The following is a 57,671-nucleotide window of genomic DNA, read 5'->3' as shown; positions in this document are numbered from 1 at the left end:
CTGACCAGAATGATCGAGTTGTTGACCACGATCCCGGACAACCCGAACAAGCCGAACAGTGACAGAATCGTCATGTTCAAGCCCATCACCCAGTGCCCGAGCAAGGCGCCGACCAGTGCCAAAGGGATAACCGCCATGACAATCAACGGTGTGCTCCATGACGAGAACACCCAGACCAGTACCGCGTACATCAGCAGCAGACCGATGACCAGGCCGGTCTGCATGTCGGCCATGGTCTCACGCTGGTCGGCGGAGCGTCCTTCAAAGCTGTAACGGACGTTGTACTGCCTGGCCAGATCTGGCAACGCCTCAGTCAGCGTAGCCAGCACCTCGCCTGCGGTAGTCTGCGTTGCATCGATATCGGCGGTAATTTCCACGGCGAGGCGGCCCTCCGCGTGGCGCAATGCTTCGAAGCCCTGGCGGGTTTCGAATTCGGCGACCTGATTGAGCGGCACAAAGCGGCCGTCATTCAGGCGGATCGCCAGATCATTCAGGCTCCCCAGCCGTTCGCGCTCAGCCCGCGGTAGCTGGACGCGCACTTCGATTTCATCCGATTGTTGCTGGTAGATCTGCGCCAGACGGCCGTCATAGGCGGCCCGCAGCTGACGTCCCAGGGTCTGGGTGCTCAGGCCCAGGGATTGGCCATAGGGCGTCAGGCTGTAAATCAACTGCTCGCGACCCCAGGGCATGTCGTCTTCTGTGCTGACCACCCCGGCAATGCTGCCAAGCATAATGCCCACTGCTTCAGCTGCCAGTTTGAGTTGCGCGGGGCTTTCACCGGTCAGCCGCACATTCACGTCTTTGCCCGGCGGCCCGCCGGTACGTTCGGCGATGATCAACTGGTCTATGCCGGCGGGAAGCTGGATGCGTTCACGCCAGGCGCGAATAAACGCGATGTTGCGCACATCGCGATGGTCAGGTGAGGCCAGTTCCACCGAGATGGAACCCAGTTGATCGCCCAGCCGGCCAGCGCCCGATGCGCCAATGACTTCGCCGCGGCGCACAATGGCGTTATCGATAAGCGGCACGCCGAAGCTCTCTTCGGTCTGGTTCAGGGTTTCATGCAGATGATCGAGAAAGGCATCGACATCCGCTTTGGGCGTGCCAGCGACAAAGTTGGCATTGGCGTAGATCGCCTGAGGCTCGGGCGTGGGAAAGAAACTGAAGCCAATTCGGCCGCCACTGATCAGCCCTATGGTCAGAATAATGCTGACCAGGGCACAGGCTAGAGTGGCCCCACGATGGCGCAAGGTGAGTTGCGACAGGCGCCGGAAGCGACCCTCACGGAAGTGATCGAAATGCCGATCAAACCCTTGGCGCAGGCGATCGACCCGCCGGCCACCGCGCTGCAACAGCCCGGTGCCGGTAGAGGCCACCACGGGTTTGAAGGCGTTGCGCAGGTGATGCGGCAGTACCACGAAGCATTCCAGCAACGAGGCAATCAGTACGCAGATCATCACGATGGGAATATCGCCGAGGATATTGCCGAAGATGCCACCGACCACCAGCAGCGGCATAAACGCCGCGATGGTGGTCAGCGACGACGCCACTACCGGCCAGAGCATGCGCTGCGCGGCACCCTCCGAGGCGAAGGCTGGATTTTCACCACTGCGAAAATGCGCGTCGGCATCCTCACCAACCACGATGGCGTCATCGACGATCACCCCCAGGGCCATGATCAGCGCGAACAACGAAATCATGTTGATAGAGCCGCCAATCAGCCAGAACACCCCCAGTGCAGCGAGGAAGGCAGTAGGAATGCCCACCGCAACCCAGAGCGCGACGCGCCCCGGGAGGAACAGATAGAGCAGCAGCAATACCAGGATCAAACCGCTGACGCCGTTGCTGACCAGCAGCCCGATACGATCGCTGATCAGTTGCCAGGCCTGGTCATAGGTGTCGAGCGAAATGCCCGGCGGCAGTGTCGGCTCGACCTCGGCCAGCCAGTCGTTGAGAATATTCGCCGAGGCCAGCGAATCACCGTTCTCGGCGCGCTGCAGCAACAGCTCGACCGCAGGATAATTCTTGTGCCGCAGTTGCAACTGGTTGCGCATCGGCTCCTGGCGGATGTCGGCCACATCGCCAAGCCGCACATAATCAGCTCCGCCAGGCTGCAGCGGCAGATCGGCAAACTCTTCCGGGTTACGGCGCTGTTCCACGGCGCGCAATTCGCGAGCGGAGTCCGCCTCGCCAGCCAGGCCGGCGGGTAGATCGCTGGATTCCGCAGCCACCCGTTCGGCTACCTGATCCAGGGACATGCCCAGTTGCTGCAGCTGGCTGTTGGGCACCTCGATGCTGATCTGCTGAGAGGGCAAGCCGCGGATATCGATGCGGTCAATGCCGCGGCTGAGCAGGTCGCGTTCATAACGGTAGGCCAGCGCTCGCAGCTCGTGGTCAGCATAGGGGCCGTAGATCACCAGGGTGGCGATCGGATCAAAGCGTGCTACGCGAATCACCTCGGGGCGCTCGGCATCGGCAGGCAGGTTGCGAAATTCGTCCACCCGCTGCCGCGCATCGTCCAGCGCAATGATGGCATCGGTCCCTTCGACAAACTCCAGGGTGATATTGGAGACGCCCTGGGCCGACGTGGAGGTCATCGACTTCAGCCCTTCCAGGCTGCGCAAACGCTGTTCCAGCGGTTGGGTAATGGCCTGTTCGATATCTTCCGCCGCTGCGCCGCTCCAGATCACCCGCACGGTGACGAAATCCAATGCAAAGGTCGGGAAGAACTGGATATTCATGCGCATCAGGCCGAGCACGCCGCCGAGCAACATGACCAGCATGACCAGATTGGCCGCGACCTTGTGGCGAACGAAAAACCCTACCGGCGTCGCGGACTGGGTCATTCTGCGCGCTCCGTCATGCTCTCCGGGGCGGTCCCCACGGCGTCGCCTTCAGCGGTCTCAACCCGCAGACCCTGCAGCGCGTTGGGCAGGTGCGTGGTGATGATGCGCATGCCGGCCTTGAGTTCCTCCGACTGCACCAGGATCCAGCGCTGACCACCTTCCTGGCGGGTTTCGCCCACACGCTCGACTTCAATCCGCGACATCCTCCCATCCACCAGGGCATACACGGTGTTATTGCCATAGAGCGCGCTGTAGGGCAGCGCTACGCTGTTTTCACTGACCGGCTTGGGCACGCTGATCGCCAGCAGATTGCCCACGCGCAGTCCTGCTACCGGCTGATCCAGTGTAAACAACGCCTCCACGCCGCTGGCATCTGCCTGGCCGGCAATACGTTGCAGCGTCATGCTCAGCGGGCTGCGAGTCTCCAGTGTGTGCGCTACCAGTTGTTGCCCAGCAGCCAGGGCGCGAATAAATTCCGGCGCATGAATCTGCGGCAGGCTGGCGCGCAGCTCCATGCCCTCGACCGGGTAGAAGTCGAACAATGCGGCATTGGCGTTGACCTGGTCACCTTCCGCCACTTGCACGCTACCAACCACGCCGGCAAAGGGCGCCATGAAACGACTGCGTTCGGCGTCGCGTTGCATGCTTTCCAACGCCGCTTCCGCGCGTTCGGCGCGGGCCTGCAGTGCGGCCAGACGCGAATCGTGACTATCGATACTGCGCCGACGGGTGGCTACGGTCAGCGCCGCGCGCTCGACGATGTCCTGGGCATTGTCCAATTCTGCGCGCGATACCAGTTCGCGACCTACCAGCTGTTCGGTACGTTTGAAACTGGTCTCGGCGTTGGCAAGGATGCGTTTTTCCAGCGCCAGGGCTTGTTGATCATTACGGTGATTCAGCTGTTCGCTGAGCAGCTGCGCCTGGGCATCGGCAAGATCGGCCTCGGCCTGTTTCACCCGGGGCAGGATGTCATCCTCATCCAGCGCCACTAGCAGGTTACCCTGCTCTACCTGCTGACCATCGCGCACCGGAAGCTCACCAATACGTCCGGCCATGGGCGCGACCACGGTAAAGCGCCGAGGCGATTCCAGCTGCCCATACAAGGTCAGACTGGGTTGCAGGGCATCGGGCTGGATCTCCATCACATCGACCCGCCAGCTGCGCTCCTGTGGGCTAACCGGGTCGGGTACGTCGCGCGTCGCCTTTAGCACCACGAAGCCGATAATGCCGACCATAATAATCAGTACAGGAATCAGGCGCTTGCGCATAAAAGTCTCGGCAGGAGTTATTGTTTGTAGCTGCTCTGTATAGCCTGTGGGGTTGGTGCCTAGCAAGAGGCTGATGGGTAAAAGACTGTTGTCAAAGCTGCCAAAGAGTATGACTTGATATATATGCGGTTGATTTGTCTTCTCGGCGAGACAGCGGCGCGCTAATTTCAGGCGCTGGATAACACTATATAAGAACAACAGGCTCTTACTGGAGGCTCGTTTTGAACGCTGAACTGCGCTGGTTAAAATCTTACCCTGACACCGTTCGCTGGGATGCGGAGCTAGAATCTCGTCCGGTGTATGAGCTGCTGGATATGGCCGTGGCCGAGTTCCCAGACAACCCGGCGATCGACTTCCTCGGTCACAAGATCAACTATCGCCAGCTGGATGAGCTGGTCAACCGTTTTGCCTATGGCCTGCAACAGCTGGGCGTTGGGCCTGGAGTGCATGTGGGTATTTATCTACCCAACTGCCCGCACTATTTTATTACCTTTCTTGGCGTACTACGCGCCGGCGGCACGGTGGTCAACTACTCGCCGCTGGATGCCGAGCGCACCCTGGCGCACAAGATTGAAGACAGCCAGACCGATATCATGGTCACCCTGGATCTCGCCGCGTTCTACCCGAAAATGCTCACCCTGCTGGAAACCACGCGGCTGCAATCGCTGGTAGTGGGCGAGCTTACCGAATTCTGTGGCGCGGTTACGGCGCAGCAAGCGGGACTGCTTGGCCCGTCGGTGGCGCTCGAGTCCAGTGAACGCTGCCATCGCTTTAGCAGCCTGTTGAACAACGCCGGTGACTACCAGGCCTATCCGCTGGATGACCCGGATTCGGCATTAGCCGTGCTGCAATATACCGGCGGCACCACTGGCGCGCCCAAGGGCGCGATGCTGACCCACGGTAATCTGGCCACGTCCTGCGCGCAGCTGCAGGAAGTGCTCGACAGTTCTCTGCAGCCGGGCCAGGAGCGGGTATTGGCCGTGCTGCCGCCGTTTCATATCTATGCGTTGATGATCAATATGCTGTTCAGTCTGCGCATGGCGTCGGAGGTTTATCTGCATCCGCGTTTCGATGCAGAAACGGTGTTGAACGAAATTCACCATAGCCGCATTACCACCTTCCCCGGTGTGCCCACCATGTTTATCGGCCTGCTGGCTCACCCGCTGACCGCCGAGCGTGACCTCACCTCATTGAAAATGTGCAACTCCGGTGGTGCGCCCCTGCCGTTGGACGTGCAACAGCGTTATCAGCAGGTAGCGGGCTGCGCCCTGCGGGAGGGTTGGGGTATGACTGAAACCACTACCAGCGGCACCTTTACGCCGAAGGAAGCCGAGCCACACCCGGGTTCCTGTGGCCTGCCAGTACCTGGTGCGCGAATCAAGATCGTGGCGTTGGACGGCGGCGAAAGCGAGATGCTTGCCGGTGAAAAGGGCGAGGTCTGTATCGCTGGGCCGAATGTCACGGCCGGCTACTGGAAGCGCCCGGACGCCACGGCTGAAGCCATGACCTCCGATGGTTTTCTGCGCACCGGTGATGTGGGCTACATGGATGAAGATGGTTGGGTGTATATCGTTGACCGGACCAAGGACATGATTCTGTGCAGCGGTTACAACGTTTATCCGCGCACCATCGAAGAGGCGATCTACGAACACCCGTCAGTGGAAGAGGTATCGGTGATCGGGGTCTACGATGCTTACCGCGGCCAGGCGCCCAAGGCGTTTATCAAGCTCAAGGACGGTGCGCAGGTGTTTGATTTTGCCACCCTGCAAGCTTTTCTCGAGTCGCGGCTGGGCAAACATGAGCGCCTCCAGTCGATGGAAATTCGCGATGCATTGCCGAAGACCCCGGTGGGCAAGCTGTCCAAGAAAGAGCTGGTGGAGGAAGAGCGTCAGCGTCAACAGCAAGTCGGCTGAGGGCGCTAGTGCTCGGGCTGGCTTTACACCATAATGGCCGGCCAAGACATTTCAAGGTATAGCTCATCATGCTTTTGGCATTTGCTGCGGTGGTCGTCGGTCTGGTTCTGTTGGTCTGGAGTGCAGATAAATTTGTCGGCGGCGCGTCCGCTACGGCTACCCATTTCGGTATGCCGCCGCTGCTGATCGGTATGCTGATTATCGGTTTCGGCACCTCCGCACCGGAGATGGTGGTCTCGGCGCTGGCTGCTTCGCAGGGCAACCCCGGCCTGGCGCTGGGTAATGCCTATGGCTCGAACATCACCAATATCGCGCTGATTATCGGCCTGGTCGCGTTGATCAGCCCGATCAACGTGCATTCCCAGGTGGTCCGCAAGGAGCTGCCGATTCTGCTGGGTATCACGCTGCTGGCCGGCTACCAGTTGATGGACGGGCAGCTTAGCCGGAATGATGCCTGGGTGCTGCTGATCGTGTTCTTCGTGCTGATGGGCTGGTCTATATACCAGGGCCTGCGTAGCCGCGGTGACGCATTGGAGTCCGATTATGACCAGGAGTTGAAGGCCAACGCGATGCCCTTGCGGCCGGCGCTGATCTGGCTGGTAGTGGGTTTGGTATTGCTGGTTGTCAGCTCGCGGATACTGGTCTGGGGCGCGGTCTATATCGCTCAGAGCCTGGGGGTCAGTGATCTGATTATCGGTCTGACCATTGTTGCTGTAGGTACCTCACTCCCTGAGCTGGCCTCTGCGCTGGTCGCCATTCGCAAGAATGAGCACGACCTGGCGTTGGGCAACGTTATTGGTTCGGGTTTGTTCAATACGCTGGCGGTCGTCGGTATTGCCGCTGGCATCGCACCCATGGCCGTGGAGTCGGTGGTGTTGTACCGCGACTGGGTGGTGATGTTTGCCCTGACGCTGGGCCTGCTGCTGATGTGTTTCACCTACAAGGCGCGGCTGGGTCGTATCAACCGGCTGGAAGGCGGTTGCCTGATGGCGGTTTACGTGGCTTACACCGGTTATCTGGCCTGGACCATCATCTCTGTGGCCTGATGCCGGGCTGCTACCGGTCGGATGAGATGGAGTCCGCCCGGTGCGGCCGTGTATCATGCCCGCACACTCTGAAGAGCGCCGCTGATTGCCCATGACCGACAACCGTCCGCACGATTCCCAGCACAGTCCGCAGAACAAGCCCCAACACAAGCCACGCCCAATGATCGACCTGCTGGTCAGTATCCTGATTCCGTCAGTGATACTGATGAAACTCAGCGGCGAGGAGCATCTGGGTGCCAGTCAGGCGCTGATGCTGGCGCTGGCCTTCCCATTGGGCTGGGGGTTGTTCGAGCTGATCCGCTACCGCAAATTCAATTTCATCGCGTTGCTGGGCATGGTCAGTGTTTTCCTTACCGGCGGCATTGGGCTGATGAAGCTCGACCCGCAGTGGTTGGCCATCAAGGAAGCTGCAGTGCCTGGTGCCATCGGCCTGGCGGTGCTGGTCTCGACCCGCACGCGTTTCCCGTTGATCCGGACCATTTTGTACAACAAGAATGTGCTGAACGTGGACCTGATTCATGACCGCCTGGCCGAGCGGGGCCTGGTTGACATCTTTGAAGAGCGCCTGCTCAAGGCCACCTACTTCCTCGCGGGCACCTTCTTCTTTTCGGCGATCATGAACTATATCGTGGCTAAATGGATTGTCGTGAGCCCGGCCGGTACCCAGGCCTTCAATGAAGAGCTGGGACGCATGACGCTGGTCAGCTATCCGATGATTGCGATCCCGTCGATGGTCATGATGGTGCTGATTCTGGTTTACCTGTGGAAGACCATTCATGGTCTGACCGGGCTGAAGATGGAAGAGATCATGGTGCAGGCGGGCGGCAAAGCCTGAGCGGCGAGCTGCAAGCCACAAGCTGCAAGCCAACCACGGTATTTAGGTTTTAGCTTGTGGCTTGACGCTTGTAGCTTGCCGCTGCGCTCTTAGAGCGCCTCGAGCGCCTTGCGCAGGTTGCTGACAGTGCGCTCGATATTGTGCAGTTTGTCCAATCCGAACAACCCAACCCTGAAGGTCTTGAAGCTGGCGGGTTCGTCGCACATCAAAGGCACACCCGCAGCGGTTTGCAGGCCCTGGGCGCCGAACGCCTTGCCATTCTGGATGCTGTCATCGCTGGTGTAGCTGACGACTACGCCGGGCGCCTCGAAGCCTTCGGCAGCAACACTGGCAAAACCCTTCTCCTTGAATAACGCCCGCACCGCCTTGCCCAGCTCCAGCTGTTCCTGTTTGACCTTGGCGAAGCCGTAGTCGCGGGTTTCCAGCATGGTATTGCGGAACTGCAATAGCGCGTCGGTAGGCATGGTTGCGTGATAGGCATGGCCGCCATTTTCATAGGCCTGCATGATCTGCAGCCACTTTTTCAGGTCGCAGGCGAAGCTGTTGCTGGTAGTGCCTTCCAGGCGCTTCAGTGCCTGCTGGCTGAGCATCACCAGTGCGCTGCACGGCGACGCGCTCCAGCCTTTCTGTGGCGCGCTGATCAGCACATCGACGCCACAGGCCTGCATATCGACCCAGACGGTGCCGGAGGCGATACAGTCGAGTACGAACAAGCCGCCAACCTCATGCACCGCATCAGCCACAGCGCGCAGGTAGTCATCCGGTAACAGGATGCCGGCAGCGGTTTCCACATGCGGCGCAAACACCAGGCTGGGTCTGTGCTGGCGAATGCTGGCCACCACTTCATCAATCGGTACTGGCGCAAAGGGAGCTTGCTCGTCAGTGGAGGTCTGGCGTGCCTTGAGTACGATCTCTTCGGCGGGCAGACGGCCCATCTCAAAGATCTGCGACCAGCGATAGCTGAACCAGCCGTTACGAATCACCATGCAACGCTGATCCTGGGCAAATTGCCGGGCTACCGCTTCCATGCCATAGGTTCCGCCACCAGGGACAACAGCCACAGCGGCCGCCTGGTATACGTCTTTCAGGGTGGTGGAAATATCGCGCATGACCTGCTGAAAAGTGCCGGACATGTGATTCAGCGAGCGATCGGTAAAAACCACGGAGTACTCGAGCAGGCCATCGGGATCAATGGCAGGGACCAGGCTGGACACGTTTGTTTCTCCATCGGATGCATTGCGTAACACCGGCCAACCTGTGGCCGGTGAGATTCAAGGCTTATCCTAACCTGATTTGCCGGCTTATTGGCGGGTCAGATGAAACACGAAGTCGGTGGGTTTGCCTTTGATGTCGCCCAGACCGATGACAACGTCGTCATTGACCTTGCGAAAGTAGTCCATGATCGGTTGGCTGTCGTAAATCAGTGCGGCGGAGGTAACGCCGTTGTATTTGATCTCGCGCATCTGCGCGCCGCCAAGCTTGTCGAAGGTCTGCACCTTGCCATCGGCATCCAATACCAGCAGTGGTTCGACATCGGTGGTGGAGTTGAAACGTTTGCCGTACCAGTTGATCGGGTCTGGCTCTGCGCCGCCGTCAAACTTGCCCCCTTTCCAGGTGCCGAGCATGAACTCGGTATCCACCGGCTGCAATTGCTCAAACAGGGGCAGCAGGGTTTCGGCGGGGTAGGCCTCACCACTGGCAATCATTTCCAGCCAGCGTTGCTCCAGATCACCGGCATTGGCGCCGGTGCTCATTGCCGCCGTCAGGACGGCGCCCAGAAAGGTCTTCTTAGTTGTGCTCATTGCTTGTCTCCACGTTATAGCTGGTTGTGGTACAGCAAGGCTCAACCGGTACACAGGCTCCAGCAAGCGTCACGTGCGGCATCGATGTCAGTCTGATCGAGGCTGATCAGGCCATCGCGTTCGGCCTTGATCAGATTGACAAAGGCACCCCAGATCAGCGCCATCAATACCTCGGCGCGGATATCTTTGCGGTACACGCCCTGCTTCTGCAACAAGCGGTAGTGTTCGAGAAGCGGTGCTCTGGTCTCGCGATCCAGGGTGCGGCTTTCATCGTCCAGATAAGGGCGATGATCCTGCAGTTCCATAAAACGGTAAGACGCGGGCGCTTCACGGGTGTAAAGCACCATTCTCTGCCACACCAGCGCAAATTTCTCGTAAGGCGTCAGGCTCTTGTCCAGATTCGAGTAGAGGCGTCGATTAAGACCAAGCTTCTCCTCCCTGAACAGCTCATTGACCAAGGCTTCCTTGCTGCTGAAGTATCGGTAAATGGTGCCCGTGCCGACGCCAGCCTGTTCAGCCAGTGCCGGCATCGGAACGCCGTTGACGCCGCCCTCGGCGAAGACTTTCAGCGCGGCCTGTAATATGGCGCTGCGCTTGTCCTTGATCCGGGGCCGAATGATTTTTGCAGTGTTCGAATGAGTATTCATTCGCCTAGTTTATCCGGTATTCCTCGGCTGTACATACTTCAGGTAATTGAATGGGCATCTTATGAAGCTAAGCGCCCTGGCTGCATGACGCCATTAATAAAATGAACGTTCATTCATATTCAGATTAACCTATTGGCAGCGCCCTGCCAAGCGCGGCCACAACGTGAAAAAAGGCAAACTGCAGGCAAACAAAAGGCGCCATTGGCGCCTTTTGTTCCTGCTTGGTGCGTTAGGAATGTTTGCGGCTGTTGATCGCCGCCTGCCAGGTGATGTGCTTGTCATCTTCCGGCGGTGGCATGCGGCTGCGCTTGTCGGCGCTGCGCACCAGGAACCAGGCCAGCAGCGTAAACAGTGCAACGGCCAGCAGGATCACACTGGCGATCGCATTGATCTCCGGTTTGACGCCCAAACGTACGGCGGAGAAAACTTCCATTGGCAGCGTGGTAGCGCCCGGGCCGGAGACGAAGCTGGCGAGTACCAGATCATCCAGCGACAACGTGAAGGACAACAACCAACCGGCGGCAATCGACGGCGCGATCATCGGCACGGTGATCAGCAGGAAGGTTTTCCACGGCGGCGCGCCAAGGTCCATGGCCGCCTCTTCAATCGACTGGTCCAGCTCGCCCAAACGGCCACTGACGACAATCGCGACATAGGCCGTACAGAAGGTCGTGTGGGCTATCCAGATGGTCATCACGCCGCGCTCTGCGGGCCAGCCGATCAACTGCGCCATGGCCACGAACAACAGCAGCAAGGACAGACCGGTAATTACCTCAGGCATGACCAGGGGCGCCGTCACCAAACCGGAAAACAGCGTACGGCCACGGAAGCGTTTGATCCGCGTCATCACAAAAGCCGCCAGGGTACCTAGCGCAACCGCGGCGCAGGCGGTGTAGAGGGCTATCTGCAAGCTGCGTTTGACGGCGTTCATAAGTTGCGTGTTGTCCAGCAGGCCGACATACCAGTGGACTGACCAGCCGCCCCAGACCGTCACCAGGCGCGAGGCGTTGAACGAGTAGATGACCAGGATGACCATGGGAATGTAGATAAACGCCAGGCCGACCCAGAGCATGATGGTGGAGAAAGCGAAACGATTTTTCATGCGTTCTTCTCCATCGCTCTGGACTGGTTGTAGTGAAACAGGATGATGGGTATCAGCAGAATCGCCAGCATCACGATGGCAAGTGCCGAGGCAACCGGCCAGTCACGATTGTTGAAGAACTCCTGCCACAGTATCTTGCCGATCATCAGCGTTTCCGGTCCGCCGAGCAGCTCGGGAATCACGAACTCCCCCACCACCGGAATAAATACCAGCATCGAGCCGGCAATGATGCCGGTCTTGGACAGCGGCACAGTGATCTTCCAGAACGCGCTCAGCTTTGACGCGCCCAGGTCCATCGCCGCCTCCAGCAGGGTTTCATCATGCTTGACCAGATTGGCATACAGCGGCAACACCATAAACGGCAGGTAGGCATAAACCACGCCGATATACACCGCAATATTGGTGTTGAGGATCTGCAGCGGCGAGCTGATCACGCCGATCGACATCAACAGGTTATTCAGCAGGCCATTACTGCTGAGAATGCCCATCCAGGCGTAGACGCGGATCAGGATCGCCGTCCAGGTGGGCATCATTACCAGTAGCAGATAAACCAGCTGTTTCTCCCGGGGTGCGCGGGCAATGGCCAGCGCCATGGGGTAACCCAGCAACAGGCAAATCACGGTGGATATCAGCGCTACCTTCAACGAGCCCAGATAAGCTGCAAGGTACAGCGAGTCCTGGGTGAGGAAAATATAGTTGCCGAGATTCACCACCACATTCAGCGACTGCTCGACGTAATCGAACAGGGGCTTGTAGGGCGGAATGGCTATGGCGGCTTCGGAAAAACTGATCTTCAGCACGATGGCGAAGGGCAGCAGGAAAAACAGAAACAGCCACAGATACGGGACGCTGATAACCCAGAAGCGTCCGCTTGGGAGTATGCGAGAGATCAGCTTGTTCATGAGTGCAGTATCACTCCTGCGTCATCGTCCCAGCTGATGTAGACCTTGTCTTCCCAGGTCATGCGCGGCAGCCGGCGTTCCGAGTTGGCGAAAAAGGTCTGCACCAGATGGCCGCTTTCCAGCTTGATATAAAACACCGAGTGGCCGCCCAGGTAGGCGATATCGTGGATAGTGCCATGCGCCCAGTTGTATTGCTGTTCAGGCATCTCGGTGCTTACCCAGACTTTCTCTGGGCGCAGCGCATAGGTAATTTTCTTTTCCTGCGCGCGAGTGGTAATGCCGTGGCCGATATAGATCGGCCGATCAAGTTCGTCACATTCGATGATCGCGTGGTCTTCCATATCCGCGACCAACTCGCCTTCAAAGATGTTGACGCTGCCGATAAATTCGGCAACGTGACGGCTGGCCGGGCTTTCGTAGATATCCATCGGTGAGCCGACCTGGGCGATCCAGCCCTGGTGCATGATGGCGATGCGTTGGGCCATGGTCATGGCCTCTTCCTGGTCGTGGGTGACCATGATGCAGGTCACGCCCACGCGTTCGATGATCTCTACCAGTTCCAGCTGCATCTGCGAGCGCAGTTTCTTGTCCAGTGCGCCCATGGGTTCATCAAGCAGCAGAACCTTGGGGCTTTTCGCCAGTGAGCGAGCGAGCGCGACGCGCTGACGTTGACCGCCGGACAGCTGGTTGGGTTTGCGCTTGGCGTACTCGGTCATATGCACCAGCTTGAGCATTTCTTCTACGCGGGCATTGACCTCGGCCTTGCTCAGTTTGTCTTGCTTGAGGCCGAACGCGATGTTCTGCTCGACGCTCATATGCGGGAACAATGCATAGGACTGGAACATCATGTTGATCGGCCGCTCGTAGGGCGGCAAATCGGTAATATCCTGGCCATCAAGAAATACACGGCCTTCGGAGGGCCGCTCAAAGCCCGCCAGAATACGCAGCAGAGTGGATTTGCCGGAGCCGGAGCCGCCGAGCAGCGCAAAGATTTCGCCACGGTTAATGCTGAGACTGACATCATCCACCGCCAGGGCACCGTCAAAGCGCTTGCTGACGCGGTCAATGCGCACGAACTCGTCCGGTTTTGCCTTGGCCATGGCCTGTTTCATGGCACCTGCTGCTCCCACCATAATCTTCTCCGCAACTACGAGTAATGGGCCCACGCAATAATCAAGGCATGGGCCGGTCAATTCGGGATATAGCTGAAACAGGGGCTGCCGTGGCAGCCCCTGTCGATTACTGCCCGGATTTGATCCGGTTCCAGGAACGGGTAACGATGCGCTGGGCTGCCAGGGGCCGTGGTTCGGCAATGAACAACTTGTCCATCACTTCTTCGGTGGGATAGATCGCAGGATCGTTGAGGATCTCCTCATCAATCAACTCGTTCGCAGCCTTGTTGGGGTTGGCATAAGCGACATAGTCGGTGATCGGCGCAACCACTTCCGGGCGCAGGATGTAGTTGATAAAGGTATGCGCGTTGTCAGCATTGGGCGCATCTTTGGGGATGGCCATCATGTCGAACCAGAGTTGGGTGCCTTCCTTGGGGATGGAGTAGCCGATGTTGACGCCGTTTTCAGCTTCGTCTGCCCGATCCGCCGCCTGGAACACATCACCGGAGAAGCCGACCGCTACGCAAATGTCGCCATTGGCCAGGTCGCTGATGTAACGCGATGAGTGAAAGTAGCGGACTGAGCTACGCACGCTCATCAGCAGCTCTTCAGCCTTCTTCAGGTCTTCGGGGTCGGTGCTGTTCGGGTCCAGACCCAGGTAACCGAGGGCGGATGTCACCATATCGTCGCCCGAATCCAGCATCGAGATACCGCAACTGGAGAGCTTGCTGGCTATTTCCGGATCGAACACCAGGTCCCATGAATCGATCGGGGCATCGTCGCCGAGAATGGCTTTGACCTTGTCGACGTTATAGCCGATCCCGTTGGTGCCCCACATGTAGGGGATCGCGTACTTGCTGCCAAGACCTACGGCGTCAAGCTGGGCGAGCAGCTTCGGGTCAAGGTTCTTCATGTTGGGCAGCTTGTCGTGGTCCAGCTCCTGATAAACACCGGCCTGGATCTGCTTGGTGAGAAAATGGTTGGACGGTACCACGACATCGAAACCAGACTGCCCTGTCAGCAACCGGGCATCCAGCACTTCATTGGAATCATAAACGTCATAGGTAACGGCGATGCCGGTTTCCTCTTTGAAGTTATCAATGGTGTCTTCGGCAATGTAATCCGACCAGTTGAATATCTTCAGTTCGCCGGCGTCCTGGGCGCTGACCGCAGTGCTGAACAAACCTGCGGTAGCGAGAGCCAGCAGTGTCATTTTTATGGGCATTTTCACTGGAACCTTCATGACTTCTCCTCTTGCAGACTCCAGCCCGGTATGGGCCTGGTCTGTTTTTTTGCTGTTGGCCGGTGCCTCATTGCGCCGGCCGGTTCAGATTACCGTTGTTTTCGTTATCAGCGTCCGGACTTGATGCGCGTCCAGGCACGGGTGCGTACCCGCTCGATATTCGCCGGCAACTCGGCCAGCGTGAAGAGTTTATTCAAGGTTTCATCGCTCGGATAGACGCCCGGATCATTCAGTACGCTTTCATCGATCATCGGCAGCGAGGCCTTGTTGCCGTTGGCGTAAGCAACATAGTTACTGACGTCGGCAATGACATCCGGGCGCAGAATATAGTCGAGAAAGGCGTAGGCATTATCGACATTCTTGGCATCCACGGGCATGACCATCATGTCGAACCACATGGCTGCACCTTCCTTGGGAATGGCGTATTTGACCACTTCACCATTCTCGGCTTCCTCAGCCCGCGCAGCGGCCTGCAGGATGTCGCCGGACCAGCCGACTGCGACGCAAATATTGCCATTGGCCAGATCCGTGATGAACTTCGAGGAGTGGAAGTAGGTGATGTGCGGGCGAATGCTCATCATCAACTCTTCGGCCTTGGCGTAGTCATCGGCATTGGTGCTGTTGGGATTCAGGCCGGCATAGAACAATGCCGAGGGAATGATTTCAGCCGGGGCGTCGAGAAAGGCTACGCCGCAGGAGGCGAGTTTTTCGATATTCTCCGGCTTGAAAACCAGATCCCAGGAGTTGACTGGCGCATCCTCACCCAGAACGGCTTTGACCTTGGCCTCGTTGTAGCCGATACCGGTGGTGCCCCACAGGTAGGGGAAGGCGTACTTGTTGCCGGGGTCGTTGTTCTCCAGCGCCTTGAGCAGCGTGGGATCGAGGTTGTCCCAGTTTTCCAGCTTGCTGCGATCCAGCGGCATGAATGCGCCAGCCTTGATCTGCTTACCCAGAAACTGGTTGGACGGCACGACTATGTCGAATCCGGAACTGCCGGACAGCAACTTGGCTTCCAGCACTTCGTTACTGTCGAACACGTCGTAAGTCACTTTGATGCCGGTTTCTTTCTCGAAATTGGCGATGGTGTCTTCGGCGATATAGTCGGACCAGTTGTACACGTTCACCGTGCCTTCAGCCTGCACAGCGGCGCTGAAGGCGAAAGTGCTGAGAGCTACACTGCAGGCCGCGGCCAGCAAGGTCTTGCCAAGCGGTTTGATCATGATCACTTCTCCATTTGTTTTCATAACGCGGTGCCAGGCCAGGCCCTGCCTCAGGCTTGTTTACACGCCCAGTTGCTCAGCCGTCAGATCCAGACAACGCCAGATCTTGCTCACCATCTCATCGATCTCCGCCGTGGTGATAACCAGAGGCGGAGACATGATCATGGTGTCACCTACCGCGCGCATCACCAGCCCGTTGCGGACACACATGTCGCGGCAGATCGAACCAGCCGCGCCTTTTTCGGCAAAGCGTGCACGCGTGGCTTTGTCGCTGACCAGCTCGATGGCGCCGAGCAGGCCTACACCGCGTACTTCACCCACCAGACGATGTTCCGCCAGTTGGGCTATTCTGCTTTGCAAATACGGTGCCGCTTCCTGCTTTACATACTCGACGATTTTCTCGTCGCGCAGTATTCGCAGATTTTCCAGACCCACTGCGGCCGCAACCGGGTGGCCTGAGTAAGTGTAGCCGTGGAAAAATTCCCCGCCCTGATCGATCAAGGCCTTGGCCACCCGTTCGCCAACGATAACGCCACCCATGGGCAGGTAACCTGAGGTCATGCCCTTGGCAATCGGCATCAGGTCGGGTTTGAGGTCGTAATACTGGCTACCGAACCATTCGCCCGTACGGCCAAAGCCGCAGATCACTTCGTCCATGACCAGCAGAATGTCGTATCTGGCCAGAATGCGTTTGATCTCCGGCCAGTAGGTATCCGGTGGGATGATCACCCCGCCCGCGCCCTGGATGGGTTCGGCGATAAAGGCGGCGACCTGATCCTCACCCAGCTCCTGGATTTTTGCCTCCAGTTGCTGCGCGGCCCAGATACCAAATTCATCCGGGCTCATGTCGCCTCCCTCACCGAACCAGTAGGGCTGCGGAATATGCACAATACCGGGGATGGGTAGATCACCCTGTTCATGCATGACCGACATGCCGCCCAGGCTGGCGCCCGCGACGGTAGAACCGTGGTAGCCGTTGACGCGGCCGATAATGGTTTTCTTGGTCGGCTTGCCCTGCAGATCCCAGTAGCGGCGGACCATGCGCAGTACGGTGTCGTTGGCCTCAGAGCCTGAACCGGTGAAAAATACATGGTTCATGTGCGCCGGGGCGATTTCGGCGATGGCCGTGGCCAGCTTGACCGCAGGTGGGTTTGCGCACTGGAAAAAGCTGTTGTAATAGGGCAGCTCAAGCATTTGCTTATAGGCAGCATCGGCCAACTCGGTGCGGCCATAGCCGATACTCACGCACCACAATCCAGCCATGCCGTCGAGTATCTGGTTGCCTTCGCTGTCCCACAGATACACGCCCTGGGCGCGCTCGATAATACGTGTGCCGCGCTCGCCCAGTTCCTTGTGATCGGTGAACGGGTGCAGGTAATGCGCTGCATCCATGGCTTGCAGTTGGGCAGTGCTGTAATGGGTTTCGTTGCTCATTCGATACTCCTTGCCTTCGGCATGCCTGGGCTCCGCATGCCGATGTCAATGTCGAAGGCGCCCGGCCCGGGCGCACTTTGATAACGCTTAATCAGACGCTTAGCAGCAGGAACTCGCGCTCCCAGGAGCTGATCACGCGCTTGTAATTCTCGTGCTCAACGCGTTTGACGGCGACGTAGCCACGGCAGAACTTGCTGCCGAGTACCGCTTCCACGTCAGCACATTGCTCCATACGCTCCAGCGCCGATTCGAGGGTCAGCGGCAGACGCAGGTTGCGGCGCTCATAGGCACGACCCTTGACGGGTGCCGATGGCTCCATTCTGCCGACCATGCCCAGATAGCCGCAGAGCAAACTCGCGGCAATGGCGATGTAAGGGTTGGCATCGGCGCCGGGCAGGCGGTTTTCCACACGGCGGTTCTGCGGCGTAGAGTCGGGCACACGCAAGCCGGCGGTGCGGTTCTCTTCGCCCCATTCGACGTTTACTGGCGCGGAAGTGTCCGGCAGGAAGCGGCGGAAGGAGTTCACGTTTGGCGCGAACAGCGGCAGCACCTCAGGGATGTAACGCTGCAAGCCGCCGATATGATGCAGGAACAGCTCGCTCATGCTCCCATCTTCATTGGAGAATATGTTCTGCCCGGTCTTGCGATCGACGATGCTCTGGTGCAAGTGCATGGCGCTGCCAGGCTCGTTGGTGATCGGCTTGGCCATAAAGGTCGCGGTCATATCGTGCTTGAGCGCGGCCTCGCGCATGGTGCGCTTGAACACCAGAATCTGGTCAGCCAAATGCAGCGGGTCGCCGTGACGGAAGTTGATTTCCATCTGCGCGGTGCCCTCTTCGTGGATCAGCGTATCCAGATCCAGGCCCTGCGCCTCGCACCAGTCGTACATATCTTCAAACAGCGGATCAAATTCGTTGGCGGCATCGATCGAGAACGACTGGCGGCCGGTCTCCTGGCGGCCCGACCGGCCCACCGGTGGTTGCAGCGGCAGATCTGGATCTTCATTGCGCTTGGTCAGATAAAATTCCATCTCAGGCGCAACCAGGGGCTGCCAGCCCTTGTCGGCATACATCTTGAGGATCTTTTTGAGAATGTTGCGTGGCGACATTTCAATTGGCTCGCCGGCCTTGTCGTAGCAGTCATGAATGATCTGCGCCGTCGGCTCCAAAGCCCATGGCACCAGATAGACAGCGCTGTCATCCGGCTTACAGATCATGTCGATATCGGCCGGGTCGAGCAGGTCGTAATAGATGTCGTCTTCGACGTAATCGCCGGTCACCGATTGCAGCAGAATACTTTCGGGCAGACGCATGCCCTTCTCGGATATAAATTTCATGGTGGGGGCGATTTTGCCCCGGGCGATACCGGTCAGATCGCTGACCATGCATTCTACTTCGGTAATCTTGTTCTCTTTAAGCCACGCTTCAATCTTGTTCATAAATCCCTCAGGAATGCCTGTTTGAACGTGCCCGGCAGGCGTCACCAAACGCCTTGAAGATCGACAGATAGAAGGCGTTTTCCTTTACCTTCCATTCCGGATGCCATTGCACGCCCAGCGCGAAATTGCTTGCCTGGCTGACCGAGAATGCCTCGACCAACCCATCTGGAGCTGTTGCTTCAGGCCGCAAGCCGGGTGCCAACTGGTCGACGCCCTGGGTGTGCAGGGAATTGACCTGTGCCGAGTTGCGGCCTGACAGTTCATAGAGTAGACCCCCTGGCTCAATATGGACTTCATGCGACAGGCCATATTGTTGCTCGACAGGATGCTCCTTGTTTTCGCGGTGTTCGATAAAGCCGCCCACTTCATACAGACGCTGGTGCAGGGTGCCGCCAAAGGCGACATTCATTTCCTGGAAGCCACGACAAATGCACAGCACCGGGACGCCCCGGTCTATCGCGGCTTTAATCAAAGGCAGGGTGGTGGCGTCGCGCTTGGCGTCGTGACGGGTGCCTTCGGCGCTGGGTTGGCCATTATAATGATGCGGCTCCACATTCGACGGCGAGCCGGTGAACATGATGCCGTCGAGGGTATCAAGCAACTGCTCGAAGCCAATCTGCTCACCCAGGGCGGGAATCAGCAGCGGCAAACCCCCTGCGCCATCGACGACGCCAAGGATGTATTTTTCACCTACTATATGGAAAGGGTGCAGACCCAACTGATCGGTGCAGCAGGTAATGCCAATCAGGGGCTTTCGGACGACGGACATGAGTCAAAGCCTGTAGTGAATAACGTACATGAATTCGATGTTGTTCAATTTTTTATACAATAGCAACAAAAAATACTTTACACAAAAGCCAAAATCGCCAGGCTGATAGGGCTGCTGGAAATGCCTCTAAGCCCGCTCTACGGCCCTATTTGGTGCGCGCTGCACTGCATTTGTGCAATCTTGATTCTATTGACTCATCATGGCCTTTCGGATTTACTCTGTTCCTAGTGCCAACGTGATTGATATATTTTACAAACAACAGGTGACATCTCATGCCATCCCTAACCGGAGCGGATACTGCGGCAGCCATCGCTGAACCCGTCAGTGTCCAGGAAGCGGAGGCCTTTCTGGCCGAGCATCCGGAAATCCACTTCATTGATCTGCTGATTGCAGATATGAACGGCATCGTACGTGGCAAGCGTATCGACCGTTCGGCCCTTTTGAAAGCCTACGAAAAAGGTATTGCTCTCCCGGCCTCCATCTTCGCCTTGAATATCCAGGGCACCACGGTGGAAGAAACCGGTCTGGGTCTGGAAATCGGCGACGCGGACCGGGTCTGCCTGCCCATCCCCGGTACTCTGTGCGTCGAACCTTGGCAGAAGCGTCCAACAGGTCAGCTATTAATGACCATGTACGAACTGGACCGCAAAACGCCATTTTTTGCCGATCCGCGTTATGTACTGCAACGTATCGTTAAACGCTTTAGCGAGTTGGGGCTGACGCCGGTCTCGGCTTTCGAATTGGAGTTTTACCTGATCGATCAGGAGAACATCACTGGTCGCCCGCAACCACCACGCTCGCCAATGTCTGGCAAGCGTCCGAACTCCGTTCAGGTCTATTCCATGGATGACCTGGATGAGTACGCTGAATTCCTCCAGGACGTCATCGAGGCTGCCCACGAGCAGGACATCCCCGCAGACGCCATTGTAGCGGAATCAGCACCCGGTCAGTTCGAGGTCAACCTGCACCACGTGGACGATCCGGTGGTTGCCTGTGATCACAACGTATTACTCAAGCGCGTGATCAAGAACGTCGCCTACGACCATGAAATGGACACCACCTTCATGGCCAAGCCTTATTACGATCAGGCCGGCAATGGCATGCACGTGCATATCAGTCTGGTCGACGAGCTGGGTGTTAACGTTTTTGCGCCGAATGCCGACGGTACTTTAAGCGATACGCTGCGTTGGGCGATTGGCGGTCTGTTGCAGACGTTGCCGGAATATATGGCCTTTCTCTGCCCGAACGTGAACTCTTACCGTCGTTTCAGCCCGAGCTTCTTTGTGCCCTGCGCGCCGACCTGGGGCATTGATAACCGCACTGTGGCCGTTCGCGTGCCAGGCGGTGATCCGGAATCGATGCGTATCGAGCATCGCTTGGCTGGCGCCGATGCCAACCCGTACCTGTTGATGGCTGCGTTGCTTTCGGCAATTCACTACGGCATCAGCAACAAGATCGAGCCGCCGGAGATGACCGAGGGCAACGCCTACGATCAGCACGAGGCGTCCCTGCCTACCAACCTGCGTGATGCACTGCGTGCGCTGGAAAACTCTGCCGTCATGAAAGAGTACATTGGCGAGGAGTATCTGGACGTGTTTGTGCTGTGCAAGGAGAGCGAGCAGGAGGAGTTCGAGCGGACTATCTCGGATCTGGAATATATGTGGTATTTGCATACTGTCTGACCTTGGCTCTGTAATACATAGTCCCGTCCTTGTGGCGGGATTTTGTTGTGTGGGGGTTGTTGGTCGGTCTTGATTTGGTTTTGGTGTTTGTTTTTGTTTTGGTCTGGCTCCGTGCTGGGTCTTGGCGTCGGCTGCCCTATGCGCGACACGCTCGCTGCCCTCCCTGGGCGCTCGGCATCGCACATCCATGTGCTCTGACGGTCACGCATAGGGCAGCCGACGCCAAGACCATATGCGTAGGTGTGGCAGCTCGAAAACCTGGGTTGGTGATTTTTTCAGCATGCACAGTGATTTAGGTGCGACGCTTCCGGTGGCCCTGCCTGGACCGTCAGAGCACAGGGATGTGCGATGCCGAGCGCCCAGGGAGGGCGCCGAGCGTGTCCAGGCAGGGCCAACGGAAGTGGCGCGGCTGCACGCCGAAGCAGAATCAAAAAGGCACGGTGTAGAAAATGACAGAACACGACTCCTGGTACCATTCCAGCATTCCCCCACAAAAAACCCGCTCGACATTGCAGGGCGAACACCGCGTGGACGTCTGTGTGGTCGGCGGCGGATTCACCGGCGTATCGGCCGCACTCGAGCTGGCAAAAGCGGGGAGAACAGTATCGCTGATTGAAGCAGAACACGTGGGCTGGGGATGTTCTGGGCGCAACGGCGGGCAGATTAACCCCGGATTGGCAGCGGATCAGGCTGCACTGGAAAAACAACTCGGCGCCGAACAGGCCCGAGAACTCTGGCAGTTGAGCCTCGCCGGCGTGGAGTTATTGCGTAAACGCGTAGCGGAATATGCGATTGAGTGCGAACTCAAACAGGGCATTTTGCTCGTCGCCAACAAACCGAGGCATGTGCCTGAGTTGAAAGCCTGGCAGGCGAGCCTGGAAGAGCTAGGCTACGACCAACTGGCCTTTCATGATCGGGACAGCTTGCAGGGTCTGCTCAATGCCGACTATCAGGCCGGCGTCATGGACATGGGCGGCGGCGACCTGCATCCGCTGAAATATGTATTGGGATTGGCACTGGCGGCTGAAGAGCATGGCGCAACGCTGTTTGAACATTCGCCGGTGCTGAGCTACCAACAGGACAGCACCGGCGTGACCGTGCATACCGATCAGGGGCATGTCAGAGCCGATCATCTGCTGCTTGCCGGCAATGCTTATATAGGCCAGTTGCTGCCCTGGCATCAACGCCGCTTTATGCCGATTGGCAGTTATGTTGGCGCGACAGCGCCATTGGGCGAACTGGCTGATCAGCTGATTCCTTCGCGCGCAGCGGTATGCGATATGAATACTCTGATCGACTACTACCGGCTAAGCGCCGATGGCCGCTTGCTGTTCGGTGGGCGCGCCAGCGCCCGGGACGCCCGCCCCGAAGCCTTGCGCCAGACCATGCGGCAGCGCATGACGCAAGTGTTTCCGGCGCTGGCGCAAGCGGATTTCGAATACCTCTGGGGCGGCCAGGTAGCCATGACCGCCAGTAAGGCCCCGCATTTCGGCCGGCTCGGTGATAGGGTATTTTTTACCCAGGGCTATTCTGGCCAGGGTGTCGCATTAGCCGGGCTGGCGGGTAAGCTCATGGCTGATGCGGTGATGGGTCAGCAGCAGGGCTTTGATCTGTTTGCACGGCTCAAACATAGGCCAGTGCCGCAGGGAACAGCGCTGCAAACCGCCATTCGGGCGCTGGCCCTGTTATGGTATGGCATACGCGACGCGCGATGATTGAACGTGAGAGCTGCGCGCCAATGTGGCGCTACGTGATCAGAGTAGATGCCGTTTAGACAGTATTTTTTGTTGTCCGCCGGGCTTGTCCGGCAGCCTATTATTTGTTGTGCAGGAGAGAGATATGAGTCGTCTTGTAACTGTTGCCGCTACCCAGATGAGCTGTTCTTGGGATCGCCAGGCCAATATTGATAAAGCCGAAAAGCTGGTCCGCGAAGCTGCGGGCAAAGGCGCGCAGATCATTTTGATTCAGGAGTTGTTTGAAACCCCCTACTTCTGTCAGAAACCCAATGCTGAGTATCTGCAACTGGCCACCACGATCGACCAGAATCCGGCGATTGCGCACTTCAAGGCCTTGGCCAAAGAGCTGCAAGTGGTATTGCCGATCAGCTTTTTCGAACTGGCCGGGCGTGCGCGCTTCAACAGTATTGTGATCATCGATGCCGACGGCAGCAATCTGGGTTTGTATCGCAAGAGCCATATCCCGGATGGCCCCGGGTACCACGAAAAGTATTATTTCAATCCTGGCGATACCGGTTTCAAGGTCTGGCAGACCCGGTATGCCAAGATCGGCGTGGGTATCTGCTGGGATCAGTGGTTCCCGGAATGCGCGCGCAGCATGGCGTTGATGGGTGCGGAGATTCTGTTCTATCCGACCGCGATTGGCAGCGAGCCGCATGACCCGAACATTACCTCGCGCGATCATTGGCAGCGTGTGCAGCAAGGCCATGCCGGTGCCAACCTGATGCCGTTGGTGGCGAGCAACCGGATTGGTCGCGAGGAGCAGGACGACTATGACATTACCTTCTATGGCTCCTCATTCATTGCCGATCAGTTCGGGGCCAAGGTCCAGGAACTGAACGAAACCGAAGAGGGTGTGCTGGTGCAGCAGTTCGACCTGGATCAGCTTGAGCATATCCGCAGCGCCTGGGGCAGCTTCCGTGATCGTCGGCCAAACCTGTATGGCCCGATTAAAACCCTGGATGGTTCACTGGAGTCCTGATCCCGATGTATACCTTGCACAGTACGCCCCGCGCCGATGGTTACAGCATGCCCGCCGAATGGGCGCCGCACAGCCAGACCTGGATGGTCTGGCCCGAGCGTCCGGATAATTGGCGCCTGGGCGCCAAGCCGGCGCAAGCCGCGTTTGCCGAAGTAGCGCGGGCAATTGCCAGCTTCGAGCCGGTGACAGTCTGTGTGTCTGCCGCCCAATATGAAAACGCCAATTTACAGCTGAGCCACCCGGGTATCCGCGTGGTCGAGTTGACCACAGACGACGCCTGGGTGCGCGACACTGGCCCCACCTTCGTCACCCACCCCCATGGCGGCTTGCGCGGCGTAGATTGGACCTTCAATGCCTGGGGCGGCTTTAACGGTGGTTTGTACTGGCCGTGGCAGCGCGATGATCAGGTCGCGGATAAAATCCTGGGCCTGGTGCGTAGCCCGCGCTATCGCACTGAGGGGTTTGTACTTGAGGGTGGTGCTATTCATGTAGATGGTGAAGGCACGCTGATTACTACCGAGGAGTGCCTGCTTAACCCCAATCGCAACCCGCATCTGTTGCGCGAGGAGATTGAAATAAAGCTGGCTGATCATCTGGGCATCGACAAGGTCATCTGGCTGCCGGAAGGTCTGTATAACGACGAGACCGATGGTCATGTCGACAATTTCTGCTGTTTCGTGCGGCCCGGTGAAGTGTTGCTGGCCTGGACCGATGATCCGGAAGATCCGAATTTCGATCGCTGTCAGAAAGCATTGAGAATCCTGGAAGCCAGTCGTGATGCGCAGGGGCGCGAGCTCAAGGTGCACCGCATGCCGATTCCCGGTCCGCTCTACGCCACCGCAGAAGAGTGTGCCGGTGTGGATCGGATCGCCGGCTCGCAGCCACGCGATCCGTCGATTCGGCTGGCTGGGTCTTATGTGAATTTTTTGATCGTCAATGACGGCATCATCGCGCCCTGCTTTGATGATCCGCAGGACGAACCGGCGAAAGCCGTGCTGGAGCAGCTGTTTCCGGATCGGCGGGTAGTGATGGTGCCGGGCCGCGAGATTCTGCTTGGTGGCGGCAATATTCACTGCATCACCCAGCAGCAGCCTCACGCCTGACGGGAGCGAAGGCCCCGCGTTGCGCAGAGGCCTTCCAAGCATGGCTCTGTTAAGTGTTAATCGGCCAACAGCTCGCGGCCACGCTTGACCGCAGCCAGCACCTGCTTGGGTGCAGTGCCGCCGATATGGTCACGGGCGTTCACCGAGCCTTCCAGCGTCAGTACCTCAAACACATCTTGATCGATCTGGTCGCTGAACTGGCGCAGCTCTTCCAGACTCATCTCGGCCAGATCCTTGCTCGATTCCACGCCGTATTTGACCGCATGGCCAACGATTTCATGGCAATCGCGGAACGGCAGGCCCTTGCGTACCAGATAATCAGCCAGATCGGTGGCGGTGGAGAAGCCGCGCAGGGCCGCTTCGCGCATGGCCGGGACCTTGGGCTGGATCGCCGGAATCATGTCGGCAAAGGCACGCAGGCAGTCGCGCAGCGTGTCGGCTGCGTCGAACAGCGGTTCCTTGTCTTCCTGATTGTCCTTGTTGTAGGCCAATGGCTGGCTCTTCATCAGCGTCAGCAGGCCCATCAGGTGTCCGTAAACACGGCCGGTCTTGCCGCGCACCAGTTCGGGCACGTCGGGATTCTTTTTCTGCGGCATGATCGAAGAGCCAGTGCAGAAGCGGTCGGGCAGATTGATAAAGTTGAATTGCGCGCTTGTCCACAGCACCAGCTCTTCGGAGAAGCGCGACAGGTGCATCATCGCCACGGACGCCGCTGCGCAGAACTCGATGGCGAAATCGCGATCGGACACGCCGTCCAGCGAGTTGCCTGAAACCGCATCGAAGCCGAGCAGTTCACAGGTCATCTGCCGATCAATCGGATAGGTGGTGCCGGCCAGCGCCGCGCTGCCCAGCGGCATGCGGTTGACGCGCTTGCGGCAGTCGAGCAGGCGCTCGCGGTCGCGGCTGAGCATCTCGAACCAGGCCAGCAGGTGATGACCAAAGGTCACCGGTTGCGCAGTCTGCAAATGGGTAAAGCCGGGCATGATCACGTGGGCATGGCGTTCGGCCTGATCCAGCAGGCCGATTTGCAGGCGCGCCAGCTCAACCAGAATGATGTCGATTTCTTCTCGCAGCCACAGGCGGATATCGGTGGCGACCTGATCGTTACGCGAGCGGCCGGTATGCAGCTTTTTGCCAGTCACGCCGATTTGCGCGGTCAGCCGCGCCTCGATATTCATGTGCACGTCTTCCAGATCCACCCGCCAGTCAAACTGGCCGGCTTCGATTTCGCTCTGGATGCTGTGCAGGCCAGCAAGAATGCTGTCGCGCTCTTCTTCGCTCAGCACGCCGACCTTGGCCAGCATGGTGGCGTGGGCAATCGAGCCCTGAATGTCGTGTTTGAACAGGCGCTTGTCAAAATCCACCGAAGCGGTGAAGCGGGCAACAAAGGCGTCAACCGGTTCGCTGAAACGGCCACCCCAGGATTGATTGGTTGTCTGATCTTGGCTCATAGGTCGCGTTGGCTCGCAATTCGAAAAGTTTGGCTGGCAAAGGTCGCTAGCATACCACTTCAGGCTTGCGTGATGGCGCCCGGCTGGCGGACACTTGGCCAATGAAGAACGGACTCTGGACACTGCTCAAAAAACCTTATGCGGGGGAAGATTTCTTCCTCCCCGATCTATGTTCCTCCATGGCGGTTTTCACCCTGGTGGTACTGGCTGAATTGCTGGTGCTGATCTGGGTGCTGGCTGTGCCGGTGGCGGAGGCGTTCGACTGGCTGAGTCTGGCCATGGCCTCGCTGTTCGTGCAATGGATAGTGCTGCTCTCGGCTGCGCTGCTCTGCCGTCTGCGGGGCTGGATGCAGCGTCGTGCATTGCTGGTCGCCTTGGCGATGTGTTTCACCGTCGTCGTCGGCCTGACTCTGTTCTTTACCGTGATGGCTGACTGGGTGCTGGATGCCGGCATGCTCGGCTATCCGGAGTTGCGTCCGGGCCAGATGCTCCGGCATGGTTTGATTGCCTTGATCATGACCGGTCTGCTGCTGCGTTATTTTTACCTGCAGCAGCAATGGCAGCGTCAGGAACAGGCCGAGCTCAAGGCGCGGTTGCAGTCGCTGCAATCGCGCATTCGCCCGCATTTTCTGTTCAACAGTCTCAACAGCATTGTCAGTCTGATTGGCAGCGCTCCGGTCAAGGCCGAGAACGCCGTGCTGGATCTGGCGGATCTGTTTCGCGCCAACTTGTCCGAAGCGGATGGCGTGGCAACCTGGGAGGAAGAGCTGCGGCTCTGCCAGGGTTATCTGCGTATAGAACAGTATCGCCTGGGCGAGCGGCTGCGGGTGGTCTGGCAGGTCGAGCAGATGCCACCGAACACACCCATTCCGCTGCTGACATTGCAGCCATTATTGGAGAACGCCATTCTTCACGGACTGCAACCGAGTCTTGAGGGCGGCGATATTCAAATTGATGGCAGTTGGCAACAGGGTCACGTCGAACTACTGGTATCAAACAGTTGTCCACCCTTAGAGGTTTCCCATCAGGGTGCGCGTATGGCGCTAGACAATATTCGTGCCCGCCTCACCGGCCTGTTCGGGCCTGAGGCAAAAGTTGAATCCTGGCGTGATGGACCGCGCTTCTTCAGTAAGCTGGTCTATCCTTGTAAGCATCCATCGTCCATTTTGCAGAGAAGTCATTAAGGCATGAAAGTACTTATCGCCGATGATGAGCCCCTGGCCAGAGAGAGACTGGCTCGATTGATTACAGCGTTGCCCGGCTATGAACCCATGCTGGAAAGCGCCACCAATGGCCATGAAGCCTTGCAGCTGGTAGCAGAGCAGCAACCGGACATCGTCCTGCTGGATATCCGCATGCCCGGTATGGACGGCCTGCAGGCCGCCGCCAAGCTCTGTGACATGCCGGATGCGCCGGCAGTGATATTTTGTACCGCGCATGGTGAGTATGCGCTGGATGCTTTTGCCGTCAGTGCCGTCGGCTATCTGCTCAAACCGGTTCGCAGCGAAGATCTCGCCGACGCGCTGGCGAATGCGCAAAGACTGAACCGGGTTCAGTTGTGCAGTCTCGGCCGCGTCAATGGGGTGGGCGACTCGGCCCAGGCGCGCAGCCATATCAGTGCCAGAACGCGCAAGGGTGTAGAGCTGATCCCGATCGACGAGGTGCTGTATTTTATTGCTGACCACAAGTACGTCACATTGCGCCACACGGACGGCGAAGTGCTGTTGGATGAGCCGCTGAAGGCGCTGGAGGATGAATTCGGCGACTACTTCGTGCGCATCCATCGCAACGCCCTGGTCGCCCGTCATCGCATCGAGCGCTTGCAGCGCAGCTCAGTAGGGCATTTTCAGCTTCATCTCAAGGGTTTGTCCGAAGAGACACTGACGGTTAGCCGCCGGCACGTCCCGGGCTTGCGCAAGCTTATGGGTCAACTGTGAATTGCTGCTCCACGATCCGTCCTGCGACACAGACCCGCGTGGATGCTGAGCCGGGCATCGCGTATCATGCGGATTGGTTTTGATCGAGAATCCCATGAGTCGACATCTGCGAATTGCCACCCGCAAGAGCGCCCTGGCCCTGTGGCAGGCCGAATATGTAAAGGCGCGCCTCGAACAACTGCACCCCGGGTTGACTGTTAGCCTGGTTCCCATGGTCAGTCGCGGTGATCAACTGCTCGACTCGCCACTGGCTAAAATTGGTGGCAAGGGTCTGTTCGTCAAGGAGCTGGAAACAGCCATCCTCAACGACGAGGCCGATCTGGCAGTACACTCGATGAAAGACGTACCCATGGCCTTTCCCGAAGGTCTGGGCCTGTACGTGATCTGCGAGCGGGAAGATCCGCGCGACGCCTTCGTTTCCAATCATTTTGACCATGTAGACGATCTGCCGCAGGGCAGCGTGGTGGGCACCTCGAGCCTGCGCCGGCAGGCGCAGATCATGGCCCGGCGTCCGGACCTGACCGTGCGCTTTCTACGCGGTAACGTTAATACCCGGCTGGCCAAGCTCGATGCAGGCGAATACGACGCGATTATTCTTGCGGCAGCGGGCCTGATGCGCCTGGGTTTTGACCAGCGTATCCGCTACGCAATGCCACCGGAAGAAAGTTTGCCGGCTGGCGGCCAGGGTGCCGTGGGCATCGAATGCCGCAGCGCCGATACCGAACTGCATGCGCTGCTGGCGCCGTTGAACGATGAAGACAGTGCGCTGCGCGTGCGCGCCGAACGGGCGTTGAATACGCACCTTAACGGCGGCTGTCAGGTGCCGATTGCCTGTTACGCCGAACGGGCGGATGGGCAGTTGTGGTTACGCGGCATGGTAGGAAATCCCGATGGCACGCTGCTGTTGACCGCACAAGCCTCTGGCGCTGATTCAGCACCGGAGGCTCTGGGTATCCAGGTCGCCGAGGATTTGCTCGCGCAAGGTGCCCAGGCGATTCTGGACGCGGTTTATCAGGATGCTCAGCCGCAGTGACCGGCGTGCTGCTGCTGACGCGGTCCGAGGGAGACAATCAGCGTCTTGCGGGTAAGCTGGATCACCTGAATGTGCGCACCCAGGGTATGCCGTTGCTGCATATCGAACCGCAGCTGGAAACGCCGAGTCAGCGGCAATTGCTGTTGAATATCGACCTTTTTCAGGCAGTGATTGTAGTCAGCCCGGTGGCGGCGCGGTTAGGGTTGGAAAGGCTTGAGGATTATTGGCCGCAGATGCCGGTGGGTATTGACTGGTTTGCGGTAGGCAAAAGCACGGCCGAGGTTCTGCAAACCGCCGGTTTGACAGTCCAGGTGCCGGATCAGGGTCAGGATTCTGAAGCGGTACTGGCGTTGCCGCGTTGGCAGGCGCTATTGCAGCCCGGGGATCTGAAAGTACTGATCTGGCGCGGGACTGGCGGGCGGGAGCATCTGGCCGAGCAGCTGCGGGTACAGGGTGCACAGGTAGATTATCTGGAGCTTTATCGCCGTTGTGCTGCGCAGGATCTACCGGCGCGACTTGCCGAAGCAAGTGCGGCTGGCGCAAGGGGCATATTGGTGCTTAGCGTCCAGGCACTGGAATACTGGCGCCATGCGGCGGCCGAAAATTGGTCAGAACAGGCCGGGTGGCGTTGTTGGGTGCCCAGCCAGCGTGTGGCTGAGCGCGCAGCCGAGTTGGGCTGCAAGGACATAATAGTGTGTAACGGCGCGGACGATAGCGCCGTGATCGAAGCCGTGATGGCTCATCCGCTGACGTAACAAGGGGAATAGCGTGAAACCGACAGACCAGAACAACAACAGCGGCAAGGACGAGCAGGATATCCCCACTACCGGGCCGCTCGGTGCACCGCCGACTTCCGATCCCGCTTCCGATCCCGCTTCCGATTCCGCCTCCAAACCAGCCTCCGATTCAGCTTTCGCAGCTAAACCGGCGAAGCCGTTGGGCGGTGAGCAGACAGCCAAACCCGAGACCCAGCCGAAAGCATCTACTGAGCCGTCCACCAGCGCTGCTTCAGCGGCAACTGCTACCGGCGCACCTTCCCTCTCTTCGGGAGTGGACAGGCCGGGCACGGATAAAACCGGCACTAGCAAGCCGCTTAGCGAACCTACCGTTTCCGATTCCTTCAAGTCCAAGACGACTGCGGGCTCGGCCTCAAGCAAAACGACGCCACCGGGTGGCGCGCCTCCGAAGCCGCCGGCCAAAACAGCGGGTCCGGGTCGCGGTCTGTCGGGTCTGGCCCTATTGGTGGCATTGGCTGCTCTGGGCTTGAGTGCCTGGCAGTGGTATCAGGCTGACCAGCGTCAGCTTGAGGGAGCGACCTTGGCCGAGCAGGTTGCCCAGTTGCAGTCTGCCCAGCAGCAACAGCAGCAGGCCTTCGATCAGCGGCTTGAGGGTTTGCCCAATGCCGATGAGTGGCAGCAGGTCGAGCGCCTGAGCGCCGAGATGCAGCGCAGTCAGCAGGCCATCAGTCAGCGGCTGGATACCCTTCAGGGTGATGCGCAGTCCGACTGGAAACTGGCTGAGGCAGAGTACCTGGTCCGGCTCGCCAGCCTGCGGTTGCTTGCTTCGCAGGATGTGACCTCTGCACGCGAGTTGCTTACGGCGGTCGACGGTATCCTGCGAGCACAACCTGACAGCGGTGTTTTTGCCGTGCGCGAGCAACTGGCGCAGTTTCAGGGTGAGCTGAGAGCGCTGCCGGAAATTGACCGCGCGGGTGTCTTTCTGCGCCTGGCGGCAATGAGTGAACAGGTGGAGCGTCTGGTCGCGTTGCCGGTGCCGGTATTCGATCCGGAAGAGGTCAGCGTCGAAGAGGAATACGAAGATCGTCTGGCCCGCCGCACTCGCGCCGAACGTGTGTTGATGCGTTTGGAGCGCTACGTGCGCGTGGACTTCCAGCGTGGCAAAGTCATCACACCGTTGTTGGATGAGGCCGAGTTGCAGCGCGTGCAGCGGACCCTGCAACTGACCATGGAACAGGCTCAATGGGCTGCGTTGCGTGGCGAGCAGGAGGTCTATGAGACCAGCCTGGAGCAGGCCGACAGCATATTGCGTCGATATTTCGAGATGGAAAACCCCCAGGTTCAGGCCATGCAGGGCCAGATTGAGAGTCTTGCCGAAGAAAACGTGAGCCTCGAGCCGCCGGATCTCTCGCCGTTGGAGCAGGGCCTGGCGGCCTATATCCAGAGCCGCCGCGCACCGGCCACGGGTAATGGGGAGGCCTCGGAATGAGTAAAAGTTATCTGGCCATCCTCGCCGTGCTGCTGGTCGCAGCGCTGCTGGGCATGGCGGTAGCCGAGGATCCCGGTTACATATTGATTGCCTGGCGCAACATGTCGATCGAGACCAGTATCTGGGTCGGTGTGGGTTTTCTATTGGCGCTGTGGCTCCTGCTGTCACTGCTACGCGCAGTGATCCGGGTGCTGAATGTCTCTGGGCGGCGTATCAATCCCTGGTCCCGGCACAATCGTGAGCGCCGAGCCAATCAGGTGGCCACGCGCGGTTTGCTGGAATTTGCCGAAGGTCATTGGAGTAATGCGCTGCGGCTGCTGAAACGCTCGGCGCCGCATACCGAGCAGCCACTGATCAACTATCTGGCAGCGGCGCGTGCGGCGCACGAACTGGAAGATTATGTCGAGTGCGACAGCCTGCTGCGAGAAGCCTACGAAACCACGCCGAAGGCAGACGTGGCGATTGCCGTGACCCAGGCGCAGTTGCAGATTGCCCGCGGCCAACTGGAGCAGGCGCTAGCCACCTTGACGCGCTTGCGCAAGGATCACCCCAAGCATCTGTATGCACTGAAGTTGATGGGCCAGCTGTATGCACGCCTGGAGGACTGGAACCGTCTGGAGCAATTGCTCCCTGAGCTGCGTCGGCACAAGTTGCTCAAGCCTGCCGAGCAACAGGCACTGGAACATCAGGTATATATCGCCCTGCTGACGCAGGCCGGTCAGCGCGGTCAGCATCAGGAGCCAGGGCAGACCAATGCGGTGACGGCGGTCTGGGAGCCGCTGCCGAAGACGTTGAAGCAGGATCCCGCACTGATAGAGGTCTACTGCCTGCAGCTACGCGCACTGGGTCAAACAGAGCTGGCAGAAGAGACGTTGCGCCATGCGTTACGTCAGAACTTCAACGAGCGCTTGGTGCACCTTTATGGTCTGGTTCAGGGCAAGGATCCGGCCCGTCAGTTGACTACTGCCGAGCATTGGCTGGCCGAGCACCCGCACAACGCCACTCTGTTGCTCGCGTTGGGGCGTCTGGCATTGCGCAATAGTCTGTGGGGCAAGGCTCGGGAGTATCTGGAAGCCAGTTATGGCAGCAAGCGTGATATCCAGACCTGTGCAGAGCTGGTGCGGCTACTGGAGCATCTGGGCGATCAAGCGGCTAGTCAGGCCATGTTGCGTCAGGGTTTCGAACTGATGGCCAACGACCTGCCCGACCTGCCGATGCCAGCTCCCCGGTGAGATGAGTAGCGTCTGCGCTTTCAGCTGCGCGGTGCGTAGCTGAAAGCGTCGGCATGCATCTGCTCAGCAGGCATGCCGGCTTCACTCAAGGCATCCAGCGTGGCATAGACCATCGCCGGCGAACCACTGACATAGAACTCGTACTGGCTCAAATCACCCAGATCCTCGCTGATGGCTTGATGCAGCAGGCCGTGACGGCCTGTCCATTCCGGGTGGTCGCTGACGATTTTGTGCAGCACCAGTTTGTCGTTCTGTTGCCAGGACTCCCAGTGCGCCGCTTGATACAGCTCGTCACCATGGCGCACACCCCAATAAAGATGTATCGCATGACTGAAGCCGACATTCAGCAAGTGCTGCACCATGCTCTGCATCTGTGACAGGCCGGTGCCGGCAGCAATCAGCACGATGGGACGATCAGGCAGCAGTGCCAGGTGGCAGTCGCCCAGCGGGATCTGCACGTGGGCAATCCGTTCGCGGCGCAGGGACTCGATCAGCTCCAGCGTAGCCGGCTCCCGTCCGAGAATATGCAGCTCCAGGTTGCGACCTTCATGCGGCGCAGAAGCGATGGAGAACGCCGAAGCTTCACCATCGGGACGCTTGAGCAACAGATACTGGCCGGCATGGAAGTGCAGTGACTTGCCAGCGGGCATCCGCAACATGACACGCCACACGTCGCCGCCCATCGGTTCGCAGGCAGTGACCTGACAGGCGATATCATTCAGCGGTAATTCGTTTGGAGCCAAAATACCCTCCCAAAAAAGTTCGCAGTCCTGCAGCGGCTCGGCTACACAGGTATAAAGTTCGCCGTCCGTCAGGATCTGCCCGGTCTGCCGAGCGCTGCCACTGAGCAGCCTGGCGGCACAGATATGGCAGTTGCCGTTACGGCAGCTCTGCGGAGCGCTGAAACCCATTCGACGGGCGCCGTCGAGAATACGTTCACCCGGCAGCAGTTCAAGCTTGTGGCCGGAGGGCTGCAAGGTTACCGCAAAACCGGGCGACACGGCGGAGTCAGTCAATCCCCAGTTCCGCCCAGATGCTGTCCACCCGCTGCTTCACTGCTGGGTCCTGACTGATGGCGACGCCCCATTCGCGGCTGGTTTCGCCTGGCCACTTGTTGGTCGCATCCAGCCCCATCTTGCTGCCCAGGCCGGAGACCGGTGAGGCGAAGTCCAGATAATCGATCGGCGTATTGTCGATCATTACCGTATCGCGCTTGGGATCCATGCGCGTGGTAATGGCCCAGATCACGTCATTCCAGTCGCGGATATTAATATCGTCATCGGTGACGATCACGAATTTGGTGTACATGAACTGGCGGAGGAAACTCCATACGCCGAGCATCACGCGCTTGGCGTGGCCCGGGTACTGTTTTTTCATCGACACCACCGCCATGCGGTAGGAACAGCCCTCCGGTGGCAAATAGAAATCGGTGATTTCCGGAAACTGCTTCTGCAGAATCGGCACGAAAACTTCATTCAGTGCCACACCAAGAATCGCCGGCTCATCCGGCGGCCGACCGGTATAGGTGCTGTGATAAATCGGCTTTTCCCGGCTGGTAATGCGCTCGACGGTAAATACCGGGAAGCGATCGACCTCATTGTAGTAGCCGGTGTGGTCGCCAAAGGGACCCTCATCGGCCATCTCGCCAGGATGGATCACGCCTTCGAGCACGATCTCGGCACTGGCCGGCACCTGCAGATTGGAGCCGCGGCATTTGACCAGTTCGGTGCGCTGGCCGCGTAGCAGGCCGGCGAAGGCATATTCGGACAGGCTATCGGGCACCGGTGTGACTGCGCCGAGAATGGTCGCCGGATCGGCGCCCAGTGCAACAGCAATCGGAAAAGGCTCGCCCGGGTGCTTTTCGCACCAGTCCTTGAAGTCCAGTGCGCCGCCGCGATGGCTCAGCCAGCGCATGATCAACTTGTTGCGGCCAATCACCTGCTGACGATAGATGCCCAGATTCTGCCGTTCCTTGTTCGGCCCCTTGGTCACCACCAGACCCCAGGTAATCAGCGGGCCGGCATCGCCGGGCCAGCAGGTTTGTACCGGGATGCTGCTCAGATCAACGTCTTCGCCTTCCTGGATAAGTGCCTGGCAGGGGGCATCACGCACCACCTTGGGCGCCATGGAGATGACTTTTTTGAATATCGGCAGTTTCGACCAGGCATCCTTCAGACCTTTCGGTGGATCGGGCTCCTTGAGAAACGCCAGCAGCTTACCGATCTCGCGCAGCTCGCTGACCTCTTCCGCGCCCATGCCCATGGCCACCCGTTGCGGGGTGCCGAACAGGTTGCCAAGTACCGGCATGCTGTAGCCGGTGGGATTTTCAAACAGCAGCGCCGGGCCGCCCTTGCGCAGGGTGCGGTCACAAATTTCGGTCATTTCCAGGACGGGGGAGACGGGCGTCTGGATGCGCTTGAGTTCGCCGCGCTGTTCCAGGCCTTTGATGAAGTCACGTAGATCGGAGTATTGCATCGGAGCTTCAAGCCTCAAGCGGCAAGCTGCAAGCAGTCCGGGGATTGCGTCAGCCTGGGGTGTCTGGTTGGAAGCACATTATGCCGACAAAAGAGCCTGTCGGGTGGCGTAAAGTGCAACAAGCTGCAAGCAGCGCGGGGCTGGTTGCAGCTTGAGGCTTGGTGCTTGCAGCTTAGTTCTTGCTGCGCTTCATCGACTGGAAGAATTCATCGTTGGTCTTGGTGTCTTTCAGACGATCAAGGAGGAATTCAATCGCGGCGATTTCGTCCATCGAGTGCAGGATCTTGCGCAAGATCCACATCCGTTGCAGTTCATCTTCGCTGGTCAGCAACTCTTCGCGGCGCGTACCGGAACGGTTGATGTTGATCGCCGGGAATACTCGCTTCTCGGCAATCTTGCGATCCAGGTGGATCTCCATGTTGCCGGTGCCTTTGAATTCCTCGTAGATCACTTCGTCCATCTTCGAGCCGGTATCGACCAGTGCGGTGGCGATAATGGTCAGGCTGCCGCCTTCCTCGATGTTCCGCGCGGCGCCGAAGAAACGCTTGGGTTTTTCCAGTGCGTGGGCATCCACACCACCTGTCAATACCTTGCCGGAGCTGGGGATCACGGTGTTGTAGGCGCGAGCCAGACGGGTGATGGAGTCGAGCAGGATGATCACGTCTTTCTTGTGCTCAACCAGGCGCTTGGCCTTTTCGATAACCATCTCGGCGACTTGCACGTGACGGCTCGGCGGCTCGTCGAAGGTCGATGCGACCACTTCACCGCGCACGGTGCGCTGCATTTCGGTCACTTCTTCCGGACGCTCGTCGATCAGCAGTACGATCAGATGGCACTCGGGATTGTTGCGTGCAATGTTAGCCGCGATGTTCTGCAGCATCAGCGTCTTACCGGCTTTCGGTGGTGCTACCAGCAGGCCGCGTTGACCCTTGCCGATGGGTGCGCACAGATCAATGATGCGCGCCATCAGATCTTCTGTGGAGCCGTTACCAGCTTCCATGGTCAGACGCTTGGTCGGGAACAGCGGCGTCAGGTTTTCGAAGAGGATCTTGCTCTTGGTGTTTTCCGGCTTGTCGAAGTTGATCGAATCAACTTTCAGCAGCGCAAAATAGCGTTCACCGTCTTTCGGTGGGCGAATCTTGCCGGCAATGGTGTCACCGGTACGCAGGTTGAAACGCCGGATCTGGCTGGGCGAGACATAGATGTCATCAGGGCCGGCCAGATAAGAAGAGTCTGCGGAGCGCAGGAAACCAAAACCGTCCTGGAGAATTTCCAGTACGCCGTCACCGTGAATGTCTTCACCGCCTTTGGCGTGTTTCTTCAGAGTGGCGAAAATCACGTCCTGTTTACGCGACCGGCCCATATTTTCCAGGCCCATCTGTTCGGCGATTTCCAGCAGTTCGGTAATTGGCTTTTGTTTGAGTTCAGTCAGGTTCATAGGGTCGGTAGGATATGTGTCTTTCGGCAGGACGGGTTAGTAACAGGCCGCCATAAGGCTATGGGGCGATGGGTTTGGCTGATGTTGGGAAGCCACGGCCGCAGGGTGCGACAAGGAATTGATGGGCAAATCTAGCACTGCTGATGGATGACGTCCATAGCTGACAAGCAGAAAAATGCCCCCGACCTAAAAAAATCCTGTCGGGGGACAATCAATCAGATGTTGCTGTCAAGGAAGGCAGCCAATTGCGACTTGGACAGCGCGCCGACTTTGGTGGCTTCGATATTGCCGCCCTTGAACAGCATCAGCGTCGGAATGCCACGCACGCCATATTTCGGCGGGGTGTCAGCGTTCTCGTCGATGTTCAGTTTGCAGATCTTCAGCTTGCCTTCGTATTCCTTGGCAATCTCATCCAGCACCGGCGCAATCATCTTGCACGGGCCACACCATTCGGCCCAGTAGTCCACCAGCACGGGGCCATCTGCCTTCAGCACTTCGCTGTCGAAGCTGCCGTCGGTGACATGCACGATCAAATCACTCATTCGTTTCTCCAGGGGATCAAGGGATCAAGGGCTTATTGCCGAGCACTATAGCATCACCGTTGCCGGTAGCGGAAGGTGGAAGCAGGCGGGCACAAGGTCACCATCGGGTGTTAGAATTCGCACAAACACCTCACGAGGCGGGCGCATGGTGCAAAGAAAACAGGCTGATTTTCCCTTGGTGGCTGCAATTGACCTGGGGTCAAACAGCTTCCATATGGTGCTGGCCAAAGTCGACCATGGCGAAATACGTATCCTTGAGCGTCTGGGTGAGAAGGTGCAACTGGCGGCCGGCCTGAATGATCAGGGCGAGCTCAGCGAAGAGGCGATGCAGCGGGGAATTGATTGCCTGCGACGTTTTGCCCAGCTGACCAACGGCCTGCCTGATGGCGCGGTGCGCATCGTTGGCACCAATGCACTGCGTGAAGCCCGCAACAGGGCGCAGTTCATGCGCCAGGTGCGGCAAATCATCGGTCACCGCGTGGATGTGGTCTCCGGTCGTGAGGAAGCCCGCCTTATCTATCTTGGCGTCTCGCACACCCAGGCCGATGACGCGGGCAAACGGCTGGTGGTCGATATCGGCGGGGGCAGCACCGAGTTCATTGTTGGCGAGCGTTTCGAGTCGATTCTGCGCGAGAGTTTGCAGATGGGCTGCGTGTCCTTTACCCGGCGTTATTTCCCTGATGGCAAGGTCACTCCCGGCCGTTATGCGCAGGCTTATACAGCGGCGCGCCTGGAGCTGATGCAAATTGAACAGGCCATTCAGCGCCTTGGCTGGCAGGAAGCGGTGGGTGCCTCGGGCACCATTCGTACCATCCGTCAGTGCGTGCAATCCGGCGGACGCACGCAGGACGAACTGACCCCCGAAGGCCTGGGTTGGCTGAAGCGCAAGCTGTTTAAAGCCGGCCAGGTCGATAAGCTGGATATCCCCGGCCTCAAGCCTGACCGCAAACCGATTTTGCCGGCGGGTCTGGCGATTCTCGAAGCCATTGTCGACGCCCTGGGCGTTCAGGTGATGAGTCACTCCGACGGCGCGCTGCGCGAGGGTGTGCTTTACGATCTGCTCGGCCGACATCAGCACGAGGACGTACGCGAGCGCACCCTGAGCGCGCTGATGGAGCGCTGCCACGTGGATCTGGAACAGGCGGCAAGGGTCGAGAGCAAGGCGCTAAGCCTGTTCGGCAAGGCCGCCGCGAACTGGAACCTGGATGACGACAAGCACGCCAATATGCTCTGCTGGGCCGCGCGGGTCCACGAGGTGGGTCTGGATATTGCGCACAGCCAGTATCACAAGCACGGCGCCTATCTGATTGAGCACGCCGATCTGGCCGGGTTCTCCCGCCAGGAACAACAGGCCTTGGCGTTGCTGGTATGGGGACACCGGCGCAACCTGCCGAGCGCCGAGCGTTTATCCGAGATGGGTGATGAGGCCATCACCCTGCTGCGCCTGTGCATGCTGCTGCGCCTGGCGATTTTGTATCACCATATTCGCGGCAACCAGGATATGCCTGAGCTTCAGGTTCAGGCGGGTGACAACTTTCTGGAAATTCACTTCCCCGAGGGTTGGCTTGATGCCAATCCCCTGACCCAGGCTGACTTCGCTCAGGAAGCGCAGTTCTGGGCCAAGGCCAATTACACGTTGACGGTGCGCTGAGGTAGGCCGACCAGCTTTTCCAGCAGCGCGCTCTGTGCGCTGCGGGCAAGCTGATTGCCAGTCGGACTGCTGCGCACGTAGGTACCGTCAGTCTGCAATATCCAGCTCTGGGTATTGTCTGTCATGAACACCTGCAGTTCCTGCTTGGCGCGGGTGATCAGCTTTTTGCCTTCCAGCGGGAAACAGGTCTCCACGCGCTTGTCGAGGTTGCGCTCCATCATGTCGGCACTGGACATCCACACCTGCTCCTGACCGTCATTGAGGAAGTAGTAGACTCGGCTGTGTTCCAGAAAGCGGCCGATGATCGAACGCACGTTGATGTTGTGCGACACGCCTGGGACGCCCGGGCGCAGGCAGCACATGCCGCGGATGATCAGATCGATCTTCACGCCTGCCTGCGAGGCCTTGTAAAGCGCCTTGATGATCTTCGCATCGGTCAGTGCGTTGGCCTTGGCAATGATATGCGCTGGCCTGCCGGCCTGCGCCGTCAGCGTTTCGCGGTTGATCAGTTCGAGCAGGCGTTTCTTCAAGGTGAAGGGCGCCTGCAGCAGTTTCTTCATGCGCAGCGTCTTGCCCATGCCGATCAACTGGTTGAACAGCTTGTGCACATCTTCAGTCAGCGCCAGGTCCGAGGTCAGAATGCTGTAGTCGGTGTACAGGCGCGCGTTGCCGGCGTGGTAGTTGCCGGTGCCCATGTGTACATAGCGCTTGAGGATCTTGTCCTCGCGCCGCAGGATCAGCATCATCTTGGCGTGGGTCTTGAAGCCGACCACGCCATAAATGACCACGGCGCCGGCCTGCTGCAGGCGGCTGGCCAGTTGCAGGTTGGATTCCTCGTCAAAGCGCGCACGCAATTCGATCACCACCGTGACTTCCTTGCCGTTTCTCGCCGCTTCGACCAGGGCGTTGACGATTTCCGAGTTGGCGCCGGTGCGGTACAGCGTCTGCTTGATCGCCAGCACGTTGGTGTCCTGCGCGGCCTGACGCAGCAGATCGACCACCGGACTGAAGGACTCATAAGGGTGCAGCAGCAGGATGTCCTGCTTGCTGATCGCCTGGAACAGGGTGTCAGCGCTGGACAGCAGCTTCGGAATACCGGGGCTGAAGCTCGGGAATTGCAGGTCGGCATGATTTTCCAAGCCAGTAATCGAGAACAGCCGGGTCAGGTTTACCGGGCCCTTTACTTCATACAGCTCGGATTCGTTCAGGCCGAACTGCTTGAGCAGAAAGTCGGTCAGCGGCTTGGGGCAGTTGTCGGCCACCTCCAGGCGTACGGCGTCGCCGTAACGACGCGACAACAGCTCGCCGCGCAGTGCGCGCGCCAGGTCGTCCACTTCATCCGGGTCAACGATCAAATCGGCGTTACGCGTCAGCCGGAACTGGTAACAGCCCAAAACTTTCATGCCGGGGAACAGGTCGTCCGCGTGGGCGTGAATCATCGATGACAGAAAGACGAAGTTGTCGCCGCCAGAGCAGAGTTCATCAGGCATGCGGATCAGCCGCGGCAGTGAGCGCGGGGCCGGGATAATCGCCAGGCCGGAATCGCGACCAAAAGCGTCGGTGCCCTCCAGCTGCACAATGAAGTTCAGACTCTTGTTTACCAACAAGGGGAAGGGGTGCGTGGGATCCAGGCCGATGGGGCTGATGATGGGCGCGACTTCCTGGCGGAAATAGCGGCGCACCCAGAGTGTCTGCTTGTGCGTCCACTGGTGGCGGCGTACGAAGCGAATGCCTTTCTCTGCCAGTTGCGGCAAAAGCATGTCGTTGAGCAGCGCGTATTGACGAGTGATCTGCTGATGGGCGATCTCGCTGATCTTGCTCAACACCTGCTGCGGCTGAAGTCCGTCGGGGCCGGTCTGCTCGCGGGCAAAGGTGATCTGTTTCTTCAGGCCGGCCACGCGGATCTCGAAGAACTCGTCAATATTGCTGGAAAAAATCAGCAAAAATTTCAGGCGTTCAAGCAATGGGTAGGATTCATCCAGAGCCTGCTCGAGCACACGAATATTGAACTGCAGCTGCGAAAGCTCGCGATGAATGTACAGTTCAGGAACGTTGATGTCCGCCGCGTGCACCGGCGGATCGCTCAAGACAGGTGGCGCTGGCGCTTCCTCGATCCCGCTTTCGGTCTCGGGAATCTCGGCCAGTTCTTCGCGCACGGATGTAACCTCTTGCATGAGTACCTCAAAAAGAATGTCGGAATAAGTCTAGCCGCGTTCCTGCAACTGACGGGCGGCGGTTTTTGCATAATAAGTCAGGATGGCATCGGCACCGGCTCGCTTGAATGCGGTCAGGGATTCGAGAATCACCGCTTCGCTGAGCCAGCCGTTGGCAATGGCGGCCTGATGCATCGCGTATTCACCACTGACCTGATAGACGAAGGTCGGTACCTTGAAGGTACTTTTCACCCGATGAACGATATCCAGGTAAGGCATGCCGGGCTTGATCATCACCATGTCGGCTCCCTCTGAGAGGTCGCTCGCGACCTCGTGCAGGGCTTCGTCGGTATTGCCGGGATCCATCTGGTAGGTCGATTTGTTGCTCTTGCCCAGATTGCCGGCAGAGCCCACGGCGTCGCGGAACGGCCCGTAGTAGGCGCTGGCGTATTTCGCCGAGTAAGCCAGAATACGTGTATTGACGTGGCCGGCTTCTTCCAGCGCCCGGCGCATGGCGCCCACCCGGCCGTCCATCATGTCCGAGGGTGCGACTATGTCGGCACCGGCTTCAGCATGGGACAGCGTCTGCTTCACCAGCGCCTCGATGGTGATGTCGTTCAGCACGTAGCCTTGCTCGTCGATGATGCCGTCCTGCCCGTGGGTGGTGAATGGATCCAGGGCCACGTCGGTGATCACCCCCAGTTGCGGGAAGGCCGCTTTCAACGCCCGCGTGGCGCGCTGGGCCAGGCCTTCAGGGTTCCAGGCTTCGGCGCCATCAAGCGACTTGCAGTCCAGCGGCGTTACCGGGAACAGCGCCACCGCCGGTATACCCAGCTCAACCAGTTCAGCAGCCTCTTCGAGCAGCAAGTCGATGGACAGGCGTTCGATGCCGGGCATAGAGGCGATGGCCTCGCGCTGCTGGCTACCCTCGAGAACAAATACCGGATAGATAAGATCATCCACGCTCAAGCGGTTTTCCCGCACTAGGCGGCGAGAAAAATCATCACGACGCAGGCGGCGCAGACGGCTGTTGGGAAACTGGCGGTGGACTGAATCAAAACTCACTGGAACTCCTCGGGCACGAAGCAGCCAGGCGAATCGCCTTTTCTACCAAGTCCCTATCTGATTGACGTTATACGTCCAGATTATGACGGAATTGCGACAGCAAGCGTAATGCCATTTCATCCTTGGGCGCGGTTCCGGGGTGTCGAGCCAGCTCCACGCGGTTACGCCCGAGCGCTTTCGCCTGATATAAAGCGGCGTCAGCGGCGCCGAGCAGAATGTCGAAAACATAGCCTTGTTGGTCGGAGCAGGCGACACCCAGGCTGATGCTTAATTGCACCGGGGTATCCTCGGCGTGCCATGGCTGGTTGCACAGACCCAGGCGGATACGTTCGGCTACCTGTGTCGCACTGTCGGTATCCAGGCCGGGAAGAATCAGAATAAATTCTTCACCACCGTAACGACCGAGCAAATCGTTGGCGCGTAGATGCTGGCGTATCCGTGCGACCATATGACACAGCACGGCATCGCCGGTCTGATGACCGAATTCATCATTGATACGCTTGAAATGGTCCGCATCGAGCATGATCAGCGTCACCGGGAGTTTGGTCTCGCTGGCCTTGCTCAAGATTTGCAAAGCCTGCTCATATAGACTGCGCCGGTTCAGGGTGCCGGTCAGAGCATCCCTTTCAGACAGACGGTGCAAGGCCATGGCGGTGCGATAGTGGGTCATCAGGATAAAGCCACTGGCCAAGCCAATCTGCGCGACCATGGCTCCCAGTAAAGTCGCGCTTTGCAGTGGGTTGTTGCTGATTGCCACCGTGGGCGACAGGCTGCTCAGGCTGGCAATCGCGCGTAGAGTCAGGCCCAGACCGCAGAAGAGCGCAACACCGCCGGCCAGCCAGTAGCCTGTACGCAGGGGTTGTTCGGCAGGGATCAGCAGTTCGCGGGCGCAGAGCAGGCTCATGGTCGCCAGCACGATAGAAGCGATGCCCAGCCGGGCGGTAAGGCTGTCGAAATGGAAGCGGAATATCCATAGCAGCAGCATCACCAGCAACGCCGCTAGAATAGGCCCGGCTTGAGGCTGGCTGGTGCCTTTGAATGCGCGCACACCGAGCCAGGTCACGCCTATGCCCAGGGTCATCAAACCGTTGGCGAGCACGACGGAGAGGCTGTGGTGGATGTGATCCTGGTTGACGTTCATCAGCAGGCCGAGCATCAATGCGAAGTTGCCCATGGCCCAATGGCGCAGGCCCTTCTCGCTGCCGGCATGCCAGGCAGCAATTGACAGCAACAGGGTCATGCTCAGGGTGACCAGAGACAGGGCAACACCTAGGGTCTTTAGATCAAGTTCGCCGAGCATTGGAGGGTTTCTTCCTTGTCCGGCCGAGTAGGTGCCGGATCCCTTGCTTGCCTTACAACAGGGTTGTGCGACCAGCATACCTGCGAAGAATTGCTCGCGGAAGCACTGCTTTCGCGTGATGCGGCAAGTTGTGGAAAGGTTTGCAGAAAGACATTTAATAACGAAAATAAATTGAACAACAAGCCATGAATGTATAATTGAACGGCAAGTTATTCTGCTATCGAGGTATTTTTGCAGACACAATCAGCGTTCCGGATCTGGCTTAAGCGCACGGTAATTGGCGCTTTGCTGTTGATCTGGATTCTCGGCCTGGCCTGGGCGTTCTGGTGGTATGAGGCGCACTATCTCAAGGCCTTTGAGCGGCCGGCCTATTTTGGCGCTGAAGCGGTGGCGCCACCGTTCGAACCCGGTCAGGTTCAGGTGCTGCATGTGTGGCAGAGCGGGTGTCCATGTAATGGCGGGCATCAAGGCTATGTTGATGAGATGACTCAGCGTTTTGGTAGTCAGGGAGTGCAGTTCGCACGCTCTGGCCAGAACTCGGCGCAGACGCTGCCAGGGGTGTTGAAAACGCTACCGTTCTGGCCTATGCCTGATGCCTGGGCAAGCTGGCCCGGCGCGCCCTCCGTCGCGATCTGGGATGCCGCCGGGAAGCTCGCCTATGTCGGCCCCTATAGTGATGGCGCGCAATGCAGTCAGGCCAGCAGTTTTATCGAGCCGGTGATCAGCGCGTTGTTGGCTGGCCGCCGGGTTAATATCCTCAATCAGGATACCGTTTCATGTCTGTGTGACATCCAATGAGGCTCTTGCAAATGAGCTGCGGTGCGCTTGAGTCGAGGCTAGAGGTTGGCCAGCAAGCGATCCAGCGAGTTGGCAAAGGCCTGCTTGTCCTTGTCGTTGTAGGGTGCGGGGCCGCTGCGGCCGGCCAGGCCGGCGCCGCGCAGTTCGTCCATCAGGTTGCGCACTGCCAGGCGTTCGCCCACGTTGGCTTTGTTATACACCTCGCCACGCGGGTTGATTGCGGTGACCTTGCGTTCGACCAGGCCCGCGGCCAGCGGGATGTCGGCGGTAATGACCAAATCGCCGGGCACTGAATGGTCGATGATGTATTGGTCGGCCACATCGGCGCCGCTGGAGACCGTAACCTGGCGGATGCCAGGGCCGGGCGGCAGCGCTTGTGGGCTGTTGGCGACCAGTACCAGTTCAATTTGCCGGCGCCGGGCCGCCCGCACGACGATATCGCGTACGGGGCGGGGGCAGGCATCAGCATCAATCCAAAGCGTCATGGCGGGCGGTTCCACAGAGCAAAAGGGTAGTTTCCCCCAAAGCGCAGGAGGTTGCAGCATGGATTTGGGTTTTGCGCCGGATCGACCGGCCTGCATTGTTGTCGCCGGTGCCAGTCGCGGCATTGGTTGGGCGTTGGTGCAGCAGCTGCTGTTGCGTACGGACGTCGGTCAGATCTTTGCGTTAGCGCGAAGCGCACCTCAGGGCGGTTGGCCGAATGACTCAAGGTTGATCCCGCTGCTCGGTGACCTGGCTGACGAGCCAGCCCTGGAGGCCTTGGCAGCCAATGTGGCGGAGCGCTGTAGCCGGCTGGATATGTTGGTCAATACCGTGGGTTTTCTGCATGAGGATCAGGGGCAGCAGCCGGAAAAATCCCTGCGCCAGGTATCCCTCAGCGCATTGCAGCGCAGCTTCACTATCAACGCGGGAATTCCGATTTTGCTCGCCAAGGCCTTCTTGCCACTGCTGCGCGGCAAGCACCGCTGCATCTTTGCCTCGCTGTCGGCGCGGGTGGGGTCCATCGGTGACAACCGTCTGGGCGGTTGGTATGCCTACCGCGCCAGCAAGGCAGCGCAGAACATGCTGCTGCGCACCTTCGCCGTGGAGTGGCAACGGTTGAACCGCCAGGGAATTTGTCTGCTGTTGCACCCCGGCACCACCGATACCGAGCTGTCGCGACCTTTTCAGGCGAATGTGCCGGAGGGCAAGCTGTTCACCGCCGACTTCGTCGCCGAACGATTGCTGGCGGTGATGGCGGAACGGGTCCCTGAAGATACTGGCCAGTTCTACGCCTGGGACGGCAAGCTTATTCCCTGGTGACAAGCTGGGCTCTCAAGCCCTGTCGCACGCGTCTTCCGCTTCAGCCATGGCTTCCAGCTCTTCGTTACTCTCGAGCCAGCGTTCTTCCAGTTGCTCGATCAGTTGTTTGCTGGCGGCCTGACGAGCCAGCAGCGCTTTGAGCTGGTCCTTGTTGTCCTGACTATAGATATCGGCATCGGCTAGGGCGGTCTCGATCTCGCCGAGTTCGGCCTGGGCCTTGCTCATTTCTTTCTCCAGCTTGTCGATGCTTTTCTTTAGCGGTGCCAGCCGCTGACGCTGTTCGGCCGCCAGGCGGCGCTGCGTCTTGGCATCTACCCGCTCCGGCTCCGCACCCGCATCGCCGGCGTTGGCGGCTTTGATTTCGTCCGCCTGTTGCTGGCGGAAGCGCGCCAGCCAGCGCGTGTAGGTATCCAGGTCGTCTTCGTAAGTCTCAAGTCGGCCGTCGGCGACCAGCCAGAGTTCGTCCGTTGTGTCGCGGATCAACGCGCGGTCGTGGGAGACCAACAGCATGGCACCCTCAAATTGCTGCAGCGCCAGCGTCAGCGCGTGGCGCATTTCCATATCCAGGTGGTTGGTCGGCTCGTCCAGCAACAGCAGGTTGGGTTTCTGCCAGGCGATCAAAGCCAGGGCCAGGCGGGCTTTCTCGCCACCGGAGAAGTTCAGCACCGGCTCTTCGGCGCGCGCACCATGGAAGTCAAAGCCGCCGAGGAAATTACGCAGTGCCTGCTCACGCTCCTGCGGCGCGATGCGGGCCAGGTGAAGCAGCGGGCTGGCTTTGGGGTCCAGGCTGTCGAGCTGATGTTGGGCAAAATAACCGATGGCCAGATGCTCCCCGGTTTTCATTTCACCGCTTTGCAATGCCAGGCTGCCGGCCAGGGTCTTGATCAGGGTTGATTTGCCGGCACCATTCGGGCCCAGCACGCCAATCCGCGCGCCGGGAACCAGTTGCAATTTGACCTGCTCCAGGATGGCCTTATCGCCATAGCCAAGCTGGCCGTGGTGCAGATCTATCAGGGGGCTGGACTGGCTGTCGGCCTCGCGAAAGCTGAACGAAAAAGGTGAATCCATATGCGCCGGGCCGATGTTTTCCATGCGCTCCAGGGCTTTCAGGCGGCTTTGCGCCTGCTTGGCCTTGCTTGCCTGGGCACGGAAGCGGGCAATGTACTTCTGCATATGTTCGCGTTGCGCTTGCTGCTTTTCGAACGCGGCCTGTTGCTGGCCAAGACGCTCGGCACGGGTACGCTCGAATTGCGTGTAGCCACCGCGGTACAGGGTCAGCTTGCGTGCTTCCACGTGCACGATGTGCTCTACCACCGCATCGAGGAAATCGCGGTCGTGAGAGATAAGCAACAAGGTGCCCTGATAGGCCCGCAACCAGTCTTCCAGCCAGAGAATCGCATCCAGATCCAGGTGGTTGGTCGGTTCATCGAGAAGCAGCAGGTCAGATGGGCACATCAGTGCCTGCGCCAGGTTCAGGCGCATGCGCCAGCCGCCGGAAAAATCCCCTACCTTGGCTTCACATTGTTCGCTGCTGAAGCCCAGGCCGGCAAGCAAAGTGCGCGCGCGGCTGTCCGCACTGAAGCCATCATGCGCTTCCAGTTCGGCATACAAAGTGCCGAGCTCTGCCGCCAACTGCTGATCTTCCGCGTCAGCCAGGCGCTGCTGAATGTCACGCAGGCGCGCGTCGCCATCCAGCACATAGTCCACGGCAACTCGGTCAAGGTTGTCGATCTCCTGCTGCATGTGCGAAATACGCCAGTCCGGGGGCAGACTGCAGTCGCCTGCGTCGGGGCTCAGTTCGCCGCGCAGCAGGGCAAACAGGCTGGATTTGCCGGCACCGTTGGTGCCCAGCAAGCCCGCTTTCTGGCCGGGATGCAGGGTGAGGTCAGCGTTCTCCAGCAAGCGCAGCGGGCCACGTTGGAGTGTCAGGGATTCGATCTTGATCATGGGGGCGGAGTATATCAGTGCCCAGGCTACTGTGCGTGTTCATCAGCTCGGGTTAAGCTGTAATCTATGACCAAGACTGCTTTGACGTTGACCGATCATGTGCACAGGCTATACCCGTTGCCGGGTGTCGAGCCGATACTGCTGCGTCTGCAGGACGAGTACGGGCTGGACGTGTTACTGCTGTTGGTCGGCTGTTGGCTGGCCGGGCGCGGGCAACCCGTGGAAGGTACAGATTGGACGAGTATTTGCGCCGAGCAACGGCCGGCGCATCAGCGGGTGATCATGCACTTGCGCGCGGCACGCAGAGCAGTGGCCGAGCATGATCGCGATACCGAGCTGTACTCCATGATCAAAGCCTGCGAGCAGGCCGCCGAGTGGCAGCAGTTGGAGCGCTTGGGAGTGTTCTGCGAAGGGATGGGCGTGGTGCTCAGTGATCCCGTGAGCCCCGACGCGCAATTGTTTGCCAGCTGCGAGGCTCAAGGGGTTGAGGTAAGTGCGTCAGTGAGCCGCTTGCTCGCCGAACTGGCCGGGCTGGTGACCCGGCAGATCAGGATGAAGCGCTAGCCGAGTCAGCCGTTGCAGGTTTTTTGCGGCGGGCAGTGTTGCCAGGCTTGCGATTTCTGACCCGAGCTGGCGCCGGCGGTTTGCCGCGTTTCTCGATCGCCTGCGCAGCCTGGCCTTCGATTCTTTCCAGGCCTTTACCAATGCGCAGCGTCTGCTGAATATCGTTCTGCAGTTGACGAGTGTAGTCTTCCGCCGCAGTGCGCGAGGTCTGTAGCTCACTCAACGCCTGTTGCAGGGCGCTCAATTTGGTCTGGCTTTTCTCCAGCGACTTGGCGTCATTGCCGTTGGCTTGGCGTGAGCCTAGTTTTTCTTCCGCTTCAGCGATTTTTTCCAGCAGCTTTTCATGCTGCCGATTGAGCTTTTCCAGCGCCTTGCGAGCGTCTTTTTCGGCTTGCTGGCAGGCTTCTCCCAGATGTTCATTGAGGGTGCGGGTCAGGGTCTGCAATAAGTGCAGTGGAGTGGTTACCTTGGCGGCCTGCTTGCTGGGTTTGCTGTCTTTCAAAAGGTGACTCCGTTAAATTACAAAGCGCTGAGCATGTCTTGGTGAGCGGTGTGCAAGACCTCAATCAGACAGTCTTCCAGCTCAAAACGTTCGTGCAGCAAGCCGCCGAGGTGGCGCAGGCGTTCCTGCATCAGCGTCTCGTCTACGCCTGTTGCGGACTCGCCATACTGATCATTGAATTGGATCGCGGTCTGGGTGATCGTCTCGATGCGCGGATAAAGCTGTTTGGCCAGTTGAATGCCGCCCAGATCGTTGAATTCTTCTGCCTCACGAATGAGCTGTTCGTATACTTCGAAATGCCCGGCGGAGGTGTAATCGACGAGGACGTCGCAGAAGGATTCCAGGTCCGTGTCGGGGCTGCTTGCCGGTACGGCCCGGTCGCGCAGTGCGGTATATTCGGAAACCAGTTGCTTGCGTTCCGCGAGCCAGCGGTCAATCAGTTTGTGTACACCGCCCCAACGTTCCTGAGCTGTTGTGCAACTGTCCAGCATGGTCCACCTCTGCGTTCTGTTTGCCATTAAGGCAGGGACGGCCAGGCCTGTTCTGCCTGGCCTGCTCCCTCGTGGAATAACAGCATAGGCCAGGCAAGGGCGCCGCATCAAGGCTTATAGAAGTTCAGGGTGACCTGGCCCAATTCCACGCCCCATTTGGACATGCTGGCGCGGTTGAGCATCACGCGATCGTCAATCAGATACATCCAGTCGTCGAAGTCTACCAACCAGGTACTGTCGTCTACTTTCAGCTTTAGAGTGTATTTCCAGTGAAAGGCATTGCCTGCCACCACGCCTACCGCCTCGCCCTCAACATCATCAGCGGTACCGCGCCAGGTGCCATCGGGTTGCTGGATCAAGGTCCAGACGCGACGCTCTTTGGTTCCATCGGAATAGGTAAAATGCTCGTCAAGAACGCCGGTATCGCCGTCCCAGGTGCCGGTCATTTGAACATGGAAGCGTCGTGCAACTTCGCCATTGCGCTTCTGGAACATGCCCCAGGCTTCCAGCTCTCCGTTGAAATAGTCCTGCAGTCTGAGCTCGGGCTTTTCGCTGGCGTAGTGGTCCACCTCGGGGCCAGCGCAAGCGGTCAGCGTCAGCACGCAGGCGATCAGCAGCAGTTTCAGTGCATGGGTCATTTTCCCTCTCCAGGTCAGTCGGTGCTGCGAAACAGTTGGACCAGGCCGAACAGACTCAGGCCAATAAACGCCAGTAGAGTACCTTCGGCGATGCTCAGGCCGAGAAATGTCCAGTCAACCTTGGCGCAGTCGGCAGTGCCACTGAACAGCAAGCCGAGGATTTCCTGCAGGGGCAACACGTCGACCATGTAGTCCAGGCTGGGCAGGCACGAGGGCAACTGATCCGCAGGTTGATGTTGCAACCAGACCTGCCTACCAGCCACGGCGGCGCCGAGCACGGAGAATAGCGTAAGCACAAATGCATAGACTCTGGCTGCCGGCCGGCGACCCTCGGCCAGTTTCGGTAGTGGATTATGCAGAACGGCAATCAGTGCGATTAGCCCCACCAGAATCACCAGCACGCGCTGAATGATACACAGCGGGCAAGGCACCAGGCCGAGCACGTGCTCCATATAGAGTGCGATCACCATCAAGGTGGTGCAGAAAATAACGGCGAGCAAATAGAAAGGTCGTGAAGCGGGCAGGGCCATGATATGTCCGTCTGTTCAAGGGCAAGCGGCTTACCTTAGAACAAGGTGCCGTGGCTGACAAGCAGGCTTGAGGGCTGGGTTGTAACGAATACTGGTAACGAACATGGGTAACAAATAAGAATGCCAGCAGTAGATGCCCGGCCGGGGTGGCCGGGCGTTACCATATCAGGCGTTACCGGCGGCTTCTTCGGTGCGGCGCTGCTCGGCCTGAGCGAACAGGGCATCAAAGTTGACCGGGGACAGCATCAGCGGAGGGAAGCTGCCGCGCAGTACCAGGTTGTCGATCGCTTCGCGGGCGTAAGGAAACAGAATGTTCGGGCAGAACGCGCCGAGGGTGTGGCGCATGCCTGCCTCATCCAGTCCGTTAATCGCAAAAATGCCGGCCTGCTGCACTTCGGCGATGAAGCTCACATCGTCTTCACCGTTGGTGACCGTAGCGGAGAGGCTCAGCACGACTTCGTGAATGCCTTCCTGCAACTGGGTATGGCGGGTGTTCAGGTCCAGATTGACCTGAGGGTTCCATTTGGCCTGAAAAATTGCCGGTGATTTCGGCGACTCAAATGACAAGTCCTTGACGTAGATACGCTGCAAGCTGAACTGAACCTGTGGCGAGTTGCCTTGGGCGCCGTTGGCGGCTTGGCTGTTCTGGTTTTCTTCGGCCATGGTGAGGTCCTTGTATGTTGTGGTCTTGTTAGGGGGTGAAAGGCCGAGTGCTTAGCTGGCCAACATCTTGGCAAGCTTGCCTGAGCGTTCCAGGGTCATGAGCTCATCGCAGCCGCCCACGTAGGTGTCGCCAATCCAGATCTGCGGCACCGAGGTTCGGCCGCCAGCCAGACGCGTCATTTCCGCACGCACTTTCGGTTGGCCATCTACCGAAATCTCTTTGTAGTCGGCACCTTTGGCAGCCAACAGCTGCTTGGCACGAATGCAGAAGGGGCAGTATTTGCTGCTGTATATAATTACATCTGACATATTATTTCACCAGCGGCAGGTTGTCCGCACGCCAGCCAGCAATGCCGCCTGAAAGACGGTTGACGTTGCTGTGCCCGGCGGCTTTGAGTTGTTTTGAGCAAGGCCCGGAATGCTGGCCATTGGCGCAGACCAGCAGTATTGGCCGGTCTTTGTACTTGTCCAGTTCGCTGAGGCGTTTGGTCATCGTATCTGACGGAATATTCAGCGAATCGACAATATGACCTGCGGCGTAATCCTTCTTCGAGCGGATATCCACGACCACTGCGTTTTCGCGATTGATCAGCGTGGTGGCCTGCTGAGTGCTGACGCTCTTGCCACCCTTGCGGCCTTCGGTAATAACCAGCAGCGTCATCACGACCAGAAAGGCCAGCGCCAGCAGATAGTGATTGCCAAGAAACTCGGCCATTTGGGCAAAAAAGTCTAAAACGCGTTGCATGGGGATGCTTCCGGATCGATAAAGTGCGCCAGTATACACAGCCGGACGCAGTGGCAGAACCTTCCGGGCGCAATGCGGGTCGAAGATGCACGCATGACAGGCACCAGTCGGCAAAGTAAACTGTGCCGACACGCTTGTCAGGCGCCACAAGGTCCCGGCGCCGCCAGCAGTCAACCCTCCAATCGGTGAGTTAATCCGTTATGACAGCAATCCCGAAACCCCTGGTTCTGATGATTCTGGATGGCTTTGGCCACAGTGAGTCGCCCGAGTCCAACGCCATCATGGCCGCCAATACCCCGGTCTGGGATCGCCTTTGGGCGCATTCGCCGCACACGCTGGTATCGGGTTCGGGAATGGATGTGGGCTTGCCCGATGGGCAGATGGGCAATTCCGAAGTGGGGCACATGAACCTGGGTGCCGGGCGTGTGGTGTACCAGGACTTTACCCGGGTAACCAAGGCGATTGCCGATGGTGATTTTTTCACCAATCCAGAGCTTTGCCAGGCCGTGGACAAGGCCGTGGCCAAGGGGCGCGCCGTTCATATTATGGGGCTGTTGTCGCCGGGCGGTGTGCATAGTCATGAAGAGCACCTGGTGGCGATGGTCGATCTGGCGGTGCGCCGCGGCGCAAAAACCGTGCTGGTACATGCCTTTCTTGACGGCCGCGACACGCCGCCAAAAAGCGCGCAGCCTTCGTTGCGGTTGCTTGAAGATGCCTATGCGCGTCTGGGTGCCGGACGTACGGCGAGTCTGGTTGGCCGCTATTTCGCCATGGATCGCGACAACCGCTGGGACCGGGTCGAGCAGGCTTACGACGTTATTGTCGATTCCAAGGCTGAATACAGTGCTGCAAATGCGGCCGATGCGCTGCTGGCAGCTTACGAGCGCGGTGAAAGTGATGAGTTCGTCAAGGCTACACGCATCGGCGCAGCCGAGCCGGTGCAGGATGGCGACGCGGTGATTTTCATGAACTTCCGTGCCGACCGCGCCCGCGAGCTGACCCGGGCGTTTGTCGAGCCTGGTTTCAGTGGTTTTGCCCGCGCCCGCCAGCCGCAGCTGGCGGGCTTCGTCATGTTGACGCAATACGCCGCGGATATTCCCGCGCCCTGCGCTTATCCGCCGGCGTCGCTGGACAACGTGCTTGGCGAATACCTGGCCAAGCAGGGCAAGACCCAGCTGCGTATTGCCGAAACGGAAAAGTACGCCCACGTGACCTTCTTCTTTTCTGGTGGGCGGGAAGAACCCTTCGAGGGTGAGGAGCGCATCCTTATCCCGTCGCCGCAGGTAGCCACCTATGACCTGCAGCCAGAGATGAGTGCGCCGGAAGTGACTGACCGTATGATCGAAGCAATCGATCAACAGCGCTATGACGTGATCATCGTCAATTACGCGAATGGCGACATGGTTGGCCATACCGGTGATTTTGCTGCGGCGGTGAAAGCAGTCGAATGCCTGGATGAATGTGTGCGCCGGGTTACCGAGGCGCTCGCGCGGGTCGGCGGTGAAGTGTTGATCACCGCCGATCACGGTAATGTCGAGCAGATGTCCGATGACCACACCGGCCAGGCCCATACGGCGCACACCTGTGAGCCCGTGCCTTTCGTCTACTTCGGTCCGCGGCGGGTAAGCATGCGCGAGGGTGGTATCCTTTCCGATGTAGCGCCGACCATGCTTGCTCTGCTGGGCCTGGAGCAACCAGAGCAGATGTCGGGCAGGTCGATCATTACGCTTGAATCCTGATTCCCCAATCATCATCGGACATTGAGCATGCAGCGACAGCGAGTGAGTAAAGGATTGTGCAGCGGCAGAGCGCTAGTTCTGCTGTTGGTGCTGTCGAGCGGTGGTATGGCGGCCGGGACTGTGGCTGCGCAGGAGAAGGACTCCCGTGAGGCGCGCGCCGAGCTGAAGCAAACCGAGGAAGAGATCGCTCGCCTCAAAGCGTTGCTCGACGATTTCAAGCAGGAAATGTCCGGCCTTGAATCCAATCTGAAAGAAAGCGAAAGCGAGATCGGCCGGCTGCGCCGCGAGAGCCAGAAGATCGAGCAGCAGATAAAGGAAGGTGAGACCAGTCTGCTGGACCTGCATAAGCAGGCGGCCGCGCTGCAGGTGGCGTTGAGCGAACAGGAAGTACAGGTCGTTCGGCAGATCAGGGCCGCCTACATGGCGGGCCAGCAGGATTATCTGAAAATGGTCCTGAATCAGGATGATCCGGCGCGGGTCGCCCGCATGATGCGCTATTACGAGTACGTCAGCCGCGCCCGCGTGACGGAGATGAGCCGCTACACCGATACCCTGGAGCAGGTACGCCTTGCCAGTGCCAGTATTGCCGATCAGCAGACAGCATTGCGGCGTGACCGCGAGCAGTTGGCGGCCAATCAGCAGCAGCTGCAGGCCGAGCAGGCGTCCAGAGGTAAGTTGCTGGCCGGGCTGCAAAGCCGTAGCCGCAGCCAGAGCGAAAAGCTCAAGAGCGCTCAGGCTGAACGCGCAGGGCTGGAAAAACTGATCAAATCGATTGATGAGGCCATTGTCAGTATACCGACGCCAGCGGGCAGCCTGCCTTTCGCGCAGGCCAAGGGCAAACTGCCCTTGCCGGTCAAAGGCCGGGTCCAGGCCCGCTTTGGCAGCCAGCGGGGTGAAGATGCGCGGTTGAAATGGGACGGCTTATTGATCGCGTCAGAGCAGGGTAGCAACGTGCACGCAGTGCATGGCGGGCGGGTGGTGTTCGCCGACTGGCTGCGTGGCTCGGGCTTGCTGCTGATTCTTGATCATGGAGCAGGTTACCTCAGCTTGTATGGGCATAATCAAAGCCTGCTCAAGGAAGTGGGCAGTTGGGTTCAGCCCGGCGAAGTGATTTCGACCGTAGGTACCAGCGGTGGCTTGTCTACGTCGTCGCTGTATTTTTCCATCCGTCACCAGGGCCGTGCCCTGGATCCGGCGGCCTGGTGTATGCTGTCCGGGTGAACACGCGGTTATCAGAAGCCAGTTCCCGCCTGCCCGCTCCGTTTTTTAGCCTCTTTGGGAGAGTTCGATGACTGCTGTGCGTATCCTCTTTGCGAGCTGTCTGTGTTTGCTGCTCGGTATGCCATTGGCCCATGCGCAGGAGCCCGCCGAGGTTCCCGCGCCGCTGCCCCTGGACGAGTTGCGGACCTTTGCTGAGGTGCTTGAGCGCATCCGCACAGCCTATGTTGAGCCAGTGGATGACGCCACGCTGCTGGAAAACGCCATCCGCGGCATGCTTGAAGGCCTGGACCCGCATTCTGCCTACCTCGAGCCTGAGGCGTTTCGCGGCCTGCAGGACAGCACCAGTGGTCAGTTCGGTGGACTAGGTATCGAAGTCGGGCAGGAGGATGGCTTTATCAAAGTCATTTCACCGATAGACGATACCCCCGCTGCGCGCGCCGGCATTGAAGCGGGTGATCTGATTATCAAGATTGATGATCAGCCGGTGAAGGGCATGAGCATCATGGACGCCGTGGAAAAGATGCGCGGAGAAGTCGGCACCAGTATCAGGCTGACCTTGGTGCGCGGCACTGGCAGCCCCTTTGAGGTGGAGCTGAACCGCGCGGTCATCAAGGTCGCCAGCGTGCGTGCGGAGATGCTCGAGGACGGCTATGGCTATATCCGCGTGACCCAGTTCCAGAATAACAGCGGTGACGAAGTGCGGCGTGCCCTCAACACTCTGGCTGAAGGCAAGGAGCTGAAGGGGCTGGTACTCGACCTGCGCAATAATCCTGGCGGCGTTCTGCAGTCCGCAGTGGAAGTAGCCGATGCGTTTCTGGATGAGGGTCTGATTGTGTACACCAAGGGCCGGCTGCCCAACTCTGAGCTGCGTTTCAATGCCACCAGCAATAACCCGGGACGGGATATACCGCTGGTGGTACTGATTAATGGTGGCTCCGCGTCAGCTGCGGAAATTGTGGCGGGGGCTCTGCAGGATCAAGAGCGCGCGGTAATCATGGGTACCGACAGTTTCGGCAAGGGTTCGGTACAAACAGTGTTGCCGTTGAACAATGACCGCGCACTGAAGCTGACTACGGCGCTTTATTACACACCCGATGGCCGTTCTATTCAGGCCCAGGGCATTGAGCCGGACATTCGCGTCGAGCGCGCTCGTCTGACTCAGGATGTCGAGGAGCGGGGGCTGCGCGAGGCGGATCTGGCGGGTCACCTGGATAACGGCAACGGTATCGAAGAGCAGTCCGGCGTTGTTGGGGAGGCTGCGGAGCGGCCGCAGGATTCCGATTATCAGCTGAATCAGGCCTTGATTCTGCTCAAAGGCTTGAATATCACCCGCGCGAAAAAATGAAGTATGCGCTGGTCTGGCTGCTGGCGTTATTGCTGGCAGCCTGCAGTGACAGCGAACCCGCGAAAGAACCGCCAGCCGAGCAACAGGATGTTGCGGCTGAGCTGCCCGCGGCCCACCAAGCAAAAACCGCCGCAGATAGCCTGCTTAGCGAATGGCTGCTGATCGAACATGCAGGCTGGCCAACAAAGCCAGCTGCCACCCCTGACTCCCCCGTCCTTGAGCCACGCATAGGCACTCCCGCGTTGCGTCCGGCGCAGGTGGGCGACCGACCGCTACTGGCTATCGTGATTGACGATGTTGGCCAAAATTATTCGCAGGGCCAGCGTCTGATTGATCTGCCGGTGCCGATAGCGCTGGCAATATTGCCGCAGACGCCTGCTGCTGCCCGGTTGGCGGAGGAAGCGTACGCGCGGGGTCAGACGGTTATGCTGCATCTGCCTATGGAAAACGGGGCGGGCCTTTCCATAGGGCCTGGCGGGCTCTTCAGCCATATGTCACGTGAGGAGCTGCTGGCCAGTCTGGTCGACAGTCTAGACCGTTTAGGGCCGATTCAGGGTGTGAACAATCACATGGGCAGCAGGCTGACCGCCGAACGCGCGCCGATGGATTGGGTTATGGGCGAGCTAAAAAAGCGCGGCTTGTTCTTCGTTGACAGCCGCACCACCGCGCAGACGCAAGCGGCTTTTGCCGCAGACGCAGCGGGTGTGCAAAATCTGTCCAGAGATGTATTCCTGGACAATAAGCGCGAGCCGGAGGCGATTCATCGAGAGTTCCAGCGGGGGTTGGCGTTGGCGCGCAAGAACGGGTATGCGGTATTGATCGGTCATCCGTATCCGCAAACGCTGGATTATCTTGAGCGCTGGCTGCCAGGGCTGGCGGACCGCGAGGGCGTGCAGGTGGTCAGCCTGCAGACACTGCTGGAGCGCAAATACGCTCCGACGCAGACCAGTGACTAATTACAGGCGCATCTCAATGCCGCGTGCTGCCATATACGCCTTGGCTTCGCTAACGCTGTATTCGCCGAAGTGAAAGATACTCGCTGCTAACACCGCATCCGCACCGCCGAGCAACACGCCATCGGCCAGATGCTGCAGATTGCCGACGCCGCCCGAGGCGATCACCGGAATGTGCAGGGTATCGCTGATGGCGCGGGTCACGCCCAGGTCATAGCCGCTCTTGACGCCGTCCTGATCCATGCTGGTCAGCAGAATCTCGCCAGCGCCGAGATCTTCCATTTTCTTCGCCCAGGCCACTGCATCCAGGCCGGTCGGCTTGCGCCCGCCGTGGGTAAATATTTCCCAGCGGCCGGGCTCGCCGAGCGCGGAAACGCGCTTTGCGTCAATCGCGACGACAATGCACTGTGAACCAAATCGATCTGCCGCTTCACCAACAAACTCCGGATTGAACACCGCTGCGGTATTGATCGAGACCTTGTCGGCACCGGCATTCAGCAGGTTGCGGATGTCCTGAATCGTGCGTACGCCGCCGCCCACTGTCAGCGGAATAAAGACTTCGCTGGCCATGCGCTCGACCGTATGCAGCGTGGTGTCACGCTCCTGATGGCTGGCGGTGATGTCGAGGAAAGTGATCTCGTCCGCGCCCT

52 protein-coding genes (2 of these 52 only partly in view) are annotated in these 57,671 nt (G+C 58.9%); 21 read left to right on the top strand and 31 right to left on the bottom strand.

What is annotated here, in order from left to right; genetic code table 11:
• Positions 1-2,846, bottom strand: the 5' portion of a protein-coding gene (locus EAO82_RS20735; protein WP_096346326.1) for an efflux RND transporter permease subunit. It extends 283 nt beyond the left edge of the window; 2,846 of the gene's 3,129 nt are visible here — the first part of the coding sequence; the start codon lies at positions 2,844-2,846; its stop codon lies off the left edge, out of view.
• Entirely contained in the window at positions 2,843-4,114 is a 1,272-nt protein-coding gene (locus EAO82_RS20730) for an efflux RND transporter periplasmic adaptor subunit (RefSeq protein ID WP_096346325.1), read from the bottom strand. The genes EAO82_RS20735 and EAO82_RS20730 overlap by 4 nt, the downstream gene beginning before the upstream one ends.
• Positions 4,115-4,335: 221 nt before the next feature.
• Between EAO82_RS20730 and EAO82_RS20725 the strand changes: the two genes are divergently transcribed.
• From EAO82_RS20725 to EAO82_RS20715, 3 genes are all read left to right on the top strand, one after another.
• The gene (locus EAO82_RS20725) at positions 4,336-6,027 is read left to right on the top strand and encodes a long-chain-fatty-acid--CoA ligase (protein WP_096346324.1); all 1,692 of its coding nucleotides are present in this window, start codon (positions 4,336-4,338) and stop codon (positions 6,025-6,027) included.
• A 68-nt stretch (positions 6,028-6,095) separates the two neighbouring features.
• A complete protein-coding gene (locus tag EAO82_RS20720) occupies positions 6,096-7,073 on the top strand; it encodes a calcium/sodium antiporter (RefSeq protein WP_096346323.1) in 978 nt (325 codons plus the stop codon).
• Between the two features lie 91 nt (positions 7,074-7,164).
• A complete protein-coding gene (locus tag EAO82_RS20715) occupies positions 7,165-7,908 on the top strand; it encodes a VC0807 family protein (RefSeq protein WP_096346322.1) in 744 nt (247 codons plus the stop codon).
• Positions 7,909-7,997: 89 nt separating this feature from the next.
• Here EAO82_RS20715 and EAO82_RS20710 read toward each other — a convergent pair whose 3' ends face one another.
• From EAO82_RS20710 to EAO82_RS20660, 11 genes are all read right to left on the bottom strand, one after another.
• Positions 7,998-9,122: an aminotransferase class V-fold PLP-dependent enzyme gene (locus EAO82_RS20710; protein ID WP_096346321.1), complete on the bottom strand. Its 1,125-nt coding sequence runs from the start codon at positions 9,120-9,122 to the stop codon at positions 7,998-8,000.
• An 87-nt stretch (positions 9,123-9,209) separates the two neighbouring features.
• Complete coding sequence (locus tag EAO82_RS20705; protein ID WP_218838594.1) at positions 9,210-9,710, bottom strand: DUF4334 domain-containing protein; 501 nt, start codon at positions 9,708-9,710, stop codon at positions 9,210-9,212.
• Between the two features lie 41 nt (positions 9,711-9,751).
• A complete protein-coding gene (locus EAO82_RS20700; protein WP_096346320.1) occupies positions 9,752-10,357 on the bottom strand; it encodes a TetR/AcrR family transcriptional regulator in 606 nt (201 codons plus the stop codon).
• Positions 10,358-10,586: 229 nt separating this feature from the next.
• Complete coding sequence (locus EAO82_RS20695; RefSeq protein ID WP_096346319.1) at positions 10,587-11,459, bottom strand: ABC transporter permease subunit; 873 nt, start codon at positions 11,457-11,459, stop codon at positions 10,587-10,589.
• Entirely contained in the window at positions 11,456-12,361 is a 906-nt protein-coding gene (locus EAO82_RS20690; protein WP_096346318.1) for an ABC transporter permease subunit, read from the bottom strand. The genes EAO82_RS20695 and EAO82_RS20690 overlap by 4 nt, the downstream gene beginning before the upstream one ends.
• Positions 12,358-13,494 carry an ABC transporter ATP-binding protein gene (locus tag EAO82_RS20685; RefSeq protein ID WP_096346317.1) on the bottom strand — a complete coding sequence of 379 codons (1,137 nt, stop codon included), beginning with the start codon at positions 13,492-13,494 and terminating at the stop codon, positions 12,358-12,360. The genes EAO82_RS20690 and EAO82_RS20685 overlap by 4 nt, the downstream gene beginning before the upstream one ends.
• A 106-nt stretch (positions 13,495-13,600) precedes the next feature.
• Positions 13,601-14,716: a polyamine ABC transporter substrate-binding protein gene (locus EAO82_RS20680; protein ID WP_218838593.1), complete on the bottom strand. Its 1,116-nt coding sequence runs from the start codon at positions 14,714-14,716 to the stop codon at positions 13,601-13,603.
• Between the two features lie 107 nt (positions 14,717-14,823).
• Positions 14,824-15,933: an extracellular solute-binding protein gene (locus EAO82_RS20675; RefSeq protein WP_321540975.1), complete on the bottom strand. Its 1,110-nt coding sequence runs from the start codon at positions 15,931-15,933 to the stop codon at positions 14,824-14,826.
• 63 nt (positions 15,934-15,996) lie between these two features.
• On the bottom strand, positions 15,997-17,370 hold the full coding sequence (locus EAO82_RS20670; protein ID WP_096346315.1) for an aspartate aminotransferase family protein: 1,374 nt from the start codon (positions 17,368-17,370) through the stop codon (positions 15,997-15,999).
• A 91-nt stretch (positions 17,371-17,461) separates the two neighbouring features.
• Positions 17,462-18,808 (bottom strand): glutamine synthetase family protein, encoded by a 1,347-nt coding sequence (locus EAO82_RS20665; protein ID WP_096346314.1) that lies wholly within the window; start codon positions 18,806-18,808, stop codon positions 17,462-17,464.
• 7 nt (positions 18,809-18,815) lie between these two features.
• Complete coding sequence (locus EAO82_RS20660) at positions 18,816-19,577, bottom strand: gamma-glutamyl-gamma-aminobutyrate hydrolase family protein (protein ID WP_096346313.1); 762 nt, start codon at positions 19,575-19,577, stop codon at positions 18,816-18,818.
• 272 nt (positions 19,578-19,849) lie between these two features.
• Between EAO82_RS20660 and EAO82_RS20655 the strand changes: the two genes are divergently transcribed.
• The 4 genes from EAO82_RS20655 to aguA all read left to right on the top strand — a co-directional run bounded on the left by EAO82_RS20655 (position 19,850) and on the right by aguA (position 25,080).
• Entirely contained in the window at positions 19,850-21,259 is a 1,410-nt protein-coding gene (locus EAO82_RS20655) for a glutamine synthetase family protein (protein WP_096346312.1), read from the top strand.
• 449 nt (positions 21,260-21,708) lie between these two features.
• Entirely contained in the window at positions 21,709-22,974 is a 1,266-nt protein-coding gene (locus tag EAO82_RS20650) for an NAD(P)/FAD-dependent oxidoreductase (RefSeq protein ID WP_096345941.1), read from the top strand.
• A 124-nt stretch (positions 22,975-23,098) separates the two neighbouring features.
• Positions 23,099-23,977, top strand: a complete 879-nt coding sequence (gene aguB, locus EAO82_RS20645) for an N-carbamoylputrescine amidase (protein ID WP_096345940.1) — start codon at positions 23,099-23,101, stop codon at positions 23,975-23,977.
• A gap of 5 nt (positions 23,978-23,982) precedes the next feature.
• Entirely contained in the window at positions 23,983-25,080 is a 1,098-nt protein-coding gene (aguA, locus tag EAO82_RS20640) for an agmatine deiminase (RefSeq protein WP_096345939.1), read from the top strand.
• Between the two features lie 56 nt (positions 25,081-25,136).
• Here aguA and argH read toward each other — a convergent pair whose 3' ends face one another.
• The gene (gene argH / locus EAO82_RS20635; RefSeq protein WP_096345938.1) at positions 25,137-26,531 is read right to left on the bottom strand and encodes an argininosuccinate lyase; all 1,395 of its coding nucleotides are present in this window, start codon (positions 26,529-26,531) and stop codon (positions 25,137-25,139) included.
• 101 nt (positions 26,532-26,632) lie between these two features.
• Here argH and EAO82_RS20630 point away from each other — a divergent pair, with 101 nt between their 5' ends.
• The 6 genes from EAO82_RS20630 (at position 26,633) to EAO82_RS20605 (ending at position 32,959) form a co-directional block, all read left to right on the top strand.
• Positions 26,633-27,715: a sensor histidine kinase gene (locus EAO82_RS20630; RefSeq protein ID WP_096345937.1), complete on the top strand. Its 1,083-nt coding sequence runs from the start codon at positions 26,633-26,635 to the stop codon at positions 27,713-27,715.
• 3 nt (positions 27,716-27,718) lie between these two features.
• A complete protein-coding gene (locus tag EAO82_RS20625; RefSeq protein ID WP_096345936.1) occupies positions 27,719-28,468 on the top strand; it encodes a LytR/AlgR family response regulator transcription factor in 750 nt (249 codons plus the stop codon).
• Between the two features lie 94 nt (positions 28,469-28,562).
• Positions 28,563-29,501 carry a hydroxymethylbilane synthase gene (hemC, locus tag EAO82_RS20620; RefSeq protein WP_096345935.1) on the top strand — a complete coding sequence of 313 codons (939 nt, stop codon included), beginning with the start codon at positions 28,563-28,565 and terminating at the stop codon, positions 29,499-29,501.
• On the top strand, positions 29,498-30,256 hold the full coding sequence (locus tag EAO82_RS20615; RefSeq protein WP_096345934.1) for a uroporphyrinogen-III synthase: 759 nt from the start codon (positions 29,498-29,500) through the stop codon (positions 30,254-30,256). Before hemC ends, EAO82_RS20615 begins: the two co-directional genes overlap by 4 nt.
• Before the next feature lie 13 nt (positions 30,257-30,269).
• Positions 30,270-31,727 carry a uroporphyrinogen-III C-methyltransferase gene (locus EAO82_RS20610; RefSeq protein WP_096345933.1) on the top strand — a complete coding sequence of 486 codons (1,458 nt, stop codon included), beginning with the start codon at positions 30,270-30,272 and terminating at the stop codon, positions 31,725-31,727.
• Positions 31,724-32,959: a heme biosynthesis HemY N-terminal domain-containing protein gene (locus EAO82_RS20605; protein WP_096345932.1), complete on the top strand. Its 1,236-nt coding sequence runs from the start codon at positions 31,724-31,726 to the stop codon at positions 32,957-32,959. Before EAO82_RS20610 ends, EAO82_RS20605 begins: the two co-directional genes overlap by 4 nt.
• Before the next feature lie 20 nt (positions 32,960-32,979).
• Here EAO82_RS20605 and EAO82_RS20600 read toward each other — a convergent pair whose 3' ends face one another.
• The 4 genes from EAO82_RS20600 to trxA form a co-directional block, all read right to left on the bottom strand.
• Positions 32,980-33,975 (bottom strand): 2Fe-2S iron-sulfur cluster-binding protein, encoded by a 996-nt coding sequence (locus tag EAO82_RS20600; protein ID WP_231703256.1) that lies wholly within the window; start codon positions 33,973-33,975, stop codon positions 32,980-32,982.
• Entirely contained in the window at positions 33,968-35,434 is a 1,467-nt protein-coding gene (gene ubiD, locus EAO82_RS20595) for a 4-hydroxy-3-polyprenylbenzoate decarboxylase (RefSeq protein WP_096345931.1), read from the bottom strand. The genes EAO82_RS20600 and ubiD overlap by 8 nt, the downstream gene beginning before the upstream one ends.
• A gap of 172 nt (positions 35,435-35,606) precedes the next feature.
• Positions 35,607-36,872, bottom strand: a complete 1,266-nt coding sequence (gene rho, locus EAO82_RS20590) for a transcription termination factor Rho (RefSeq protein WP_096345930.1) — start codon at positions 36,870-36,872, stop codon at positions 35,607-35,609.
• Between the two features lie 215 nt (positions 36,873-37,087).
• Positions 37,088-37,414 (bottom strand): thioredoxin TrxA, encoded by a 327-nt coding sequence (trxA, locus tag EAO82_RS20585; RefSeq protein ID WP_096345929.1) that lies wholly within the window; start codon positions 37,412-37,414, stop codon positions 37,088-37,090.
• A gap of 145 nt (positions 37,415-37,559) precedes the next feature.
• Here trxA and ppx point away from each other — a divergent pair, with 145 nt between their 5' ends.
• Positions 37,560-39,065: an exopolyphosphatase gene (gene ppx / locus EAO82_RS20580; RefSeq protein ID WP_096345928.1), complete on the top strand. Its 1,506-nt coding sequence runs from the start codon at positions 37,560-37,562 to the stop codon at positions 39,063-39,065.
• Here the strand turns inward: ppx and ppk1 are convergent.
• From ppk1 to EAO82_RS20565, 3 genes are all read right to left on the bottom strand, one after another.
• The gene (gene ppk1, locus EAO82_RS20575) at positions 39,044-41,239 is read right to left on the bottom strand and encodes a polyphosphate kinase 1 (protein ID WP_096345927.1); all 2,196 of its coding nucleotides are present in this window, start codon (positions 41,237-41,239) and stop codon (positions 39,044-39,046) included. The genes ppx and ppk1 overlap by 22 nt on opposite strands.
• A gap of 30 nt (positions 41,240-41,269) precedes the next feature.
• Positions 41,270-42,283: a porphobilinogen synthase gene (gene hemB, locus EAO82_RS20570; RefSeq protein ID WP_096345926.1), complete on the bottom strand. Its 1,014-nt coding sequence runs from the start codon at positions 42,281-42,283 to the stop codon at positions 41,270-41,272.
• A 67-nt stretch (positions 42,284-42,350) separates the two neighbouring features.
• The gene (locus EAO82_RS20565) at positions 42,351-43,583 is read right to left on the bottom strand and encodes a GGDEF domain-containing protein (RefSeq protein ID WP_174959077.1); all 1,233 of its coding nucleotides are present in this window, start codon (positions 43,581-43,583) and stop codon (positions 42,351-42,353) included.
• A gap of 231 nt (positions 43,584-43,814) precedes the next feature.
• Between EAO82_RS20565 and EAO82_RS20560 the strand changes: the two genes are divergently transcribed.
• Complete coding sequence (locus EAO82_RS20560; RefSeq protein ID WP_143520287.1) at positions 43,815-44,381, top strand: DUF6436 domain-containing protein; 567 nt, start codon at positions 43,815-43,817, stop codon at positions 44,379-44,381.
• A gap of 38 nt (positions 44,382-44,419) precedes the next feature.
• Here the strand turns inward: EAO82_RS20560 and EAO82_RS20555 are convergent, their stop codons facing one another.
• On the bottom strand, positions 44,420-44,866 hold the full coding sequence (locus EAO82_RS20555; protein WP_096345923.1) for a YaiI/YqxD family protein: 447 nt from the start codon (positions 44,864-44,866) through the stop codon (positions 44,420-44,422).
• A 58-nt stretch (positions 44,867-44,924) separates the two neighbouring features.
• Between EAO82_RS20555 and EAO82_RS20550 the strand changes: the two genes are divergently transcribed.
• Positions 44,925-45,683 carry an SDR family NAD(P)-dependent oxidoreductase gene (locus tag EAO82_RS20550; protein ID WP_096345922.1) on the top strand — a complete coding sequence of 253 codons (759 nt, stop codon included), beginning with the start codon at positions 44,925-44,927 and terminating at the stop codon, positions 45,681-45,683.
• Positions 45,684-45,695: 12 nt separating this feature from the next.
• On the opposite strand, the gene EAO82_RS20545 is transcribed toward EAO82_RS20550, so the two are convergent.
• A complete protein-coding gene (locus EAO82_RS20545; RefSeq protein WP_096345921.1) occupies positions 45,696-47,630 on the bottom strand; it encodes an ATP-binding cassette domain-containing protein in 1,935 nt (644 codons plus the stop codon).
• 66 nt (positions 47,631-47,696) lie between these two features.
• Between EAO82_RS20545 and EAO82_RS20540 the strand changes: the two genes are divergently transcribed.
• Complete coding sequence (locus EAO82_RS20540) at positions 47,697-48,194, top strand: TIGR02444 family protein (RefSeq protein ID WP_096345920.1); 498 nt, start codon at positions 47,697-47,699, stop codon at positions 48,192-48,194.
• Here the strand turns inward: EAO82_RS20540 and EAO82_RS20535 are convergent.
• The 7 genes from EAO82_RS20535 to EAO82_RS20505 form a co-directional block, all read right to left on the bottom strand.
• Positions 48,178-48,696 (bottom strand): hypothetical protein, encoded by a 519-nt coding sequence (locus EAO82_RS20535; RefSeq protein WP_096345919.1) that lies wholly within the window; start codon positions 48,694-48,696, stop codon positions 48,178-48,180. The genes EAO82_RS20540 and EAO82_RS20535 overlap by 17 nt on opposite strands.
• Positions 48,697-48,713: 17 nt before the next feature.
• A complete protein-coding gene (gene rsd / locus EAO82_RS20530) occupies positions 48,714-49,187 on the bottom strand; it encodes a sigma D regulator (RefSeq protein WP_096345918.1) in 474 nt (157 codons plus the stop codon).
• 107 nt (positions 49,188-49,294) lie between these two features.
• Complete coding sequence (locus EAO82_RS20525; protein ID WP_096345917.1) at positions 49,295-49,825, bottom strand: DUF3833 domain-containing protein; 531 nt, start codon at positions 49,823-49,825, stop codon at positions 49,295-49,297.
• A 14-nt stretch (positions 49,826-49,839) separates the two neighbouring features.
• Entirely contained in the window at positions 49,840-50,355 is a 516-nt protein-coding gene (locus EAO82_RS20520) for a disulfide bond formation protein B (protein WP_096345916.1), read from the bottom strand.
• Positions 50,356-50,520: 165 nt separating this feature from the next.
• Positions 50,521-51,018, bottom strand: coding sequence for a protein-export chaperone SecB (gene secB, locus EAO82_RS20515; protein WP_096345915.1), 498 nt, complete (start codon positions 51,016-51,018; stop codon positions 50,521-50,523).
• A gap of 51 nt (positions 51,019-51,069) precedes the next feature.
• Entirely contained in the window at positions 51,070-51,327 is a 258-nt protein-coding gene (gene grxC, locus EAO82_RS20510; protein WP_096345914.1) for a glutaredoxin 3, read from the bottom strand.
• Position 51,328: 1 nt separating this feature from the next.
• Complete coding sequence (locus tag EAO82_RS20505) at positions 51,329-51,763, bottom strand: rhodanese-like domain-containing protein (protein ID WP_096345913.1); 435 nt, start codon at positions 51,761-51,763, stop codon at positions 51,329-51,331.
• 200 nt (positions 51,764-51,963) lie between these two features.
• Here EAO82_RS20505 and gpmI point away from each other — a divergent pair, with 200 nt between their 5' ends.
• From gpmI to EAO82_RS20485, 4 genes are all read left to right on the top strand, one after another.
• Entirely contained in the window at positions 51,964-53,502 is a 1,539-nt protein-coding gene (gpmI, locus tag EAO82_RS20500) for a 2,3-bisphosphoglycerate-independent phosphoglycerate mutase (protein ID WP_096345912.1), read from the top strand.
• 27 nt (positions 53,503-53,529) lie between these two features.
• On the top strand, positions 53,530-54,723 hold the full coding sequence (locus EAO82_RS20495) for a murein hydrolase activator EnvC family protein (protein WP_096345911.1): 1,194 nt from the start codon (positions 53,530-53,532) through the stop codon (positions 54,721-54,723).
• Positions 54,724-54,790: 67 nt separating this feature from the next.
• Entirely contained in the window at positions 54,791-56,068 is a 1,278-nt protein-coding gene (locus EAO82_RS20490) for a S41 family peptidase (RefSeq protein ID WP_096345910.1), read from the top strand.
• Positions 56,065-57,024 carry a divergent polysaccharide deacetylase family protein gene (locus EAO82_RS20485; RefSeq protein ID WP_096345909.1) on the top strand — a complete coding sequence of 320 codons (960 nt, stop codon included), beginning with the start codon at positions 56,065-56,067 and terminating at the stop codon, positions 57,022-57,024. The genes EAO82_RS20490 and EAO82_RS20485 overlap by 4 nt, the downstream gene beginning before the upstream one ends.
• On the opposite strand, the gene hisF is transcribed toward EAO82_RS20485, so the two are convergent.
• Positions 57,025-57,671: the 3' portion of an imidazole glycerol phosphate synthase subunit HisF gene (gene hisF / locus EAO82_RS20480; RefSeq protein ID WP_096345908.1), read on the bottom strand. 127 nt of this gene lie beyond the right edge of the window; the window shows 647 of its 774 coding nt (coding positions 128-774); its start codon lies off the right edge, out of view; its stop codon occupies positions 57,025-57,027.

The sequence above is a fragment of the Halopseudomonas pelagia genome, assembly GCF_009497895.1.
Classification (GTDB): domain Bacteria; phylum Pseudomonadota; class Gammaproteobacteria; order Pseudomonadales; family Pseudomonadaceae; genus Halopseudomonas; species Halopseudomonas pelagia_A.
The sequence above is the reverse complement of the archived record's forward strand: the minus strand, read 5'-3'. Positions and strand labels throughout refer to the sequence as shown.

Coding starts and splice junctions, on each gene's coding strand:
- EAO82_RS20625 (WP_096345936.1), top strand. CDS start 27,719: ATGAAAGTACTTATCGCCGATGATGAGCCCCTGGCCAGAGAGAGACTG.
- EAO82_RS20665 (WP_096346314.1), bottom strand. CDS start 18,808: ATGAACAAGATTGAAGCGTGGCTTAAAGAGAACAAGATTACCGAAGTA.
- ubiD (WP_096345931.1), bottom strand. CDS start 35,434: ATGCAATACTCCGATCTACGTGACTTCATCAAAGGCCTGGAACAGCGC.
- EAO82_RS20655 (WP_096346312.1), top strand. CDS start 19,850: ATGCCATCCCTAACCGGAGCGGATACTGCGGCAGCCATCGCTGAACCC.
- rsd (WP_096345918.1), bottom strand. CDS start 49,187: ATGCTGGACAGTTGCACAACAGCTCAGGAACGTTGGGGCGGTGTACAC.
- aguA (WP_096345939.1), top strand. CDS start 23,983: ATGTATACCTTGCACAGTACGCCCCGCGCCGATGGTTACAGCATGCCC.
- EAO82_RS20490 (WP_096345910.1), top strand. CDS start 54,791: ATGACTGCTGTGCGTATCCTCTTTGCGAGCTGTCTGTGTTTGCTGCTC.
- EAO82_RS20695 (WP_096346319.1), bottom strand. CDS start 11,459: ATGAAAAATCGTTTCGCTTTCTCCACCATCATGCTCTGGGTCGGCCTG.
- EAO82_RS20630 (WP_096345937.1), top strand. CDS start 26,633: ATGAAGAACGGACTCTGGACACTGCTCAAAAAACCTTATGCGGGGGAA.
- EAO82_RS20525 (WP_096345917.1), bottom strand. CDS start 49,825: ATGACCCATGCACTGAAACTGCTGCTGATCGCCTGCGTGCTGACGCTG.
- gpmI (WP_096345912.1), top strand. CDS start 51,964: ATGACAGCAATCCCGAAACCCCTGGTTCTGATGATTCTGGATGGCTTT.
- EAO82_RS20685 (WP_096346317.1), bottom strand. CDS start 13,494: ATGGTGGGAGCAGCAGGTGCCATGAAACAGGCCATGGCCAAGGCAAAA.
- EAO82_RS20660 (WP_096346313.1), bottom strand. CDS start 19,577: ATGTCCGTCGTCCGAAAGCCCCTGATTGGCATTACCTGCTGCACCGAT.
- EAO82_RS20730 (WP_096346325.1), bottom strand. CDS start 4,114: ATGCGCAAGCGCCTGATTCCTGTACTGATTATTATGGTCGGCATTATC.
- EAO82_RS20540 (WP_096345920.1), top strand. CDS start 47,697: ATGACCAAGACTGCTTTGACGTTGACCGATCATGTGCACAGGCTATAC.
- trxA (WP_096345929.1), bottom strand. CDS start 37,414: ATGAGTGATTTGATCGTGCATGTCACCGACGGCAGCTTCGACAGCGAA.
- EAO82_RS20720 (WP_096346323.1), top strand. CDS start 6,096: ATGCTTTTGGCATTTGCTGCGGTGGTCGTCGGTCTGGTTCTGTTGGTC.
- EAO82_RS20520 (WP_096345916.1), bottom strand. CDS start 50,355: ATGGCCCTGCCCGCTTCACGACCTTTCTATTTGCTCGCCGTTATTTTC.
- EAO82_RS20495 (WP_096345911.1), top strand. CDS start 53,530: ATGCAGCGACAGCGAGTGAGTAAAGGATTGTGCAGCGGCAGAGCGCTA.
- EAO82_RS20700 (WP_096346320.1), bottom strand. CDS start 10,357: ATGAATACTCATTCGAACACTGCAAAAATCATTCGGCCCCGGATCAAG.
- EAO82_RS20650 (WP_096345941.1), top strand. CDS start 21,709: ATGACAGAACACGACTCCTGGTACCATTCCAGCATTCCCCCACAAAAA.
- hemC (WP_096345935.1), top strand. CDS start 28,563: ATGAGTCGACATCTGCGAATTGCCACCCGCAAGAGCGCCCTGGCCCTG.
- EAO82_RS20680 (WP_218838593.1), bottom strand. CDS start 14,716: ATGAAGGTTCCAGTGAAAATGCCCATAAAAATGACACTGCTGGCTCTC.
- EAO82_RS20555 (WP_096345923.1), bottom strand. CDS start 44,866: ATGACGCTTTGGATTGATGCTGATGCCTGCCCCCGCCCCGTACGCGAT.
- EAO82_RS20565 (WP_174959077.1), bottom strand. CDS start 43,583: ATGCTCGGCGAACTTGATCTAAAGACCCTAGGTGTTGCCCTGTCTCTG.
- EAO82_RS20705 (WP_218838594.1), bottom strand. CDS start 9,710: ATGAGCACAACTAAGAAGACCTTTCTGGGCGCCGTCCTGACGGCGGCA.
- grxC (WP_096345914.1), bottom strand. CDS start 51,327: ATGTCAGATGTAATTATATACAGCAGCAAATACTGCCCCTTCTGCATT.
- ppx (WP_096345928.1), top strand. CDS start 37,560: ATGGTGCAAAGAAAACAGGCTGATTTTCCCTTGGTGGCTGCAATTGAC.
- EAO82_RS20690 (WP_096346318.1), bottom strand. CDS start 12,361: ATGAACAAGCTGATCTCTCGCATACTCCCAAGCGGACGCTTCTGGGTT.
- EAO82_RS20505 (WP_096345913.1), bottom strand. CDS start 51,763: ATGCAACGCGTTTTAGACTTTTTTGCCCAAATGGCCGAGTTTCTTGGC.
- aguB (WP_096345940.1), top strand. CDS start 23,099: ATGAGTCGTCTTGTAACTGTTGCCGCTACCCAGATGAGCTGTTCTTGG.
- secB (WP_096345915.1), bottom strand. CDS start 51,018: ATGGCCGAAGAAAACCAGAACAGCCAAGCCGCCAACGGCGCCCAAGGC.
- ppk1 (WP_096345927.1), bottom strand. CDS start 41,239: ATGCAAGAGGTTACATCCGTGCGCGAAGAACTGGCCGAGATTCCCGAG.
- EAO82_RS20715 (WP_096346322.1), top strand. CDS start 7,165: ATGACCGACAACCGTCCGCACGATTCCCAGCACAGTCCGCAGAACAAG.
- EAO82_RS20550 (WP_096345922.1), top strand. CDS start 44,925: ATGGATTTGGGTTTTGCGCCGGATCGACCGGCCTGCATTGTTGTCGCC.
- EAO82_RS20670 (WP_096346315.1), bottom strand. CDS start 17,370: ATGAGCAACGAAACCCATTACAGCACTGCCCAACTGCAAGCCATGGAT.
- rho (WP_096345930.1), bottom strand. CDS start 36,872: ATGAACCTGACTGAACTCAAACAAAAGCCAATTACCGAACTGCTGGAA.
- EAO82_RS20545 (WP_096345921.1), bottom strand. CDS start 47,630: ATGATCAAGATCGAATCCCTGACACTCCAACGTGGCCCGCTGCGCTTG.
- EAO82_RS20485 (WP_096345909.1), top strand. CDS start 56,065: ATGAAGTATGCGCTGGTCTGGCTGCTGGCGTTATTGCTGGCAGCCTGC.
- EAO82_RS20605 (WP_096345932.1), top strand. CDS start 31,724: ATGAGTAAAAGTTATCTGGCCATCCTCGCCGTGCTGCTGGTCGCAGCG.
- argH (WP_096345938.1), bottom strand. CDS start 26,531: ATGAGCCAAGATCAGACAACCAATCAATCCTGGGGTGGCCGTTTCAGC.